Source organism: Corynebacterium sp. sy017 (assembly GCF_017918135.1).
Lineage (GTDB): Bacteria > Actinomycetota > Actinomycetes > Mycobacteriales > Mycobacteriaceae > Corynebacterium.
This window is the reverse complement of record NZ_RZUE01000003.1, coordinates 57,672-115,342: the sequence shown is the minus strand read 5'-3', so window position 1 is coordinate 115,342 and position 57,671 is coordinate 57,672. Positions and strand designations below refer to the sequence as shown.

Below are 57,671 nucleotides of genomic sequence, written 5' to 3'. Positions count from 1 at the left end.
ATTCAGGAACAACAACACGGCACTGGTCATGCAGTGCAATGCGCAATGGAACTCTTAGCTGACTTCCACGGCACCGTCATGGTAACTAACGCAGATGTTCCGCTACTACGTTCTGAAACACTCCAGGATTGCCTGACCCATCACACCACTACGCACAGCGCAGTAACCGTGATGAGTATGCACGTTGAGGATCCCACTGGCTATGGCAGAATTATTCGCACCGACGACGGCACTGTGAGCGCTATCGTGGAACAAAAAGACGCCGATGAAGCCACCCGCGCCATTAAAGAAGTCAACTCTGGTGTTTTCGCTTTCGACGCTGATGTATTGCGAGAAAATCTACAACACCTCACCACTGATAATGCTCAAGGCGAGTTGTACCTCACAGATGTTCTTTCTATTGCACGCCAACAACACAAAACTGTGAGCGCATTCTGTGCACCTGACCATAAAGAACTCGCTGGTGTTAATGATCGGCTACAGCTTGCGCATGCAGCAAAGGAATTGAATCGCCGTACCCTCGCTGCTGTAATGCGTGGCGGAGCAACTATTGTCGATCCAGAATCGACGTGGATTGATGTAACGGCAACAATTGGTAGCGATGTCACTATTTATCCTGGCACCCAAATACTTGGCAATAGTGTGATTGGTGATGAGGCTGAAATCGGTCCAGATACTACATTGCACAACATGACTGTAGAGACTGGTGCGCAGGTTATCCGCACTCATGGTCTAGATTCACACATCGGTGCCCATGCACAGGTAGGTCCTTTTACCTATATTCGACCAGGCACTACCCTTGGGGAACGTGGAAAACTTGGCGGATTCGTCGAAGCGAAGAATGCTTGCATTGGGGCTGGATCTAAAGTACCGCATCTGACCTATATCGGTGATGCGACTGTGGGTGAAGAATCAAACATTGGTGCCTCTAGTGTCTTTGTCAATTACGACGGCGTCAATAAGCACCACACTGTTATTGGCAATCACGTACGTACTGGTTCAGACACCATGTTTATCGCCCCAGTAACAGTTGGTGATGGGGCTTATTCTGGCGCTGGAACTGTTATCCGTGACGATGTCCCACCTGGAGCACTAGCAGTATCTGGTGGTAAACAGCGCAATATCGAAAATTGGGTCATGCGCAAACGCCCTGATACCCCTGCAGCTCGTGCCGCTGAAGATGCTCAGGAAAAAGGAATTTTCACTGAAGTAGGTGACGAGAAACAGTAAAACACCTTGCACTAAATGCGTTATGGTTTTTCTCTCTTAGCGCAGGCAGTATAAGGTTAGAAATAGTTGTGCTTGAAACTCACACAATGTATCCCACTGGAATCTACGAATCTGGCGTGGGTTCCACATTAGGAAAGGTATCTTTCGCACATGACCAGCAATAACTGGACTGAGAACCACAAGAATCTCATGCTGTTCTCTGGTAGAGCACATCCTGAGCTTGGCGAGGCAGTGGCTCGTGAGCTTGGGGTTGCTTTGACCCCGACCACCGCGCGGGATTTTGCTAATGGTGAGATTTTCGTTCGTTTTGAGGAATCTGTCCGTGGCTCTGACGCCTTTGTGTTGCAGTCACACACCCAGCCCTTGAATAAATGGCTCATGGAACAGCTCATCATGATTGACGCGCTCAAACGTGGCTCCGCTAAGCGCATTACCGCAATTTTGCCGTTTTATCCTTATGCGCGCCAAGATAAAAAGCACCGTGGTCGTGAGCCTATCTCTGCTCGACTCGTTGCTGATTTGCTCCGCACTGCTGGAGCTGATCGTATTGTGGCAGTGGATCTCCACACTGATCAGATTCAGGGATTCTTCGATGGTCCTGTTGATCATATGCACGCTATGCCTATTCTGACTGATTACATCAAGCAGAAGTATTCCCTCGATAATATCGTTGTGGTTTCCCCTGACGCAGGACGCGTAAAAGTTGCTGAGAAATGGGCAAATACCCTTGGGGATGCGCCTATGGCTTTTGTGCATAAGACTCGTTCTACCGATGTTGCTAATCAAGTTGTTGCGAACCGCGTTGTTGGTGATGTTTCTGGCAAGACAGCAGTGCTCATCGACGACATGATTGACACAGGCGGAACTATTGCTGGCGCTGTAGGGGTACTGCGCGATGCCGGTGCAGAAGACGTTATCATTGCTTGTACTCATGGTGTTTTCTCCGACCCTGCTAAACAACGTCTTTCTCAATGTGGTGCTAAGGAAGTAATCACCACGGATACTTTGCCACAATCAACCGAGGGTTGGGATAATCTCACAGTATTGTCCATCGCACCACTACTAGCTAAGACTATCCATGAGATTTTTGAGAATGGTTCTGTAACTAATCTTTTTGAGGGTCAGGCATAACAGTTTTCTTCCCCATAGCCCAGTAGTGCGAAAACGGCATAAAGATTCATCATCTTTATGCCGTTTAATTGTTATCGGATGTTAAGCGCTTGCTATGTAGCAGAAGGCAGTTCTCGCGCTACCACTTTTCCAGTAGCATTGCGTGGCAGTTCTGCCAGCCAATGCACATCACGAGGAACAGAGTGTTCTGCAAGGTTTTGTCGTACCCACTCCTGCACAGAGTTTTCCGTCAATGCTAATCCAGCTGGTGATTCTTCCCGAACCACATAAGCTGCAATTCTTTGGAATGTTTTATCGTCTTCTACGCCTTTGCAGTAGACGTCGGAGATGCCTGGCATACTGGTCAGACAATCAATAACAGACATTGGATACACATTTTCGCCACCGACGATGATCATATCGTTATTGCGACCAAGCACTTGTAAGCGGCCACCTTCATCGCGGTATCCTAAATCGCCAAGATCGACAAGTCCGTGGCGGTAGGTGATTTTATCGCGTTTATTAGCGTATCCCACTAATGTCATGGCATTGCGCGCGTGGATGATGCCAATTTCGCCGTCTTTTACTTCATTGCCTGCTTCATCCAGGATCTTGGTAATCGTGCCATGCGGAGTATGTCCAGCACATAGTGGATTAGCAACAAGATCTTCTGGTTTAGCCACAGACACTGCAGTAACCTCAGTGGAACCATAGATATTAGATAGGATCGGGCCAAAAAGATCGTGAATCTTTTCCACTAGATTTACGGTGAGCGCATTTCCAGCATTAGTTAAAAATTGCACAGAAGAAACATCATATTTCTGTACATCAGGCAATTCGACCATAGCCTTCATGAACACTGCAGAGGTAAGCACACCTTGTACCTTGTGTTTTTCAATGGTGCGCATGACTACTTCGGGCTCAAAAACACGCTGAGTAATAATAGTTGCGCGGGTGGCCAGGCATAGGTTAATACAAGCCCATCCCCACACATGGAACATTGATGCGGTCATTTGCATACGCATTCGTGGTTTCCACGGTCCACTGCTCAAAATACTAGAAACTAATGCCACTGGGAATCGTGGTTCATGCAGTACAACGCCTTTAGGAGTGCCGGAAGTACCGGAAGACATAAGCACAATACGCCCCTGGCGTGGACGTAATGGGAACTTCACTGCCTTTTCGTTTGGTGCGTCGTCGATAAGCTCGGAGATATGTGCCCAATCTCTATGTGGGAGTCGTTTGCCGTCTTGGGTCCAAGTAAGGACCACTTCAATGTCGTCAAAATCCTCTGGTAGGCGCGACTCGAACTCCTCGTCGATAAAGAGCATATCGATCTTGTGCTCTTTAAGGCTGTCGAGGAGCTGTTTTGGTGAGGAGCCAACATTGAATAGATACGTGTTATAACCGATGAGTCCTTTGGGGACCAGAGTATATAAGAAACCGCGACTATTGCGCGCCATAAGGGCGATGCGGGAGTTCTTATCAATTCCTTTGCAATAGAGTGTGCGTGCTATGGCACGTACGTCTTCGCGCAATTGGCTGTAGGTTAGTTCTCCGTCATCGTCAATGAGTGCGATGCGATTGCCGCTAGAAAAAGCAGAAGTTTCTAGCTGGCGTGCTGAGGTAAAGCCCCAGCGACAGAAATCAAGAACGAGTTTTCCTAATGCTTGAGGACCATCTTGTGCACCTAAAACACCGGATGACCATAAAACTGGTATGGCTTTGGCAATGTCAACTAAGTCTCGTGGCACAGTTGCAATGCGTTTTACCACGTTTAATGGATTCAATCTTGTTCCTTTCCCCTTGCTTATTCTGCACTATGGGTATGTGTTACTTCTTAAGTTACACCAAGATAACAATTTTAACAGAAATAACATTATTCACTATATTAACTTTTGCAAACATAAATGAATAATTTTAATGACATAACATTAAGAAAAATACTATAAAATACTTTCTTCAACAAAAATAGCTTAAATCATGTGAATAATACCCCGATGACCACGCACCACTAGCACAGAAAAGAAAACGCAGTGACACCCAAACCAACACCACACAAAAATCTCACCACCCTGCGCCATATCCTCAGCGATCTACGCAACGAGGATAATGCCCTCACCATGCGCACCTATATGCGGGAACAATTTGCATTTTTCGGCATCAAAACGCCACAACGCAGAGCAGCAACAAAAAACTTCCTCACAGAACTTACCCAAACAGTGCACCAGGCCGGCATAGACCGAAACTTTGTCGAACTATGTTTTGCCCAAGAAGAACGAGAGTTTAGCTATGTTGCCTGCGATTATCTAAGAAAAGCCCCACTGGGCACTAGCGACATTGACTGGCTAGCCGATATCGTCACCACCAAATCCTGGTGGGATAGCGTCGATGCGCTCGCTGGCATTATCGGAACATACGCCACAGCTAAGCAAATGCAACAGTGGGCACAAGAAGAAAATATCTGGCTACGTCGTGTAGCAATCATTCATCAACTAGGACGCAAAGAACACACAGACACCGCACTTCTTACTTTTTGCATTGAACAATCATTGGGCAACACCGAGTTCTTTATCAATAAAGCAATTGGTTGGGCACTGCGCGATTATGCCAAACATAACCCTGATTGGGTACGCAATTTCCTTGACACTTATCAGGAAGAACTTGCCACGCTATCACTGCGCGAGGCAAGCAAATACCTGTGAATATCTCTAGCAGGTACTATTTTGAGTTTTAGAACTAAGAATGCTATATTTACACAGTCTCGGCGAGGGCTGAATTATTTTAGCCGTTATCGACGCGATTGTATTTTCCTTTGCAATACCTGCGAAGACTCAGCCAAGACAGATGTCTAGATAGTCTCATTCGTAGGTTTTTCTTGTTTCTCGGCTTATAGCATCGAGCACAATCCTTATGAGACTCTTGAAACTTATAGTCATAGAAGTTTATAGGAGTTAAAAATGGCTCAGTACCCTACTATCAGCGCTAAAGCGCGTAATGAATTTGGTAAAGGCGCTTCCCGACGCCTCCGCCGCGCAGGTTTCGTACCAGGTGTTATCTACGGATCAGAGGTAGAGCAACCTGTTCACTTCGCAGTCGACATTCTCGAGCTTCACGCTTTGCTTCGTGCTCAGGGCGTTAATGCTGTTCTTGAGCTCGACGTCGAAGGTGAAAAATACCTCACCATGGTCAAGAGCGTGGATCAAAACGTATTGACCTTCAACGTTGATCACGTCGATTTGCTTACCATTAAGCGTGGCGAAAAAGTTGAGGTTGAAGTTCCAGTTGTTATCGAGGGTGAAGTTGCCGCAGGCGCAATGCTTGTTCAAGATGCTGACGTTATCCTCGTTGAAGCTGACGTACTCTCTATCCCAGATGAGATTACCTTCTCTGTTGAAGGCATGGACGTAGACAGCAAGGTAACTGCTGCCGACCTCACCATGCCAGCAAACACTACTCTTGTTGCAGATCCTGAGACTCTTATCGCGTCCATCAACCACGAAGAGGTCGCTGAGGAACCTGCCGACGAAGATGCTGAAGCAGAAGGCGCAGAAGCAGAAGAAGCCGGCGAAGAACCAGGCGAAGAGTAAAATTTTCCTTTTGCGTTTACGCTTGCGCAACGCTTACCTCCCCGCACAATTCAGGAAGACTGTGCAGGGAGGTTTTGTTTTCTTAATAGGTTAATGGGACAGTCTCTAGCAATGATGGACAATGATGGACATAGAAAGCAATACCAATTAGACTATAGTTATTATCGTTCTAGATAGGCGCCCCATGACAAGTCACGCACATAATTTTTACCGCACCGCAATCGGACTTGCCCTCAACGCTTTTGCGAGCCGCAGCATAAGCACCGGTGTGCTACTTGTGCTTTTAATAGAAACAAGTTTCGCACAAGCAGTCCTTAACACTGCTCTCATAGCGATCATTACATTATGTGTTGCACCACTTGGCGGCTTGCTGAGCGACAGATTCAACGCTCGATTATGTTTCTTAGGCATCTCAATCTGTGACGCGCTGATATGCGTAGCTTATGCCCTTTGTCTTGGGAATCAGACTCCACTCACGACGGTTCTTCATATACTAGCCGTCGCTACGGGTGCGCTAGGGGCATTCGCCTCCCCTAATCAACAAGTTGTTCTTGCCCATATCACCGATTCCGCAGGCAGGGCACAAAAAATTGCTCGAACAAGACTCTTGATTAACATTGCTCGGGCAATCGCACCCGGTTGCGCAAGTCTCATTCTCACGGCTTTATCAACCCAATTTTTCTTTTATATTTTTAGCGCACTTTACTGCTGCTCAGGCATACTCGTATGCCTTGTTTCCCGCAATGAACTACAAAGGCCTACGCAAAACGCAAAGGAGAACAAAAGCACTTTTCGCGCGTCGATAGCGTATCTTCGCTATGCAACATGGTTTGTTATTCTTGCAATCACCTCCGCTGTCCAAGCTGGTGCATGGCTTGCAGGTTTTCGATTAGCCACAGCGGACTACTTCCTCAGCGCTTTTCACTCACCACAATTATGGGGATACATACTCTCTACTTTTAATGTGGGGCTACTCCTGGGAAGTGTACTGGCACAATATCTCAAGCTAAAAAATGATATTTTCTGGGCTCTCGTTTTTCCTGGATTATTAGCACTACCACTCACTCTTTTTTATGGCACACACGCCCTACCACTATTTTTTATCAGTGCTTTTCTTGCCGGCATCCTTTTTGATTTCACAATTATCTATGGGCAAAGCGCAATCATCGACGGCATACCACGCCCAATTCTTGGCACTGTTTCTTCTTTTTCTTCCTTCTGCGAACAAGCCGGAATCGCCAGCGCATACCTTGCATTATTTATTTTTAGTGAACATAGCTCACATACTTTCATCCTTTATTGCATAGTGTGCACCGTTACCGCAACGATCTGTGCGCTGATCATCACCCGAATTCAGTTCACACGCAAGGCTAAAACTCATGCTGCACATATACCACACCCCTGGGTCGCACGTTCTTGGGCTCAGACTTATTCCAATACTTATGACTAGCTTTTGCATCTGAGAGCGTCCTTGGCACAATAAGTGATATGAATGCTCCTGCCTCATCTTCTCCTTTCCTTATCCTAGGTCTTGGTAATCCTGGGGAAAAATACGCACGAACCAGGCATAATACTGGGATAATGCTTCTCGAGGAGCTCCTCGAGCGCACCACACCAACAGCGCAATTATCCTTGCATAAGCGCTCGAATACCCTTATTGCGCAAACTAGCTTGAGTGGTCAGCGCGTTATTCTTGCCAAAACTCGTAGCGCCATGAACCTCTCTGGCACCCCGCTACACAACCTTGCTGCATTCTTTAGTATTCCCCCTGAACACATTATTGTGCTTTTCGACGACCTAGAGCTGGATTTTGCCCAGCACAGGATACGGCTGGGCGGTGGCGATCATGGCCACAATGGTTTGCGCTCTATTAGTAAAGCACTCAGCACTAAGGACTATGTGCGAGTCGGTCTTGGCATTGGTAGACCACCAGGGCGCATGGAAGTGTCACGCTTTGTGCTGCAAAACTTTAGCAAACAAGAAACAGCACAGTTACCTATTCTGTGTGCTGATGCTGCGGATAGCGTCGAAAGTTATCTCAGGAACACCTAGGCCGACTTAGCGCAAGCGTGCTTCTAAGAGCATGCTTTGCAGTGCTGCATCATCAAGGGTCAGGGCATTATTCTTCTGCAAATAGCGCAACACTGCTGGGCAGGTACTACACCGTGGACATGAGCGGCAGCATTTCTTTTTTAATGCTGGTGCACCACTCAACAAAGTACGTACTTTGAGCAGCTCACTGTGCTTTTTATTCTTCTTATGTTTTTTCTTTTTATGCCCACTTTTGTATAGGTCTTTATAAGGATTGTACGCTTTACGCTTTGTGTTAACCCTATGACCCATGACCCCGATCTTAGCTTACCCTAGGCTAAAAAGATAACTGCGCTAATCCCTGGCTTAATTCTGCGGCGATCCCTGCTGCATCTTGCGCAGCCAATGAATGCACGTCCTCGCCGACAAGGCAATAGGAAAAATCACGGTGTGAACGCAAAGGCTTGAGCATAACAGAAAGATAAGGATAACTCGGTGGCAACTGCAGCTGACTACGACTAAAAGTAGTAGCCAACCCCCTGGCATAGCGACCAGAAAAAGCTCTGCTGAGTATGGTTTCCCCACCTTTTTCCAGCAGTGCTCGGTTGTGGGCACTCGTTCCAGCCTCGGTAGCAAGGAGAAATACGGAACCACACGATACTGCCTGCACCGCGTTAAAAGCGCATAGCCGAGCAACATCGCAAGCATTGCGCACCCCACCTGCGGCAATCAGTGGGATTGTCGCATTGGTTATCTCCGCTACTGCCGGGAGCAATTCAGCCACAGGCATAAAAGCTGGTTCTGCTGTCATCGACCACGTTAATTGATGCCCACCTGCTTCTTTGCCTTGCACAATAAGAGCGTCAGCACCATTTTCTTGCGCTTGGCGTGCTTCTTGCGGGCTAGTCACTGATACCCAAGCATAAATACCTACCTCATGAAGCTGTGCAATTTCGCTCGGTGTGAAACTACCAAAGCTACTAGAGACAATACGAGGACCATAACCCTGGGCGCGTGCATCAAGCACTGCGGCGAACTTATCGTCAAATTCATTGGAATAGTCAAGAGCACGCGGCGTGGGTACTACATACTCAGTATCGTCTGTGCGAGTGCTATGTGCATGGGCATAAGCGTCGGCAAGCACAGGAGCAAGAGCTGCAATAGTATGTGCACTGACCTCTTGTTCTTGGCGGCAGAAGAAATTGACCCCATAATGCCCTGGGGTTCCTTGGCTTAGCTCACGCAATTGTTGCATATTAGCTACCAGCTGCGCAACACTGATATTTCCTGAAGCAAGAAAGCCGAGTGCGCCTGCTTGGGTAACGCTATGTACTAAATGTGGAGTGGACGGACCACCTGCCATTGGTGCAGCAATAATGCGTGCCGTCTCATTGCCACCTACTTGCTCTAAAAACGATGCAGCTGTTGTATGCACTATCAATCACCCTCAGCAAACCCTTTAATAAAAAATATGCGATTATGGAATGATGTTTTCTCGCCAATCCTTAACACAATTTTTACAGAAACTATTTCGCCCTGCCACCACGGATGCTAAGCAGCACCGACCTGAGTGGTTAGTGATTGGCTTGGGTAACCCTGGTGAAGAATATGAGACAACCAGGCATAATATGGGCTACCTGTGCGTCGATAAGCTCTTGGAAAAAGAGGGACTTGGGCTAGAAAAGCACAAGAATGCGCCAGCGTGGACAGCGCAACTCATGGTAGCCGACACTCCCGTGCTGCTCGTTCGTTCTACAACATATATGAATGACTCTGGTAAAGCAGTGGCAGCGCTGGCTCATCACTATGATATTGCGGCTGACCATATCATTGCGGTCCATGATGAACTGGATATAGCCACAGGTGTGGTACGTATTAAAAAAGGTGGCGGTGAAAATGGGCATAATGGCTTAAAATCTATTTCGCAGCTGCTAGGCACCCGCGACTATGTGCGGATAAAAATGGGCATTGGCAGACCAGAGCGCGGCACAAGCGTAGTTGATTATGTACTAGAGGAATATCACGACAATAAACAAGTAGAACAAATGGCAACTTTGGCAGCTCGTGGGGTGCGTGCAGTAATTAGCGAGGGTATCGCACAAGCACAAAATGATATTCACTCCCAGTAAAAGCTAGCGGAAAAGACGAAGATATAGAACCAAAAAGCAGCGTTGAGCTGTTGTTGAGGATTGATTCGCCACAGTGGTAAGACACGAGCTATCCTTGTTCTTTATGAGTTCAGACACTTTAGCGCAAGCGAAACGCCGCCGTACCTTTGCTGTTATTGCCCACCCCGATGCTGGTAAATCCACTCTGACCGAGGCATTAGCACTGCACGCACACGTTATCGCCGAGGCAGGTGCCGTGCATGGTAAAGCTGGGCGCAAAGCCACTGTGTCTGACTGGATGGATATGGAAAAAGACCGTGGTATTTCCATTGCCTCCTCGGCTCTGCAGTTTGAGTATGCTCCTGCAGATCATCAGGGCGAACCATTCATGATTAATTTGGTGGATACCCCTGGTCACGCTGATTTTTCCGAGGATACCTACCGCGTCCTTACCGCTGTCGATGCTGCAGTTATGCTTATCGACGCAGCGAAAGGCCTAGAACCCCAAACCTTAAAGCTCTTTAAGGTGTGTAAAGCCCGTGGACTACCCATTATCACGGTGATCAATAAATGGGATCGACCAGGTAGGAGCCCGCTGGAGCTGGTTGACGAGATTGTACAAGAGATTGATCTTCAACCTACTCCCCTTTATTGGCCAGTAGGCGAGGCTGGTGATTTTCGTGGTCTTGCGCGTATCGACGCAGATGGTCAGGCGCAACAGTATATTCATTTCTTGCGTACTGCTGGTGGTTCTACTATTGCCCCTGAAGAACACTATGCACCGCAACAGGCACAAGAAAAAGAACAAGAAGTGTGGGATAGTGCGGTAGAAGAAGTAGAATTACTCGCTGCCGACGGCGCCCTGCATAATCAAGAACTGTTCTTAGAATGCACTACTTCCCCACTTATCTTCGCCTCAGCAATGCTGAACTTTGGTGTGCACCAAATTTTAGATACTCTGTGTGCACTTGCCCCTGAGCCGGCCGCAAGAACTAGTGATGAGAAGGCCATTGCTGCTGCCACAAGTGCTATCGACGAACGCCGCAACATTGACGACGAGTTCTCTGGTGTGATCTTCAAGGTACAAGCTGGAATGGATAAGAATCACCGAGACTCCCTTGCATTCATGCGTGTGGTATCTGGCGAATTTGACCGTGGTATGCAAGTAACTCATGCCCAATCTGGGCGTAGTTTCTCCACTAAATACGCACTGACTGTATTTGGTCGCACCCGCTCTACTGTGGAAACAGCGTTTCCTGGCGATATTGTTGGTCTGGTCAATGCTGGATCCCTTGCCCCAGGCGACACTATCTATGCAGGTAGAAAAGTACAATATCCACCTATGCCTCAGTTCGCACCAGAGCATTTCCGCACGCTGCGGGCTAAGAGCTTAGGAAAATATAAGCAATTCCGCAAGGCTCTTGATCAATTAGCCGCTGAAGGCGTGGTTCAGATTTTGCGCAATGATGCTCGTGGTGACGCGGCACCTGTTATGGCTGCGGTGGGTCCGATGCAGTTCGAGGTTATGCAAGCGCGAATGGAAAATGAATATAACGTAGAAACCGTAGCAGATCCCATTCCTTATTCCGTTGCTAGAAGAACTACTGCTGCCACAGCTACAGAATTAGCAAAACAACGAGGTGTAGAAGTTTTCACTCGTACCGACGGTGAGTTAGTCGCGTTATTTGGCGATAAGTGGAAACTTTCCTTTATCGAAAAAGAGCATCCAGAGTTTGAGCTTTTCCCTATGGTCGCCGACTAAAGTAAACACACTCAAGGTCACATATGACACTCGCCTAAAGGTGTGCCACACCCATAAGGATTAGTACCAGCGCTACACAATACCCTGCCCAGGCACCTGCTTGCCGACGATTCTGATCTAGCCAGGTTAATGCTCCTTTAGCAGGCGTTTGGGGGGAGCGTCGTAGAGCTGTAGCTAGTGCTGCTACGACTATGGGCAAGGATAGGGCGAGAGTGGCATAAAAAAACATCCCAACGTAGCGAATTGTGGTAGAAAACTCCCCCACGCTTAATACTGCGATACCAGCAAAAAATGGGATGGACGTTAACGACTGAACTAGCCCTAGTACTAATCCTAGGGCAAAGGTTTTTACTGTTGGTTTTTCTAGAGGCGGCATGAGTTTGGCAATAAGCTGGGAATTATCGCCACCACGCCAGGTCATAATCGCGCTGAGAACCCCCACCCCAATCAGGATAATGCCAAAAACTGGTGAGGAAATAACTGCTTTTACGCCTGATTCCAAACCATCAAAAACATACATAGTCATCAGGGATAACAAGAATACTCCCAGCCAATCCCCTGCGATCAGCAGCGACACTATGCGCCCAAAAGGCTTATCTGAAGGCACAATGACTGCGACGATAATTATTAAGCCGATAAGCAGCACATTAAGCGAGTCCGCTAATGCAAAACTCACTGCATGCCACATATCTGCCACCTGATCTTTCTTGTGTTCTTTACCAAAAGGGATGAGAGTGAGAGGTTTAGGGTTTCTCATCTGCCACACCACTATAGCAGGCAGGAATCGTGTTCCTCACTGGTAGAAAAACTCATCAATAACTGCAGGGAGGGTGGGTATAAGAAAGTTATTCTTTTCACCCTGAAGATACCCCCAATTTCCCCATTTTTACACGTCATTCAGTTAGACTATCGGGTGTAGTTATCATACGTGGTGACTTAAGCATCCGTAGCATATACGCACTATACGCATAGTGTGTGCTACTGAACTACCTATGTCACCATTATTTTGGCCCCATGAATGAAGGGAATAATGAGTAACGCCATGCCACAGCATTGGAATGAAAAAATCGAATCAGCGCAACATATGCTTGCACTTATTGGAAAGCTGCACCGCAATAACAATGTAGTCACTTCCATTTTCGGTCGTTTGCTTATCGACGTCACCGACATTGACATCGTCAAAGCTCATCGCTATTCTCGTCTGGCTACTCCTACTGAACTCACCCCAGCAGATACTTTGCCTATCTTGGAAGCAATCAGCAAACTTGATTTAGGCACTGCCTCCATTGACCTTGGTCGACTAGCAGTGAAATATCAAGAAACTGGTGGAGAGCTTGACCAATTCCTGCAAGCAGAGTTAGCACCAGCAATCGGCACTGCTCATGCTATGCCATCTCAAGACGTTGTACTTTATGGTTTTGGTCGTATTGGCCGCCTCTTGGCGCGTATTCTTATTGCCCGTGAGGCTGCCTATGGTGGTGTTCGCCTGCGAGCTATCGTCGTACGCAAAAATGGAGAACAAGACCTTATCAAGCGTGCATCACTATTGCGCCGTGATAGTGTTCATGGCGCGTTCAATGGCACGATTACCGTGGATGAGGAAAATGACATCATCTGGGCAAATGGGGCACAGATTCAGGTCATTTACTCCAATGATCCAGCCAGCGTGGATTACACTGCCTATGGTATCAACGACGCCATCGTCGTAGATAACACAGGTAGATGGCGTGACCGTGCCGGACTAAGCCAGCACCTGCACAGCAAAGGTGTTAAGCGTGTTGTGCTTACCGCACCTGGTAAAGGCGATCTTAAAAATATCGTCTACGGAATCAACCATGATGACTATGCTGATGATGATATTGTCACTGCAGCGTCATGCACCACCAATGGTATTACTCCGGTGCTCAAGGTACTCAATGATCACTATGGTGTCGTTCATGGTCACGTAGAAACCGTCCATTCCTTTACCAATGACCAAAATCTCATTGATAATTTCCACAAAGGCTCACGTCGTGGTCGAGCCGCTGGACTGAACATGGTGCTCACCGAAACAGGTGCAGCAAAAGCAGTGGCAAAAGCACTACCTGAATTAGAAGGAAAGCTCACGGGTAACGCCATTCGTGTTCCAACCCCTGATGTGTCTATGGCAGTGCTTAATCTTTCTTTAGAAAAAGAAGTCACTCGCGACGAAGTCAATAACCTCATGGATCAAGTGGCATTGCACTCTAATTTGCGTCAGCAGATTGCCTACATCCAATCGCCCGAGGTAGTTTCTACTGATTTTGTTGGTTCTACCCATGCGGGAATCGTCGATGGGCTAGCTACTATTGCTAGTGGAAAACATCTTGTGCTCTACGTATGGTACGACAATGAGTTTGGCTACTCTAACCAAGTTATTCGCATTGTGGAGCATATTGCGGGCGCTCGTCCAATCGTGCTACCAGAACGCATTGATCAAAAAGATCTCTAATACCTGCATACCCCTCGTATATACCACCAGCACTCATTATTCATATAACGAGTGCTGGTTTTCTATTACACTGGTGGCATAGTAATCGCTTATCGCAAAGGAAACCATGGAGCAATACACCTCCCCAACATTAGAAGAGCTACGCATCGACACCATCATCAACCAAGCAGCTTATGATGAATCCTTCTTCATGCTGTGCGGCAGTCAACCAAGCATAAAGTTCAACCCCACTTCCGACGGTTATCAAGTACAGATCACCACTATGAAGCCACAAGAAACCGTAACACTTGATGGTATTGTTATTGCGGAAATAGAAAATAATGTCTGGCATTGGTTACATCACAATGAACTCCCCCATGCCCCATTACACGGTGACGTAGAATTCACTCAAGACATCATTGATTTAGCGCGTAGTGTGTTCGGAGGAAAATTACTCTTTTTCACTCCTATTCCCGGAAAATCAGGGCACTATCATGCCGTTATTATTACAAGCGCCCTTCCTCTGAGTAATCCACACTATGCATTAGCACTGGGCTTAGCAAGGATTAAGCATTCTTCCTTACCCAAGGAACCAGCAGTGATAGCACGTACCGTACATTCTTTTGCACGTACCTTCGGTTTAGCTGCTCACACTAATGGACAGCAGATACATCTCAACAACGGCAGTGTGGTTGATACCCACACGGGAGAATTAGTATCCGAGCAGAAAAATACTACCGACTTACTTGCTGCTAGTGCTCTGCTTTCTATCGAGTCACAATTCCTATTTGAGGCAACTTTTTCCCAGGCAAATGCACGTTGCGTTTCTGACCAACCCGGTATTGAATTATTTACGCCGCAGCACAAAGCTCCACTTCATTTACGTGCGGCTCTCATTGCCACTATCCGAGATAATACTTGGCGCTGGTCATATACTGACGCGCAATTTGCACACTATCAGATAGCTTTACCGGCTATTGGTCTCAAGAAGTTTGGTCTTGACCACAATGTTTCTATTTTCCTCGCGCCGGAAATAGACATAGCCCAAGCTCGTGCACAGCATTATGAGATAATCGGAAAGCAGATCCTAGGATTGTGGACGCATATTATTGTTAATCTCGACGAGCATACTCGCGGAGTATTGTTAGTTGATTGTGCACATATTCTCTCTCTCCCACAACCAACAGTGCATGCTGTCCAGGCTACTATCAATGCAGCCAGTGATTACCCCATGCGCGATACACGTTTAGCTCTAGAATCTTATGCCAAGGCTCGGAATATCGCTCTAGATTTCGATACACATTCTTATGCTCATCATGCAGAAACCACCGATATACCAGCGCAACCACATACGCGCCAGGCAAGACTGATCACTACCAATGGTGCAGTTACCGTAGATTTTAGCGATGGCTTGCGTCTTGTATCCTAAATATCACTCAACGCTATGCAAAAAGCAGCCGGTGCAATAAGCACTGGCTGCTTTCAATAAAGCAATGGAGCAATAAAACGCAGTAAATTCTTACTGATCAAGTGCTGTAGTCAGTAGGGCACGATACACAGATACATCTACATCCTCGACATTATCTGGATGGAAATGTGGCGTGCGGTCTTTATCGACAAGCACTGCACGTACTCCTTCAGCAAAATTAGGATCGCGCCTAAAATGCATTCCTAAAACTCGTTCGCATTCAAGCTCTTGGCGAATATCCTCACAGCGAGCAACAACTGCCATTAGCTCTACTGCTGCCACAATCGATGCAGGGTTTGCATGAGCAATATGCTGCTCGACGACATTGCAAAATTCTTCATTAGGATGTTCTTTTAATGCGTGCGCAATAGATTTCCATGAATCAAAACCAAATACCGCTTCAATGTCTGGATACAACGCCTCTAATTGCGACGGCTCACTTGGCTCTTGCGCGAACTCAGCTAATGCCGCATCAAGAGAATCCTCAATGATTTTTTCCCGCAATTGGTCGAGATTTTCACTGGGCACATAATGAGTTGCCAAACCACTAAAGAGCATATCTGCTGGGGATAACCGCCAGCCAGTAACAACTAAAAATACTGCTAGTGCATGAGAACTACGTCCATTGCGCGCCACCATATTCTCAAACATATATGGCACACCCACATCAGGAATAAAACCAATAGCCATTTCAGGCATTGCCCCAAAGGCTTTCTCCGTCACGATTCTATGGGATCCGTGTGCAGAAATGCCGAGTCCGCCGCCCATCACCACACCGTCGATAAGCGAAATATATGGCTTAGGGTACTCAGCTATGTCGCCGTTGAGGATGTACTCTTGGGCGAAGAAATCATCAACATGATCATGTTCGTTGGCTAGTGCGCCTTCACGGGCAAAACGTACATCTCCGCCTGCGCAAAAACCTTTAGGGCTCAATGAGCTGAGGACTACTTGTTTGATATTGCTGTCTTCTTTCCACTGCTTGAGTGCGTGGTCGATGATGGTGACCATTTCAACATTGAGCGAGTTCAGAGCGCGTGGACGGTTGAGTTCCAGTAAACCAGTATTACCGCGAACAGAAACTTTTACCAATGGTTCTTCTGTGTTACCTACCAAATCAGTCATGTTCTACAGTGTCGCACATCACGATAAAAAATGTTAGTTAAAACTAGGAAGTTTTAGCGCACTACACCACATTAGGTGAACGTAGCAGGTAACATCATGCCCAACTACAATACTTTCGAGAAAGAAAAACCAAAACAACCTAAGAAAACAAAGAAGAGGGCTCTTGTGAATGTTCAGCTAATAGTAAGCGATATGGACGGCACATTATTAGATGAGAATCACTGCATACCACCTCGCTTTTGGCCCTTACTCGACACAATGCACGAGCGTGGAATATATTTTGCACCCGCAAGTGGTAGGCAACTTTTTACCTTACAAGAACAATTTTCCGCCTATCCTCAACTGCCCATCATTGCCGAAAATGGCGCTGTAGTCTCCTACGAGGGAAAAATAATCTCGCTTGTCACAATGAATACAGCAGCAGTTCACACCATTGTGCACACTGTGGCAAGCAATCAAGAACTTGACTGGGGTGCCGTAGTATGCCGTGCAGATGGTGCCTTTATTTCTCGCTCTGATCAGGCTTTTATGCAACAATGCACACCGTATTATAAGAAATTGACCGTTGTTCCTGAGCTATCAGAATATATCAATAATCAGGTAGTCAAAGTAGCTATCTATTGTTTTCAAGGGTCCAGACCTGCCGCGACCACCGCATTATCTGGAAAAACAGCTGGTTTACTTCCCATTGTATCTAGTGGAAACTGGATAGATTTTATGAATCCTGCCGCGCATAAGGGTAATGCGGTTGCCACTCTTGCCAAGCGTCTTGACATTACGCTGGACAACACCATTGCTTTTGGTGATTATCTCAATGATCTTGAATTATTGCGCACTGTTGGCCGCTCTTATGCTATGGCAAATGCTCATCCTGAGCTACTTGCAGTAGCAACACATCAAGCACCCGCACACACAGAAGAAGGTGTGATACAGGTGCTTGAACAAGTATTGACTCAGGCTTGCTAAAAGCTAGTAAAGCTCAACCAATAAGCGACTATTTCTTTTTCTTTTCCTTGTCTTTCTTCTCTTTCTTTGCATCAGCTTTTTTCTTTGGCTTCTCTAACTTAGCTGCTACATCAGGAACATAGCGGAAATCAGAACGTGGTGGTCGTTCATAATCATCATGATGAGATTTGGGCCGTTCTGGTATTTTTGGTAGTTCCCGCTCGATTTTCTCATAGGGAATCGTCGACAGCAGATGGCTAATAACGTTGATACGAGAACGCTTTTTGTCTTCAGACTCCACGGTATACCACGGCGCAGATGGGATATCGGTATGCACAAACATCTCATCTTTTGCTCGCGAATAGTCTTCCCAACGAGTAATAGATTGAAAATCCATTGGCGAGAGTTTCCACCTGCGCAATGGATCATTGCGACGTGCCTTAAAGCGTTCGAGCTGCTCCTCATCAGACACAGAGAACCAGTATTTACGCAGGATAATGCCATCTTCAACTAAAAGTCGCTCAAAAATTGGTGCTTGGTGCAAGAAACGTCGATACTCTTGAGAAGTACAAAAGCCCATCACGCGTTCTACACCTGCACGGTTATACCACGAGCGATCAAAAATAACGATCTCGCCAGCCGTCGGTAGCTTTTCGACGTAACGCTGGAAATACCACTGCCCTTGTTCCCTAGAATTAGGCGCAGGTAATGCTTCAATACGGCACGTGCGAGGATTCAGATACTGCGTGATGCGTTTAATAGCAGAACCCTTACCAGCTGCATCACGCCCCTCCATAATCACCACAACACGAGCACCAGTTTCTACCACCCACTGCTGCATATCCACCAGCTCTGCTTGCAAGCGCTTAAGCTCTTTCTCATACGCCTTTGTGTCTAGCTCAGGTGGTTTTTTGCTCTGCTTATCTTTGTTTTTTGTCTCTTTACTCATACGTGCTTTCTTTCTTGAACACTGTCAGTTTTGCTTTAGTTTTAGCCTTCGACGGCAAACTCCACTAACTTATCCCACTCAGTTTTACCCGGTATTGTGGTGTTGATAACCTTGGGTGTCTCCACAAAGTATCGAGGCAATTCCTTGCACGCACGCTGGAAATGCTCGCTTTGCACATGAGCAACATCTGCGTCATCGTGGAAAGATTCAATGAGTAAGAATTGCGCTGGATTATGTGGATCTTGATACCACTCAAAGAAGATATTTCCTTCTTCAGCTCGCGTTGCCTCAGTGAACCAGGCAATCTCTTCGAGGAAAGTATCAACAAATTCTGGCCGAACGTTATAGCGCACATTGATGAGAATCATAGCTATAAGTTTAGGCGAGAATCGCCCTGCATAATAATATGACTTTTACTTTGGTGTCATTCCAATTGTTCCGATAATTCTAACCACTGCATCTCACATTCAGCTAGTTGTTCGTCGACCACGCTAACCTGCTCATTTAACTCATTCAGTCCCACATAATCACTGGGGTCATGATCAGCCATAAGCATATGAAGTTCTTTTTTACGGTCAAGGAGTTTGTTCATATGTCTGTCTAACGAAGAGATTTCTTTTTTCATCATATGCCGAGCTGCTCCAGAAAGCTCAGCGCCAGCAGATGCAGGCTTACTGGATTTATCAGCACTATGTGCTTTGGTATCTATGCTGCTTTGTTGCGTTTTATCCCGCTGCAATGCCAGATATTGATCAATCCCACCAGGAATATGACGCAATGTGGAATCAATAATTGCATACTGCTGATCGGTAACCCGCTCTAAGAGATAACGATCATGGGAAATGACAATGAGCGTTCCAGGCCAAGAATCTAAAAGATCCTCAAGGGCAGTCAACATCTCTGCATCAACATCATTAGTTGGTTCGTCTAAGGCAATAACATTAGGCTGCGCCAACAATAATAACAACAACTGCAATCGACGCTTCTGTCCACCAGAAAGCTCGCTCACCGAAGAAGAAAGATGCTCTTTCTTAAACCCTAAGCGCTCCAATAATTGCGCAGGTGTCAGCTCTTTGCCATCAACATTAAAACTTGTTTTTGTCCGCGCCAGTACCTCACGTACCCGATCCTGACCAATGTCTGCTAACTGGGAAAACTGCTGATCGAGCAAACCAAAGCGCACAGTTTTCCCATGCTTTACCCAACCTGTACTCGGGGCAAGCTCACCAGAGAGCAAGCGCAATAGTGTGGATTTACCTGCCCCATTAGCACCAACAATTCCAGTACGCTCCCCCGGTGCTATTCTCCAAGTAACATCACGCAATACTTCCTGATTGCCAAAGCAAACACTAACATTTTCTAGATCAACAACATCTTTACCCAAGCGCGCTACCGCTAGTCGCTTAAGCTCAATGCTATCGCGTACAGGTGGTACATCAGCGATAAGCTGATTAGCGGCTTCAATACGAAACTTTGGCTTTGAGGTTCGTGCAGGGGCACCACGACGCAACCACGCCAGTTCCTTGCGCATCAAATTTTGGCGCTTACGCTCTGCAGCTGCATTGATACGATCACGCTCTACCCGCTGCAAAATATAGGCCGCATATCCGCCCTCAAAAGGCTCCACGATACCATCATGGACTTCCCAGGTCTTATTGCATACTGCGTCAAGAAACCACCTGTCGTGCGTGATAACCAACAGACCACCAGAATTTTTTGCCCAGCGGGTATTCAAGTGCTCAGCAAGCCACGTAATACCTTCCACATCAAGATGATTTGTTGGCTCATCAAGGGCAATCATGTCCCAGTCGTCGATGAGCAATGCGGCAAGAGCTACTCGACGACGTTGCCCTCCAGATAAGTGACCAATGCGCGCATCCCATGCAATATCCGACACTAACCCAGCGATAATATCTCGTATGCGTGCATCAGATGCCCACTCATGTTCTGGGCGCGAACCAACAATGGCTTCTTGAACGCTCAGGTGATCATCGAGCTCATCTTTTTGAGTCAAAACGCCAAGGCGCATTCCATTGCGCTTGGTTATTCGACCTGATTGCGGCTGCACATGACCAGATAACAACGATAATAAGCTGGTTTTTCCTTCCCCATTGCGTCCAACAATACCAATGCGATCGCCTTCTTCAATGCCGAGGGTCAAAGAATCAAAGACGACGTGGGTAGGGTATTCAAGATAAATTGCTTCAGCACCTAATAATGGCGTTGCCACAGCATATTCCTTTACGATTACAGTTGTCTATTTCTTTTTCTTTTCTGCCATGTTAGCGGTGCTCTGACTGCACTCACTAGCTGCATTAGCTGAGCAGGTGTGCCCCTGAGGCTGCTCCTGTTGCCACAGTCGCTGCACCAAAGAGGCGTAACTCATCAGCTACTTCCCGAGCAGTCTGTTCATCAGAGCAGAGAAAAGCACAGGTTGGTCCTGACCCTGATACGATTCCCGCTAATGCACCTGCATCTTTGCCAATTTCTAGTGTGCGCCTTAGCTTTGGTTGTAATGAGAGTGCTGCAGCTTGTAAATCATTATGCAGACATTGCGCCACTTCTGTTATCTTGCCAGCGCTCAAAGCAGCTGAAAGTTGTTGAGTGTCAAGATGGGGTTTTCGTTGCATCGTATCGAGTTTGGCAAATACCTTTGGGGTGGATAATCCAGTGTCGGAAAACGCCAACGCCCAGTGATACGTTCCTCGGGTAAGTATTGGGGTCAGTTTTTCACCGCGCCCTGTGCCTAATTGCGTATGCCCTAATAAGGTAAATGGCACATCAGAGCCAAGAGTTGCGGCGAGTGCTAGCAATTGTTGTTCTGTTGCCGGAGTTGGCAAAAAAGTATTAAATGCCCGTAATGCTGCTGCTGCGTCAGCAGAACCACCTGCCATACCGCCTGCAGTAGGTATTCCTTTTCTTAGGGTTATGCAAACAGGTTGTAAAGCGTCTCCACCGTTGTCACGGTGCCAATGATATAGCTTTTCGACGGCCTGCCATGCTAAATTACGACCATCACGCGGTACTTGCGCATTAGCAACAGTGCCCTGACTAAGGTTTTCTACCTCAAAGGAACTGATGATACTTGTGTTGTCGCAGGGTGAGGCACCATGAGCAGATTCTATGACCAGTTCGTCGTATAAGCTCAAAGATTGAAAAACGCTCACGAGGTCATGGTAGCCATCAGCACGTAATTCCCCTACTCCTAGGTGGAGATTTACCTTGGCATGAGCATGAGCTATAACAGTGCGTCCCGATGTCTGTTTTTCTTCACTGCGATTATGCATTTTCATTCTTTCGAGCCACACTCTCATGCTCATGCGCTACATATGCCTGTGCTAGGCGTACATATTCTTGCACGCCTAGTTTTTCGCCACGTAACGTCGGATCAATATCTGCTGCTCGCAAAATGTTTTCTGCGTACTCCCCGCCACCGCACAGCCCGGATAATGCAGCACGGAGTGTTTTTCTGCGCTGGGCAAAAGCCTGATCTACTAATTGAAATACTGTCTGTCGAGTATGCGCGTCTCTCGGCCATGCGCATTCTTGATCATCATAGACATCAATGCGTACAAGTCCTGAATCAATTTTGGGCGCCGGCCAAAAAATCTTCTTCCCAATAGAGCCAGCTCTTTTCACGCGACCATAATAGGCTGCTTTGACACTTGGTACCCCATATATTTTTGAGCCTGGTGCTGCCGACAATCTATCAGCAACTTCTGCTTGCACCATGACGAGCACTCGTTTGATACTGGGGAAAATCTCCAGAAAGTGCAGTAACACAGGGACAGAAACATTATAAGGAAGATTGGCAACTAATGCCGTGGGCTGGTCAATGTCTTGAGCTTGAATGCTTAGCGCATCCTGATGAATGAGCTGTAAATTATCGCGGACTGCCGGTGCATACTGAGCGACGGTATGTGGAAGTTGCGCTGCTAAGCGTGGATCTATCTCTACTGCGGTTACTGTACGCACAGTATCTAATAATCCAAGTGTTAATGAGCCAAGACCAGGTCCGATCTCAACCACATGATCCTCGGGGCTCAATTGTGCTGCGGCAATAATCATCCGCACGGTATTAGGATCATGAACAAAGTTTTGTCCGAGTTTTTTGGTTGGAACAATACCTACTTGTTGCGCTAAAGCTCTTATTTCTTGCGGACCGAGAAGTTGCACGCGCTGATCTTCCATAATTATTTAATCTACCTAATTCCGCATTATTTTCTCTATGCACAAGCCCAAAATGGATATGCGTATTCCATAGTAAAACCTCCTCAAGACGAAAAAGCACGTATAGATCTTGAGGAGGTTGTATTACTCAACTTTTTACACTTTTAGCGAATGCCTAGCTTTGCCGTACAAGCAGGCCATGCGCCCCAACCTTGGGAAGCCTGCACACGCTCTGCAACAGCAATCTGTTGTTCACGCGTCGCTAAGTGTGCTGCTGGAGCGTATTCTTCACCGCCATAGCCACTCCATGTAGAAGGAGTGAACTGCAACCCACCAGAAAAACCGTTTCCAGTGTTTATCGACCAATCGCCACCAGATTCACATTGCGCTAGTTGATCCCAAACTGAACCATCAGCTACAGCTGGCGCAGCCGCACCAGTATTCGCACTGCTAAAGCTCACAGTGACAGTGGAGTTTTCCTTGATACCGCGCGCAATGGCAGCAGCAATGGCAGGACGGATTTCTTCTTCACGGATTGGTTGATTCTCGCGCTCTACACCATTGATCTTGGTGATTTTACGAACCACTTTCTTTTCACCAGGTGTAGCAGGTGTAATAAGCTCTTCCTCACCCTTATAGAGGTCAGGATCATCAGTATAAACTGGTGGTAGCTCAAAGGCCTCAGTAACTTCCGTCTCGAATACTTCGATACGCTCAATCACCATACGAAGATTGGGAGTTATTGGTGTCTCCACAGGAGGGAATACGCGATCATCAGCATCAAGCACAATGCCGCGCTCTTTGAGAACATCCCCTACGGTCGCTGCAGCAATTTTTGTGTGTACGAGTTTACCGCCATCATCAATGGTGATGAATTTTGGTGTCACGATATCAACATTCATACCTTCTTCAGGTATTTTTTCATCAGCATCAACATTCATTTCCACCGCATTTATCGCAGCTGGAATACTGTTGATCTGTTCCATGAGCTCGCCCACGGTAGTTGCTGTGGTATCAACAGTCTGTTCTTGACCATCAACAACGAGGGAAACCTGCTTGGAAGTTTTCACAGTGATGCTGTCATCATCACTAATTTTTTCTTCTAACGCTGGCGAAACAATATCCTTTTCTGTGACAGTAACACCAGCTTTTTCTAGCGCCCCTTCAACGGTGCTAGACATTGTACTCAGCTCGATTTCTTCACCGTTATAATCAACGATGATATTTTTGTGGTTTGCAACCACAACTCCCACACCTGCCACAGCGCTGAGAGAAGCAACAACTCCGCCTATAGCGAGACGCATTGGCAACTTGTTATCTGTCTTATCAATTCGCGTTTTCTGATGTGTCCGCACTGAACTACTTTCTTTAAGAATTACTATTGCACATCGCAAGAAACCATCACTGAAACAATCCAGTATGGCACTGTATGCGCCTTTGCTTTTATTACAATACGGTAACAAAGCGATAAAGTCGATTAATTATGGAGAAAAAATCCCACTTTAACCTTTAAGTCACCACAAGGAATTACAGAACTATCATTAGTCACATATTTCCCATAATTTTTGTATGCTTTAGCACTTAAGAATCACAAGAATAGACTCGATCAAAATTACCTCGTACCACTTGCGCCAATTCAGTCACACTAATACCGCGCAACTCGGCAATGCAATGTGCAGTATGCCCAATCAATGCTGGCTCATTCTTAGCACCGCGATACGGTTCTGGAGTCATAAAAGGCGCATCAGTTTCAACCAATAACTGCTCACCTGGCACAATGCGAGCAGCTTCACGCAAAAAATCATTACGCTTAAACGTAACATTGCCCGCAAAACTTAAGACATATCCTCTGTCTATTGCTTCCTGTGCGATATCTAGCGGAGAAGAAAAACAATGCAAAATTGTATGCACCGGCTTTGGCTCATCATCGAGAATCCTCAATAGTTCCTTATCTGCTTCACGATTGTGAATCATCAATGCTTTGCCATAGCGCACTGCCACATCAATATGCCACCGCAATGCTTCTTCTTGAACCTCAAAAGCAGCAGTATTATCTGGATCATGTTTGATCCAATAGGTATCCAGCCCTGTCTCGCCAATAGCAACACAGTGCTGATCTGCCGCCATCTGCTCTAAACGAACCTTCGCTTGCTCATCAAGCTCCTGTGCGCGAGTGGGATGAATAGCACACGCAGCATATACATTCTCATATTCTCTTGCTGCGGCTAACGCTAATTCCGCTTCAGCAAGCCCATCACCCACTGTACATATTTTTGTCACTCCGGCTTCCTGAGCTCGGTGAACAAAGTCACCAATATCCTCAGTACCCTTATGCTTTGCACAAGAGGAAAGATGGGTATGAGCGTCGATAAGCCCATCAATTCTTGGTGCAGGAACCGGAATTGGACGAGGTTTTTTCTTTCCCATTATTTCCTCTAAGACACCGGCGCCCACTGTGGACCAGTGGTAGCTAATTCTGGATCCAACTTATTGATAATTGGCTGCGGCTTAGCAAGCACCACACCTGGCTCCATGGGAATCCGCTCCCATTTAGCAGCCTGTGCCTCATAATCCCCAGTAATAATAGGATAAGTCTGACCATGCTCCGGCAACCCCACACCTACAAGATCAAGCGGCTGATCATCGACGACTTCTTCTACACGAGGTTGAGCTGCCCACACCCCAGTGCGCCCAAGAGTCTCATGTACTTTCTGCGCAGTATGCGGTAAGTAAGGCGTAAACATCACATTGCAATCGGAGATAACTTGCAAGGCTGTCCATAGGACAGTCGCTAAACGATCACGCTGCTCAGGATCTTTAGCCAACTTCCATGGTTCTTGCTCTGCAATATACGCATTCGCCTCACCGACGACGTGCATAATAGCAGTAATGCCTTGCTTGAAATGAGAATGTGACAGCGCTTGAGCCACATTATCCATCGTTTGTGCAGCAAGAGCCAAAATCGCCTCGTCGACAGGCAATAATGCACCTGGCTGTGGCACCTGGCCAAAATTCTTATATGCCATAGAGACAGTGCGATTGACTAAGTTACCCCAACCATTTGCCAGCTCATTATTGATTCTGCGGACAAACTCATCCCACGTAAAATCAGTATCATTATTCTCTGGACCAGCAACGGCAATGAAATAACGCAGTGGATCAGGACCAAACTCAGCAAGGAAGTCCTTAACATAAATGACCACGCCTTTAGAGGAAGAAAACTTAGAACCCGACATGGTTAAGAACTCTGAAGACACCACCTCAGTAGGCAAATTGAGTTCGCCCAATGCATGCACAACGCCAGCTTTATCGCCTTTGCCCTGGTAACCAAGCAATTCAGCAGGCCAAATTTGTGAATGGAACGTGATGTTATCTTTGCCCATGAAATAGAACGACTGCGCCTGCGGATTAGTCCACCAATCACGCCATTTTTCTGGCTGCCCACTACGATATGCCCACTCAATAGAAGCAGATAGATAACCCACCACTGCATCAAACCAAACATACAGTTTCTTCGATGGGTTATCTGCCCAATCTTCTACAGGAACTGGAATACCCCAGTCAATATCACGTGTCATAGCACGTGGACGTAAATCTTCTAACAAATTAAGGCTGAACTTGATGACATTAGGACGCCAATCTTTGCGTTCTTGTAACCATTGCTCCAAAGAGTGCGCCAGAGCTGGTAGATCTAACAAAAAATGTTCCGTTTCAATGAACTGAGGTGTCTCGCCATTGATTTTCGATACTGGATTGAGCAGATCAGCAGGATCGAGCTGATTGCCGCAATTATCGCATTGGTCACCGCGCGCATCCGGAGCACTACAGATAGGACAGGTGCCCTCAATATAGCGGTCAGGAAGAGTACGACCTGTAGAAGGTGAAATAGCTCCCAATGCAGTTTGTTTGATCATATAGCCATTGTCATAGAGGCCTCTAAAGAGCTCTTGCACAATTGCATAATGATTACGGGTGGTCGTACGCGTAAATAAGTCATAGGACAGCCCTAGTCCGGCAAGGTCGGAAACAATTTGACGATTATAGCGATCTGCTAATTCCTTGACCGACACTCCCTCTTTATCAGCTTGAACAAGAAGTGGCGTACCGTGCTCATCTGTACCAGAAACCATGAGCACATGTGCTCCACGCATTCGCTGAAAACGAGCAAAAACATCAGATGGAACACCAAAACCAGCCACATGACCAATATGGCGTGGTCCATTTGCATAAGGCCAAGCAACTGAGACGAGCACATTATTCATGGTTCTTACTCTATCAGGCTCCATCACGGGACTCGAGAACAGCATTATAAAGTTCCTTTTTACTTGCACCACTACGCTGCGCCACCAGGGCACACGCCTCTTTTAAGCGCATCCCCTCGTCACAGTATGCAAGCACCTGAGCTACCAGAGCATCTTTATCATGCTCGGTAATAACTTCTTGCACTCCTTCCAACACCACAGTAATTTCGCCACGTATTCCCTGCTCAGCCCACTGGGCAATCTCGCCAAGACAACCACGTTTTACTTCTTCATAAGTCTTGGTCAATTCACGCGCTACTGCTACACGACGTTGCTCCCCTAAAATCTCCACTGCATCAGCAAGTGTTGCCGCAATTCGATGTGGCGACTCAAAAAAGCACACAGCTCGAGTCTCTTTTTTTAATCCTTCAAGCCACGTACGTCGCTGTCCTGTTTTGCGCGGCGCAAATCCGTCGAAAGCAAATTTACCGACGTGTAATCCAGAAAGAGCAAGTGCAGTCAGTACCGCAGAAGGTCCAGGAAAACACGTAACCGGTATGCCCTCATCATGAGCAGCTGCCACCAACGGAAACCCTGGGTCGGAGACAATAGGCATACCCGCATCAGTCACAATGACTACCGTGCCGCTTCTGGCAAAACCAAGCAACTGCGCTACCCGCACTTGCTCATTATGGTCAAAGTTACTCATCACCCGCCCACGAATATCCACCCCAAGACTTTGAGCCAAAGCACGAGTACGGCGAGTATCTTCAGCAGCAATATAATCCGCCTGAGCCAGAGCCTGAGCTAAACGCGGGGTAGCATCAGCAACATTGCCTAAAGGAGTTGCGACAATAATAATGCCACGGGGCAAATCAGCTAGTGGTTTTCCGCCTATATCAACAGGGTGCCAAGTCATATCTCTAGTGTGACACAGCTACGCATATCTGACCAATAACATAAAAAATGCTTTTTAGAGCTATACAAACCTATACCTAGATACGAGTTAAGTTGCTTTGTTGATTGTCCAATCTCACCTGAGTGTCTACACTATAGCCCGTGACCACTAACACCATAAGCGCGACATCGGCCAACAAAGTTAGCTCCACGCAATCTTCGCAGGGGCGGTTTAAGACCAAAATGCTCCCTCATCCACCACGTGCTTATGTATGGACAAAAGCAGATACATATAGCACAGCACTCGTTGCCTTCCTCGCCTTTTTTACGCGCTTTGTCGGATTATCCACCATTACGGATGCACGCACTCCTGTTTTTGACGAAAAGCACTATGTTCCTCAAGCCTGGGATATGGTTCGCTCCTGGATGAATCCGATACTCGGTGGTATTGAAAGCAATCCTGGTTATGGACTTGTGGTACACCCACCTTTAGCGAAACAAATTGAGGCGTATGGAGAATTTTTGTTCGGCTATACACCTCTAGGGTGGCGCGTTATGACCGCCTTATTTGGTGTAGGTACCGTCATGCTTACCATGGCTCTTGCCCGACGCATTAGTCACAGCAGCGCAGTAGCAACTTTCGCTGGTATTCTCGCGCTTTTCGACGGTGTGCTCCTGGTCAGTTCACGCTATGGAATGCTCGATATTTTCCAAGTTTTCTTCATCGTTGCCGCCGCTTGGGCTTGTGCACGTGATAGAGAACAAATGCGCCTACGAATGCATAATCTCTACGAAAACTTCCAGAACACCAAGGCATTCACCACCTCCTTAGGACCTCGTCTTGGTTTTCGCTGGTGGCGCTTTACTATGGGCGTATTCCTTGGCCTAGCCCTATCGGTGAAATGGTCTGGTCTTTATTACATTGCTTTCTTTGGACTACTCACAGTAGCTCTCGACGCTCATCTGCGTATGCAATACCAAGTCCGACGCCCTATCCTCGGTGCACTAATACGCGACAGCATCAGTGCTTTTGCTTCTATCGTGATTTTGCCTATCGCCTTATATGCGTGGAGTTGGCGTGGCTGGTTCGCCTCAGAAACTGCAGTATATCGCCATGCTGCAACCGATGGCACAATTCCAGCCGACTCATGGTTGAATTCTTTACCAGATACCCTTGCTAGCTGGTTTTATTATCACTCTTCAGTGTTAGAGTTTCATGCATCACTTACTTCTTCTGGCGGACATAGCCATCCATGGGACTCTAAACCCTGGGCATGGTTAGTTGCAGCACGCCCAGTTCTCTATTACTCCGCTAACGACGTCGAGTGCGCGGCTGGAAAATGCCACCAAGCAGTCTATCTATTTGGCACCCCTGTTATTTGGTGGTTAACAATCCCAGTATTGCTATGGGCATTGTGGTCTTTAGTAATTGCACGAGATTTCCGCTACATGATCCCATTCATCAGCTTCCTCGCTGGCTTTGTACCGTGGCTTATCACCTTTGACCGACAAATGTATTTCTTCTACGCCACAGCACTTATCCCCTTCAGCATTGTGATGATTTCCCTAGCACTCGGATCCATAGCCCGCACAGGAGCAACATTGTCCAAGCGATACCAAGCACTAAGCAAGGTGGGTATTACCACGAGAGGACACGCAATTGTGGCTTGTTATCTTGTACTGGTCGTCGCAATGTTTTGTTATTTCAGCCCACTCTTTTATGGCTACACCATCCCCAATGAGTTCTACAATGGACTCATGTGGTTTAATAGCTGGCGCTAATCACTAGGCTTAGCAGAAAGGGCTGCTCTGAACTGACCAATAAGCGACAACCCACGTACGCTTAACCACGCCCACAGAATAGCTACCACGCTAAGAAGCAATAATGCCAAATATAAAAATTGGTTCACAGCAAGCTCGCCTAGGACTATATCTTTTGCATACACACCAAAACTAAACATCCACAAAGCGAAAAATACCGGCGCAATACCTGCAGAAAGTTGCGGTTTCCATGCGCTAAAGAGCAAACCAATGCCCAAGCTACACCGCAATGCTGCTAGCTGAAAAGCCATTGCGGTGAAATCCTGTGCTGCAACATCAATATCGCTGATCTCCTGCTGCTGGGTAACCTGAGATTGTGCGAGGATAAGAAAAGCCATCAGAAACCATAATCCACCGCTTATACACAAGAGTAATCGAGATAGAACCCGCGATAATACTTGGCCACTCGTATTCTTATGCCATTGAGATTCCACACCAGCAAGAATTACGTCAGAAAGATCTGGGGTCACAAAATCATGCTCGGGAATAGAAAAATTGAGGGTCCGTTTTACTTGAGCTGCTTGTTCTAAAAACGCACTGCATGATGCACAACCGGCAATATGAGCATCAATAACGTCATCGGCCAAACCACTACGATTGTCTTCACCATCCAAACGCGCAGAGATTGCAGTCTGAATCTGATCACAATCACAATTGAGCACGACTAAAAACTCCATCCAAGCTGGCGCGCCCAGCACCGAAAACCACAATCATCAGTAGCGACACTATCAGTACCAATGGATATTCCATGCCTCCATCACTGGCAAATAAACCAGACTCAAGGTGCACAAAATAAATAGCAGCCATCATCAATAACGCAAGGGCACCAGCAATAAAGGTAGTAAGCAACCCCACTACTAATAGTGCTCCACCTAGTAATTCAGCACTGGACACGATGTATGCAGATAATTTTGGTTGCGGCACCCCCAAGGCACTAAATTGCCCAGTGGTTTCAGTAATTCCAGTGATAAATAAACGGTCAAAACCATGTGCAACAAAAATGCTGCCAAGTACAATTCGCAAAAGTGCCAATGCAGCATCACGAACAATTGGCTGATCCATTTATCTTCCTTTTGAGTTGAAATTACCCAGCAATATCGATATTAGCTGACACGTCGATGAGCCTGATCTGACTCATATGTATCAGGATACTCATAAGAACCACCTTGTTGCTCATGAATATCAATCACATCTAACTCAACAAAATCTGGGCTTTCATCATCAATTTCAAGCACTACTGCACCAGGACGACGTAACCGCTGCGGAATGCCTAGAGCTTCATCATGCTCATTGCGCACACCAAGACGCGCTCGACGCAATTGCATTATGCGTCGATGGCGCAAACGCTGCTCAGCCTGCACTTGACGACGCAACGCAATAAGGTAAACCACGCTGAGCACCAGGACAGCACCAAAGAAAATCGACAATGTTTTACCAAGTATCAAAGCTAACGCAAGAGAAAGCACAAAGAAACCAGCTAATCCCAATAAAGTACGCTTACGACGCTGGAATCTGCTCGCACTAGCTTGTTGATCAGCTTCAGGATCCCAACCGCCACGACCACGACGTCGCACAGCGAATTCTAGTTCTTCTGCTGTTAAATCATCTTCTTCAGCTATGTGATCCTGAGAGTGCTGTGCGTCAAGCTCTACCACAGTACCTGATTCAGGTGACTCTTCAGAGATGGCCTCACCATGCAAAAGATCAGCAGGGGAAAGATAAGCATCATCATAAACGTATGCTTCATCTTCTTCATACCAAGCATCATCTAGCTCATCTACCTCGTCGGTAGTATCCATATTCTGCTCAACCAATTGCGGTTGAGTATCAGTAGCGCTCTGATCCTGGTCGATTACCTCACCATCAATGACATCCTGTGGTTTGCGCTCAGGAATAATTTTATGCTTTACCGCAGCAAACACGTGTTCCATGCGCTCAGAAGACTCATCATCAATCAAAATTTCTTCTGTATCCGCATCACTAGGTCGCACTGGTGATGTTTCCGCTGTAACGTGCACCAGTTCAGTACCATCATCTGATCGCCACGCATGAACATCCGCAGAACTTACTCGTGGTCGAGGACCCATGGCAACGTAGTTTTCACGACCCCCCTCATAGACCACGCGTGTCTCGTCGATACCGTCCATCTGGTTATTCATCGGTTTTTGTCTGCGTAGTAGTACCGGAGCTAACACAAAAAGCCAGACAACTACAATCAAACCAATCGCTATAGTTCCAGACACCGGTGAAAACCTCTCAAGTAAATACCCTCAGCTATCGCTGCCTACCGCTTTTGCTGTAAGTGCTACAAGAATATGTGAAAAACAGTTATTTTTATTACTGCCACGCCGCAGCACGACCAGCAGAGATTAATCTTTCTACACAAGTATCAGGATAGTCCTGCGACGTTTGCGCTGATAGAACATGGTCACGCCATTGACCATTGATATGCAAATTCTGACGTAACAAGCCTTCACTGCGGAACCCATTATTTTCCAGCACTGCTTGTGAGGCGATATTACCCGGCAAATACGTAGCATACACCCGGTGCAACCCCACTCTGGAAAAAGCATGATCGGTAGCCAAAGCACAGGCTGCTGTCGCTATGCCACGCCCCCGATACGCGCTATAGACCCAATACCCAACCCAACAATCACTTGTTGTTCCGTGTTGGATATTGCCAAGAACTATTTGTCCAGCAAACTCACCGCTTACTTCAATAACCAGCGGAACAAGAAAACCAGAGTCTGCAGATTGTTTTGCATTGAAGAAATACTCACGCCAACCAGAATGACTATGTGTCTGCGCCCAACTATGCACAGATGTTGGCTCAACTTCCTGCAAAGAGTATTGATCTGTCATTCGCTGCTCGCGCCAGAGCACACCGTCTTGATAGTACAGTGGACGTAATCGAATCGTCTCACCACAAGGCAAGGATAATGTCTGGGTATGCTCCCCCCACCCTGGATGGATAGCATGAGGGCGACCATAAGCAGGCGCACTCGGTTTCGCCTGCCCCATTATCCTAGGAAACACAGCGCTCAGCGTCTTAAGCATATGGCTATCCCTTAGCGTCCTTGGGTCAGGAACAGCACTTCCACAATATCACCAGGACGAATTTCGGTAACTTCTTCAGGGATCTTGATCATTGCATTTGCATCTGACAATCCCGCAAGAAGATGAGCCGGAGCACCATTAGCACCCCCCAAACCTTCGACTAAATAATCTTGTGTCTGCGCATCGCGCATTAATCGCGCCCGCACATAACCGCGTCGCCCATTCCGAGAAGTGACATGGTTAAGTGCCCTCGCCCGCACTGCACGACGCTTATGCGCCCCCTTGCCCAGGCACAACCGAATCATGGGACGAATAAACATCTCAAAAATAACAAGCGCAGAAACTGGATTGCTAGGAAGTAAAAAGACTGGCACTTTCTTTTCCCCCAAAGTGCCAAATCCTTGAACAGAACCTGGGTGCATAGCCACACGAGTGGTATCAATATCGCCAAGTTCGCGCAATACTGCTCGGATAGCTTCAGAGCTAGACCCACCAACAGCACCGGAAATCACAATAATCTCGCTGCGCAACATTTGCGATTCCACAATTTCTTTCAGGCGACGCGGCTCCCCTGCTGCAATACCCACACGGTGCACATCCGCACCTGCATCTCGTGCCGCTGCAGCAAGAGAATAGGAATTAACATCAAGTACCTGACCAAGACCGGGATCCCTATCAATATCAACCAATTCTTTACCAACAGAAAGAATTGATACCCGAGGACGTGGATATACCAATACTTTGTTACGACCGACGGCTGCTAATAAACCAATATGCGCCGGACTCAGTATTGCTCCCGTACTTACCGCAACATCACCTGGTCGAATATCATCACCACTGCGACGCACAAAATCGCCAGAACGCACAGGACGCGCCGCAATAACTCTCCGTCGACCACGATCCGTCCACTCCAATGGCAGCACCGCATCTGCCAATGTAGGCAAAGGAGCACCAGTATGCACTCGCACTGCTTGCTTTGGTTGTAAACGCAATGGCCGCTGAGAACCAGCAGCAACTTCGCCTACAACTGGTAATGACGTTTCCCGAGGTAGCATATTCGGCGATTCTTGGCTAGTAGCGCCAAGACCGCGTTCTCCCCCAACGTCGACGGCTCGAACAGCATAACCATCAATGACAGCTTGATCGAATCCCGGCAATGGTTTTGTTGCTTGGACTTCCTCTGCGCACATAAGTCCCAGAGCTTCTGCTATTGCAATACGCACTGGTTCCGGTACAATAGCCGCTTCGGTAACTAAGGCTAGCTGTTGCTCAACTGAGCGCACGGCTTTACCTCCTCACCGACGAATGCTCAATATGCTTTCGCCACTCGTATTGACAATAACGTATGAACTAAATCTAGGTTAGTAAAACACCTAGAACTTAGAAAATTCTAGCCGAGAGTAATCACTACTTATAGTGCCTCATGCTCCACCAATAAATCCCGCAATGTTTTCTTCAAGTGATCACCATATATGGGGTGGGACAAACCAAAATCCACTACCGCAGGAATATAACCACCAGGATTACCCAGGTCATGACGCTTTCCGTCGTGAACCACAATATGCACAGGATGTCCTTGTTCGATAAGCAAAGCAATTGCGTCGGTAAGCTGCAATTCACCACCGGCACCAGGGGTGATACGTCGTAAAGCATCAAAAATACAACGATCAAGAAGGTAACGTCCAGTCGCTACAAAGTTAGACGGAGCGTCCTTGACCGCAGGCTTTTCTACCATACCGCATACACGTTTTACAGTTAACGGACCATCATAATCAGCAGATTCGACGTCAAACACGCCATAGTTATAGACATCTTCTTTAGGCACCTCAAAAGCGCATAGTACGCTGCCGCCTAGCTCTTTACGCACCTCAGCCATTTTCTCTACCACACCAAACGGCAAAACGAGATCATCGGGAAGCATAACTGCAACAACATCTTCGTCATCGTCAAGGATACTTTCCGCCAAGCTCACTGCATGACCTAACCCTAAAGGTTTTTCTTGCAACACCGATACTGGCTCAATAAGTTCTTTTGCTCTCCTGACCTTGGCAAGTTGTTCAACTTTACCTCGTTCATCCAAGGTGCGCTCAAGTTCGGGGAAAGACTTGAAATGCTCAAGCACTTCTTGCTTATTTGGTGCTGTAATGACAGCCAGACGCTGTGCACCTAGCTGAGCCGCTTCTTCTGCAATGAGTTCAATACCTGGGGTATCAACAACTGGTAGCAACTCCTTTGGCACAGTCTTTGTCGCTGGTAGGAACCGAGTTCCCATACCAGCAGCTGGCACAATTACTGTTTTAACAGCGTGTTGCTTTTCCGATTCAGGCATAATCATGCGCACGAGTCTACCTGGTAGACCCAAGTAAAAAATGAGCAAACACAGTATTATGGCAATAATTATTTTATTTGCTTCATCACACTACTACCCGACATACTGCCCGGAAAGATACCTACAGCAAGAAACACCACGGACTTTCTATGACTTCCCCACTATCCGATACAACTATTGATACTGCTAAAAAAGCCCTGCGAACTGAATTGCGTATCAAGAGAAAAACCATGTCTCCGAGCGTTCGTGCGATTGCCAATGTACGTATCATCGAGCAATTATGCACACTAATCACTCGCAATAATTACACGCGTATTGCCGCGTATTGCCCCGGAGAAAAAGAACCTGGTGGAGTTGAGTTACTAAAAAATCTCGACGCATATGTCGACGAGCTCTGGTTGCCGCTCTCGCGGTCACAGTTCCAATTAGAATGGGCACGATACCAAGGCAGTGAGTACCTGCGTGTAGGTAAGCATAATATCTATGAGCCAATGGGAAAAAGTTTCTCCAGTGAGATTCTTCATGCGTTAGATCTCATCATCGTTCCAGCTCTTGGCGCCACTCCTCACGGGCACCGGCTTGGTCAAGGTGGTGGCTACTATGATCGTGCAATGAAAAACATATCCACCCCACAAGTCATGCTGCTATTCGCCTCGGAAATACGATCTGATATTCCCATTGCAGATCACGACATTTGCATTAAAAAAATCATTTCAGCTTAAAGTAGCGTAACGCAGAGGAACCAACACGCCATGGTAAGCGTCCCTTATAGAGTATGAATCTGCATTTTCGATTTTTTGAGGATTTACGCAACCCTGGTTATCGCCGCTCTTTGGCGCTTCGACGGCTATTAGCATGCAGCCTTGTTGTACTAGCACTATGTTTTGCCATACAAGAAAATCGTGATGATAAAGCAACAGTTATCATTACCACTAGAGAAATAGAGGCTGGTCATAGCCTATCAGCCAGAGATATAACGCAAATACACATACCACATGAGTTTCTCCCGGATAATGCATTGTCTCTTCCGACTGAAGCCCTCGGGCGAATTAGCGCGCACGCACTCCCCAAGGGCAGTATGATTTCCCAATTTAATTTCATCTCCTCTGATCTGACCGCTCACATAAATAAGAAACATACTGTCGACGCAGATACTGAGAGTGCGGAAGGTGCTGAGAGTGCTGAGGAAATCGAGCAATTTGATGAGAGATATAACATGGTTCCGATTAATCTTGCTGACCCAACTGTGGCAGGACTGCTTGTACATGGCGATACTGTCTCCGTGATTAGTGTGAACACTGATAATGGAGCACACGAAGAAAAAGTTATTGCAACTGGCGCCAAGGTAATCTTCAGTGCCAACGCACAAAGTGACAAAAAATTCGCCCAACCCGGCACAGTCTTGATCGCGTTACCCGAGCAAGAAGCACAAACTGTAGCAGCTGCCTCTTTAGCTAGCCCGCTGACGCTTATTGTTACTGGTGAACGCGCACAGCTTTCGTAATTCTAGAGGTTGTCTGTTGTCCTACACAGGGTTTTAGAATCAGATTTTTGGCTTTAACTAGCTAAAATCTAATCTTTTAGTTAAGATTTTCTCGCACATTATTCCGCTCACTGCGGATAATTGTTTACTATACTCTTTCTGTTCGCCTAATTTCCTTAAGACTAAGCACATTTTTGCTGCCCTAGCAGGTACAAAAATAATGCATGGCAGGAATATATTAAGGAACAGTCAAGGATTAAGAAAACTCATATTGAAAGGGACTTTCATGTTAAAAGGATTTAAGGACTTTATCCTTCGCGGTAATGTTATTGAGCTAGCAGTTGCTGTTGTTATTGGTTCTGCTTTCACAGCAATCGTTAACGCCTTTACTGAGAACCTCATCAACCCACTCATTGCGTCATTCGGTGGTGCAGATGTCAGCGGTCTTGGTTTTGCTATCCGTGCTGGTAACGATGCAACTTTCCTAGACTTCGGTGCAGTTATCACTGCTGCAATTAATTTCCTCATCATCGCAGCGGTCGTTTACTTCATTCTTGTTGCTCCAATGAATAAACTTGCTGCGCTACAGGCAAAACGCAAAGGCGTAGAAGAAGACAAAGCAGCTCCTGCTTCTATTGAGGCAGAACTCTTGACTGAGATTCGCGATATGCTCAAAGAGCAAAAATTGCAGTAATCTCTGCTCAATCTATCGACGCTATTTCTTCGGAGCAGTTTTCATTAATTTTTCAACTACAATTGTGAAAAATTAGTGAAACTTCCGGAGATTACCATGCCACGTAATAGTCGTCAGATAGATATTTCCCCCATTAGCGTACGCGAGCTGGAGGTTCTTCGCATTGAAGACCTCACCACAGGTATGCGGCGCATCATTTTTGGCGGATCACAATTAGGCGAACATACTTATCGAAATTTCTTAGTTCCTGCTCTCAAGAGCACAGGTTTCGATGATGATGTTCGCCTTATTTTTCCACACCCTACAACTGGTGAACGCCCCAGACCAGAACCCGATGCAGATGGTCGGTTGCAATGGGACGCTCAGGTAAAAGACCTATTCCGTACATACACCGTCCAGCATTGGGATCCCGAGGCACAAGAATTAAGCATTGATTTTGCCCATCATGCAATGGGGTTGGCACAAGAGTGGTCACAACAAGCAGCCCCAGGAGATAAGCTCTGGGTTGCTGGCCCCAAAAACAGTATGTCACTTCCTTGCCACACCGACTGGCTATTACTCATTGGTGATGAAACTGCGTTGCCAGCCATCTCTCGTTGCTTAGCAGAGCTTCCCGACGGGCATCCAACCTGGGCATTCATTGAAGTAGCAACAGAAGAACACATCCTTACCCTAGAAAGTAATGCTGATGTTCATCTTCAATGGGCAATTCGTGACCAAGAACAAAACTGCGCCAGCATACTAGCGCAGGCTCTCGACGATGACATTTTTCCTAAAGGAGTGCCGTATATCTGGGCCGCCGGCGAAACCAGCAAACTGAGAGAACTACGTACTCTGGCCAAGAATTTTGATGCGCCAAAAGAACACCAAGATTTCACTGGTTATTGGCGATATAGCGATGCGCAGAAAAATGATGAGGGCATCGTCGAAGGCGGCGGATACAGTATTATGGAAAAGCTCCATGAACTATCGGAGCTGGCACCTGCCTTTGCATTACGCGCTGCACTTAATTTAGATATCTTCACTATTATTGGGCAACAAAAGTCGCAGAAAATTTCTGTTAGTGCACTAAGCAATGCAGCAGGCACCCATCTTGATAGCGCCTGGCGTTTCTTTAGGTATTTAGGCTCATTAGATTTATTGGAGCTATCCGACAACGATGATCCTACTCAGCAAACCGTAAAATTAACTGCACTTAGCCGAGAACTAGCTGATGTTGATTCTCATTTAACAAAGCATTTACGCGGTCCGGCACACTTACGTGCGCTGTCGTTACTCAATCTTGAAGATACACTGCGCACTGGTATGCCAACGCAGATTTCCCCTTGGGAGGTAGCGAAAGCCAACAACCCACGCACTCATAACGATTACCTCCAGCACCTTGCTGAACGAGCGCATTGGTTAGCTCCTGCGATCGCACAACTCTTCCCCCCACATTCCCTCTCCACAGTAGTTATCTGTGGTTCAAGTGCCCATATTTTTGCTGATGAGTTTTTACGCGCCACACCAGATATACGTGCAACCTTGATCGGAGCTCCCAGCGAAATTACATTCATGCGTCGCCAAAGCACTCAGTTTCAAGAGCAACAATGCACTTTCTTGGCATACAGTCCTGATGAAGTAGAGCTTTTCGACGCTCATCTATCTCAATTAGAGTTGAACGCAGAAACTACTGCAGTTATCTTGGTAGATCCTTTTGCTATGCCTGATACACAAGAAATGTTTAGGCAGCTGCAACGCCACCTTCACCATGCGTGGATCATCACAGACATTATGACCCACAATGACAGCGAGGAGCACCAATATGAAGAAGATCTCATTCGTCTGTCCACTGAAGGCACGCGAGTACCAACACATGCTGATATCACGAATCTACTTGCCACTCATGGTTGGGACATAACACACTCTCAGCCCATTGGTTGGAGTAGCCACGCACTAAAAGTGCAAAAATGAATAAAAATAAACATTTTTTTTCTAAATTCGTTTCGCGAAGAAAACATCAAGCTAATTGCTATTTTTCACACAGGTTTTTGGGAAAAAATTTTATTATTCCTATAATCACAGTTTGATAAAAAGAAAGTTTGGTATAAGGTCATTAGACATGAACAAGTCTAGTTTCCTACGCAAAGCATCTTCTCTTGGTGCTGCAGCTCTAGTTGGTTTCGGTCTCACACTTTCAAGTGCTCCTGTTGTTTCTGCTAACCCTGCCCCACAGCTACCTGTTCCTAGCGTCTCTCAGCTAGCAGGTATGCTTCCTAATTCAAGCACCCCTCCAGCTGGTGCTCAGCAGATTGTTACTTTTGGTGATTCTTTCACCGCTGCTGGTGGTACTGCTCTTGGTGAAGCACCACAGCTTGAAAATGGCTACCAGTTCAAGCCAACCTGTGCAAAGGATAAGCGTAACTGGCCTCACTCCGCAGCAGCAGCTGCAGGCAAGTCTCTTGCAGACTGGTCTTGTAACGGCACTGGCGGCATGATTCCTCTCTTCGAGGTTCAGGCATATGTAGAGCAGGCTATTGCAGCAGGAAACATCGGACCTGGTACTGAGAAGGTTGTTTTCATGTACGGCGGTTTGGATCCTATTCAGTGGGTTGATGCAGCTGCTGGTCTTCAGGCTGCAGGAAACATTCCTGAGTCTGAATTCACCAGAATGTACGGCGCTATCAAGAACCGTGTTGCTCAAGCTGCACCAGGTGCACAGGTTGTTGTTGCATCTTACCCAGAGTTGGTCACTGATGATAAGCTCTGTGCAGTAAACGGTCTTAACCAGACTATTCCTGTTCCTGCACCAGGTGGAAATCGTATCGAAAATGGTCTACGCGATTCCATTAAGCATGCCGCTCAGGTTAATGGTCTACAGTTCATTGATGTTCTTGAGCTAACTCGTGGTCATGGCACCTGTAACCCAGACCCAGCACAGCGCTTTGTTACCGGTATGGTAGATACCGATGCACCTCACACTATGCCTATGCACCCAACCGTAGTTGGTGGAATTGAGATCGGAAAGATTATCGCTAAAGAGCTTTACCGCTAATCTTTTAAGATTCAACTAAAATGATCCCAGAGTTTCTCTGGGATCTTCTTTTTATTTCAGCACCCTAGCCAACTAACGAACACTGATTCGTCATAAGAACACTACTCATAATGAGGCGGTTGTTCTCTACGATAAAAATCGATGCTGTGTGGGGCACCCTCTGCAGCAGATTCGCCATCATAAGCGTCGTCTAATGCGACATACCGCCTACTGTCATAGTCATCAACACTCACCTGTGTATCGTCAGCTTGACGATCATAATCACTATCTGCCAGACGAACTACCCTACGTCGCTTATGTGTACCATGCTTATTCATAAATTTTCTGGTTTCTACTGCGCATCAGTCCATCGTCGAATAGCGTAATTGGTCAATGAGATGGTGTACCAGTGGCATAAGCGTTGCCATACCATCACGAATAGCAGCACGTGAAGCAGCAAGATTCACAACGACAGTCGATCCAGAGACTCCTGACACGCCTCTTGAGGTACAAGCGTCTACTGCCCCACAGGCTAATCCCGATGAGCGCAATGCCTGAGCAATGCCTGGAACATCGTGATCGAGTAATTCTTGAGTTACTTGTGGAGTTTTGTCCCTAGGCCCTACGCCGGTACCACCAACAGTCAGGACAAGATCCACTCCTCCAATCACAGCTGTTTCAATTGCTTTTCTGATTTGAGAACGCTTATTCTTGACCATCACTGTTCCGTCGACGACGAATCCGCCTTCTGCTAGTAATTCAGCACAGACCCGATCGGTGTCTTTCCCCGAGCCAATAATGTGATCGCTCACTAACACCACTAAGGCTCGACGTGGAGTTACTACAGCATCTTGTTGTGCTTCATTAGTTTGGAAGAATGAAGCGTCTGGCTCTTGTTCCTCCAAATTAGCTAAATAAGATTCTGTGGTACGAAGATCATGCGAATCATCATTATTGGCGCGGATACTCATCTGATTCCTTCTCAGTTGCTCAGCGAGGGATACTTTTAGTCTTTGTATGCCAATCTACTCGCTTGTAAGAGTAAGCTCCACATCACGAGGATTATTTCCTTGCTCATCAGCAACTGTAAGAGTAATTTTTTCACCAAAATCGCTACTACGCACTGCAGCGATAAGCGCATCTGCACTGTCTATCCGCTTACCATTCATCGCGGTAATAATTTCGCCAGCCTTCAATTTTGCTTTCTCACCTGGCCCACCGCTACTTACCTCAGCAATAACTGCACCAGCAACAGGCGAATTAGGCAATACCTGAATACCAATCATTGGTTGTGTTGCCTGCCCAGTTTCAATTAATTGCGTTGCTACTCGTCGCGCAAAATTAGCAGGAATAGCAAAACCAATACCAATTGAACCTGCTTCATTGCTTGCCGTACTTGTAGAAGCAATGACCGAGTTCATCCCAATGATATTGCCATTCATATCCACCAGAGGACCACCTGAGTTACCCATATTGATGGCTGCGTCGGTTTGGATTGCGTCGATAAGCGATGATTGTCCAGTTTCAGTTCCGCCGGCACGTACTGGTCGGTTAAGCGCTGACACAATGCCTGAGGTAACCGTAGCGGATAGTCCTAGTGGCGATCCGACAGCAACCACTTCCTGCCCGACGGCAACAGAATCAGAGTCGCCAAAGCTAATTGTTGGCAAGCCAGAGGCATCTTTCATTTTGATGACTGCGACATCTGTATTTGGGTCGCCTGCAACTAATTCTGCGTCATATTCTGTGCCATCATTAAGGGAAACAGTAATTTTTGCTTGAGTATTTTTAGCAGCATCAATCACATGGTTATTGGTTAATACATAACCATCTTCAGAAATGATAGAACCTGATCCCTCACCCATTTGGTTTTGGGTAGTAACGCGGATTGATACCACCGAAGGCAATACTTTTGCTGATACAGCTTCAACGGAACCAGGTGTGGCATTCGCAGATACTTGCTTAGCGTCTTTTGTATCTGATGATTGTTTTAGATTAGCGACAACATTACTGTGGTCATCTGAGCTTTGGGTATTGTGCGCAACATAAACCCCAGTGATAGTACCAGCAGAAATAGCTGCGACAAGCGAGAGAGCCAATGCAGTGGTAAGTCCTACTGAGCGTTTTTTCTTAGGCTCAGAAGCCATTGCTGGTGTTTGAGAAAATTGCTGAGCGTGTTGGTTGTCATACCAAGATGAACGCGTTGTGTAGAAACTTGTTGTTGGATTTTGACTGGACTGAGTTGCTTGCCCCGCTTGTGGAGGTTGAAAAGAGCTTGTGGTGTGCGCACCTGGATATGTGTTAAAACTTTGTGTTTCCTCTGCACTTGTGTTTCCTTGTGCATTTGGTGATGTAGTGGATGTTGGATGAGCATTACCATTTTGGGCAGCAGTATTAGTGTCATTGGTATTGTGCCCTGAGAAAAAAGGAGAATTATTTTCGTTCATGACAATTACTATGCTCCTTTACACTGAGTTATATCTATATTTCGTCTGTCAATTTCATGTGAAAAACTGGGAGTTTGCTGAGTGTCCCAGGCATGCATACTATTAACGCTTTGCTTGACTTATTTTCTCCAATTGAGCTGCAGTCTGTGCCCCCGGCAGGATAACGCTCATCTTCGTTCCGCCGTCTTCTGATTCCATTGCACTAATTGTGCCCCCATGCCGTAGAATCGCCTGCTTCACAATTGCCAACCCCAACCCTGAGCCTGGCGTCGAACGTGCTTGAACAGAACGGAAAAAACGCTCGAATACTTTTTCTCTGTCTTCCACTGGGATGCCTGGCCCAGAATCAGATACCGTAATCTCCACGCTGTGCGCAGACACTGGTGTCATAGCAATACGAACACAACCATCCTGTGGTGACCATTTTGCAGCATTATCCATGAGGTTGAGGATTGCACGCTCTAGACCATGAGAATCACCGTCTAGATACCATTTAATGGTATTCACAGTGAACTCGATGTCTGGTCGGCGTCTGCGTACTCTATCCAATGCACGATCAATCACACGTGACATTTCCACTTCTTCCAACACTGTTGGCGGTGCATCATCACGCGCAAGATCTACGAGATCGCCAATAAGCGTAGATAATTCTTCCATCTGCGCCATCACGTCATGTTCAATTGCAGCTCTATCTTCTGCGCTCATATGCTGCGCGCTACCTGAGCGTTGCATCATCATCAACAGCTCGATATTGGTTCGCATAGAGGTCAAGGGAGTTTTGAGTTCATGGCCTGCATTTGCTACCAATTCAGCTTGCCGACGTCGTGACTGCTCTAAAGCATGCAACATATCATTAAAACTATGGGTAAGCATGGCGAGCTCGTCGTTTCCCACCACTTCGATAGGAGTTAGCTCATCTGTCTTGCGCACTCGATTAACCGCCATATGTAATCTACGCACTGGACGTAAACCAGAAGTAGCAACGATTCTACCGATGATAATCGCAAAGAAAACCCCAACTAAACCAACGATCAGTAATGAAAAACCTAATAAGGTAATGAGTTGATTTGTACTTGACATATCACGCGCAATAATGACTGTAGCACCGGTAGCATTTGTCTGTGATAACACACGTTCACCATTAACAGTGGCGACTAAATATCCTTTATCAGTTCTGTTTTTCTCAGATAACTGTGGAATATCGTCGCCAACAGCAAAGTTAGAACCAGGCATGATGATTGAAACGCGAATATCGGAATTATATTCGCGGAAAACATCTATTTTATCTTGCACATTGGCATATAGATAAGGATCAATTGTCTGCTGTAATAGTGCCTGCGCGCTTTGCTCAAGATCCTTATCCACCGAATCTTTCAGAGCTGCTGAAATAGTCCAATAGGCGACAACAGTCATACCACCAACAACCACTGCCACCATAGCAGCAGTGAGCACTGTAATACGCCAACGCAGCGAACCACGATTATCAAAGGCTTTATCTTTGACAGATAAAGCATCTCCTAGCTTCCCGCCGGGGAAAGCCACATGGTGTGCTGGGCGTCGGAGTATCACGATACAGTGTCTCTCATATCCCTCAGGACGTATCCCACACCGCGCACAGTATGAATCAAACGTGGTTCATCTTTAGCTTCTGTTTTTTTGCGCAGATAACCAATATAAACCTCGAGTGCATTCCCAGTGGCAGAAAAGTCGTATCCCCATACTTCTTCTAAAATTTTTGCCCGAGACAGCACTGTTTCCGGATTTTCAAGGAGAAGTTGCAACAATGCAAACTCAGTGCGGGTCAAATCAATGCTACGGCCTTCTCGACGAACTTCCCTAGTCGCCGTATTGAGATATAAGCCCTTAAAGTGAAATTCTTCAGCAGGTGTGTCCAAAGAATCTGCTGCTGCACGACGCAAAAGCGAGCGTACACGAGCAAGTAATTCTTCCAGAGCAAAAGGCTTAGGCAGATAATCATCTGCCCCAGCATCTAATCCTGCAACTCTATCAGCAACGCCATCACGCGCTGTGAGCATAAGAATCGGACGATCATTGCCTCTGCTGCGTAGAGTACGACATACTTCCAGCCCATCCATGCGAGGCATCATCACGTCAAGAATAACAAGACCTGGTTGCTCTTTTTCGATCACGCTGAGTGCCTCTTGCCCATCTTCGGCAAGAAAGACATCATAGCCGTTAAAAGCTAAAGAACGTCTCAGTGATTCACGCACTGCCTGTTCATCATCTACTACAACAATTTTCATGTCACCAATACTGCCTTGTTTTCCTTTATCGTTGCTTAGCAGAGTATATGAAAATAATGTGAATATATATTTCGCTTGTTTTTCCTGGGAAAATAACTACCAAATGGGTGTAGTGGAAACTGTATTCATTACCATGATACAACCGCGTTCATGAAAAAAGGCTTATAGAACCTCATAGGTTCTATAAGCCCCGTAATTAATCGTCTATCCCTGCATAGGATTAGAACTGCTCAACCTCTACAAGACCAAGGCGAGCTGCTTTAACAAGACGACGTGGAATGCGCACAGTCTGACCGTCGATAGTCACTTCTTGCAAAGCAGGGTTATCTGCTTTCCACTGTGAACGACGAGCATGAGTGTTTGCACGGGACATACGACGCTTTGGTACTGCCATGTCTGTTCCTCCTTAGTTTCTTTAAGCCTGTGTCTTCTTCTTGCGACGAGCCATGCCACCGAAACGACGCTGGAACTTCTCAACGCGACCAGCGGTATCCATAACACGCTGTGCACCAGACCAGAATGGATGAGACTCGCTTGTAACATCAACAACGATCAATGGGTACTCATTGCCGTCTTCCCACTCAACAGTACGCTTAGAGGTAGCAGTAGAACGGGTGAGGAACTGATAACCAGTACCTGCATCACGGAAGACTACTGGATGGTAGTCAGGATGAATGTCCTTTTTCATAAACTCGATTCCCTCAGGATTGACACTTTAGGTCGCTTCACCTCAATAGCAACAGCAAAATCGGTGATCGTGCCTAAGTTGGGCTCGGATATTTCTTAAAACTTAGCCATAGCCTGTACCAAAGCTGAATCAACAACTTTAAGTCAGCGCTTTTATGACAACCCCAAAGACATTACACCAAAAGGAAGAAAAATAAAAATAAGCAAGCATTGCCATTAAGAAACTATTAGAGAAAAAGACCGTCAAAGAGCACGATTAGGTTTTTTTACAAAAAACAGGTATGGTTGTCCATTGCTGTTGTCGAAAAATGTTCGTATATCGCTCCGTCAGCTGGCGTGACTGTAAATCTGCATTCAACAAGGCACTATGTGTCCATATACTTTTTGCAGGTGTATCTAGTCTAACTAGCATGAACGTGGGCGGCTAGGAGAAAGAAACCCATGTCGGCTATTTGCCAGGTAACGGGACGTCAGCCGTCTTACGGCAAGTCTGTCTCACACTCGCACCGACGTACTTCACGCCGTTGGAATCCCAACGTGCAGCGTCGGAAGTTTTACCTCCCATCTGAGGGACGTACCATCACTCTGAATGTATCCACCAAGGGTCTTAAGGTTATTGACCGCGATGGCATTGAAGCTGTTGTCGCAAAGATCCGTGCACGCGGGGAGAAGATCTAAAGATGGCACGTAATGATGTTCGTCCAATTATCAAATTGAAGTCCACTGCGGGCACCGGTTACACCTATGTGACCCGTAAGAATAAGCGTAACAACCCAGATCGCATCACTCTGAAGAAATACGATCCAGTGGTACGCAAGCACGTCGAATTCCGCGAGGAGCGATAATCTATGGCTAAAAAGTCTAAAATCGCCAAGAACGAGCAACGTAAGGAAATCGTCGCACGCTATGCGCAGCGTCGTAACGAGCTCAAGGCAATCATTAAAAACCCAAACACTTCTGACGAAGATCGCCTCGATGCTCAGTTCGAGCTGAATCGCCAGCCACGCAATGCATCACCTGTTCGCGTTCGTAACCGTGACTCCCATGATGGACGTCCTCGCGGTTATCTTCGTAAGTTCGGTGTTTCCCGTGTCCGTATGCGCGAGATGGCTCACCGTGGTGAGCTTCCTGGCGTTCGTAAATCAAGCTGGTAATTCTTAGGAGTTTTCAATGAAACGCACTAATGTCAAGAAGGCGCGGATTGAACAATCCCGTCGCCCTAAGAAGAACCCTCTCAAGGCTGCAGGAATCGACAAGGTTGATTACAAAGACATCAACACTCTTCGTCAATTCATTTCTGACCGCCACAAGATCCGTTCTCGTCGTGTTACTGGTCTGACCCCGCAGCAGCAGCGTCAGGTAGCAACCGCCGTTAAGAACGCTCGCGAGATGGCTCTCCTGCCGTTCACCAGCCGTTAATTCAACGGGGTGAACATCCCGCTGTCAGTTTTTCTATTTCTGACTGGCGATAACAGCGTACAGCGCTTATTCTGCAAAGGAATAGGCGCTGTATATTTTTGTAGATCTTCACTTACCTCGCAGAAAGCAATATCGTGTTACACCCTTCATTGCTCGAATTAGCTACACAAGCCCCCTTGTGCAATGACATACCCACCGTTCGTGGTGTTCTAGCAGAGTCACAAGAACTGATGCGTAATGCCATTGAACATGGCGAAGCCCCCCAAGAACTCACTCAGTGGTTTTCTTCACTTATCAAGGATATTTTCCGTTCACCAGCAATTCGTAATCTCAGCAATAACGGTGATAGCAAAGCAAATATCTTATTCACTGGTGCCATAAGCAGAGGCGACGCACTGCCCTCTTCTGAGATTATCTGGCTCAATGTGGCCCAAGAAACTAATGGCACACAGGCAAATAAGCAAAAGCAACTGCGTTCTTTACTCAAAGAAGCTGAGCTACAGGTTGGCTCTCTTAAAAAGACAAAAGGCGCAACGGAATTCTTATCCCAGCAACAATGGGAAAACTATATCGAGAAGAATAAAAACAATATCCAGGCTCACGAATTAGCTTATTATTGCGATGCTGGTGATTGGTTACTACAACACGCACAGCAACATATCGACCCACGTATTCTCCTCGTTGATGCTATTTCTCAGCGCCCACCAGCCTTGAGCAAAACGCTTACGGGTCTTCCTGACAAAGATACTTATATTGATATTCGCAAGGATCTACTCCACGTCATCATTGCGCTTGCACGTTGGGCAGGAATGGCCGCGCAAAGCCCACATACTGCAACACTTAATCGTATTGATGATGCAAAAGCAGCCGGAGTGCTCTCTGACCTGCAATCTGATTATCTTCGTGAAGCATGGCACGCAGGTTTGCAATTGCAAATGAACCGCTGGGCTAACAGAGTGCATAACAATGCCACTACTCCTGAGGCATTATCAGCCATTCAGCGCAGTACCTTTGGTGCTGCATCTCGCTTGGTAGCTGATGTTGCTCGGTCACTTGCTCATGAGCATAACATTGAAATCTGACTCAGGAATCGAACACAGAAATCTGAATCATTTTACAACTGTCCTTAGATAAAATAACGTGGTTATTCTGTATAACACTTTGTATAATCAGCCATACCGCGTGTATCCGTACTCAATCAAACAGAAAAGAGGTGCCAGAAACCTATGGCGGGAGCAGTAGGTCGTCCTCGAAAGAAAAGCCCTCGACGTCGTGGTAATACCGCACGTGAAGAGATATTGGATGCATCAGCAGAACTATTTACTACCCAAGGTTTCGCGAGCACTTCCACCCATCAAATCGCTGATGCTGTCGGCATTCGCCAGGCATCACTCTACTATCATTTTCCATCAAAGACTGAGATTTTCCTCACTCTGCTTAATTCCACAGTCTTGCCTTCCACAGAACTAGCTGAGTGGCTCGGAGAAGCAGAAGCAAATGCACCACTGCGATTATGGGCTCTCACAGCAGCTGAATCTAGGCTGTTGCTTTCTACTCGGTGGAACGTCGGTAGGCTCTATCAACTCCCAGTTGCTGCTTCGCCTGAGTTTGCGGACTACCATGCTTTGCGCGCACAGTTGCAGCAGATTTTCCGTGCTCTAGCAGTTGAGATCGTCGGTGATGAGGATCCGCGGGTAGATTTGCCTTTCCACATCGCCCTTTCAGTAATTGAAATGCGCAATAACGATGGCACCATCCCAGAACAGCTTTTAGAAGACTCGCTACCTGATACTTCCATCATGCTTGCCGACGCTGTTCTCAATGTTTTGGGAGCACCACTGCCAGAAAACCGTGTATCGCGCACTCTTGATCTCATTGCGCAAATGGCAGAAAAACAACAATAGCAGCATAAATATCTGTTTATTGCATGCGGCTGAGCAATATATGCGCCTGTTTAATCAATGGCGCATCAACCATTTCTCCATCAAGCTGAAATGCGCCAGGATGCTGCTTCGATTCAGCTACTACGCGTTGTGCCCATGCTACCCGTTCTGGTGACGGGGCAAATGCCTTACGCACAATAGGTACTTGACGTGGATGAATGCACGGAAATGCATTGAATCCGCTTCGTGCTGAATCGAGAGCTTCACGATAGAGTCCCTCATCATCAGAAAAGTCTTGATAAACCGCGTCAAGAGCAAATTTATCGTAAGCTGCTGCATACATAAGCGTCTGCACCCTAGCATATGTCATCGTGTCACGGTACATACCAGTGTGTGATTCATCATTTTTATACCTCGAATGCAGTCCACCAAGTTCAATGGTGAGATCATCAGCACCCCAATATAAACCAATCACACGAGGATCTGCCGCAATAGTGCCAATGTTGAGAATTGCTTGGGGCGTCTCAATAATAGGGACGATCTCTAGCCCCTCGCCTAGCGTCTCTGGAAGTGCTTCACGAATTTTTGGCACAATAATTTTTGTGTACCGCGTAGTGCGCACAAAATCGAGATCATCTTTGTGATTGTCGTCTTGAGGACCAACAATACGGATGAACGTACGCTCAGGATCTAATTGTGCGTCACGGATATTTTGATAGGCACGCGGACGATCAATATCACCAGCACCATCTTCAAGATCAAGAATCACTACGTCAGCACGCTCTGCGGCTTTGGGGATAATATCAGCACGATTAGCAGGAGCGAATAAAAAAGCTACACCAGGTACATATCTACTCATACCCTCTAACTCTAGTGAGGTCGTCGGCAGCTTCGCTTGGTTTTCTGTGAAAATAAAACACTCCCCAACGTCGAGAGTTATACTATGCGCTCTCAAATTTGGGGAGTGTCTGTTTTTCTTAGGAATTAGTGTGCAAAGTGGCGTGATCCAGTGAGATACATGGTGATACCAGCGGCATTAGCTGCCTCAATAACCTCAGCATCACGAATAGATCCACCTGGCTGCACCACTGCCGTTACTCCTGCGTCGGCAAGCACTTGGAAACCATCAGCAAATGGGAAGAAAGCATCAGAAGCGGCAACGGCTCCGTTAGCGCGTTCTGCGTCTCCTGCTAGGGAATTAGCGCGCTCCACAGCAAGTTTAGCCGCATCAACACGATTAACCTGCCCCATACCAACGCCAACAGTTGCCCCATCTTTGGCTAACAAAATGGCATTAGATTTCACCGCACGCACTGCACGCCATGCAAACTCTAGTTCGCGCAGTAGCGCCTCATCTGCAGGCTCCCCAGCTGCAAGAGTCCACTGATCTGGTGCGTCACCCGGCGCGTCGATAAGATCACGCTGCTGCACCAGGACACCACCAGAAATTTCCCGCCGTTCGACACCAATTTTTTCTGGCTGTGGTGCTTGTAGGATGCGGATATTTTTCTTCTGGGACAACACGTCAATTGCACCTTGCTCATAAGAAGGAGCAACAATAACCTCAGTAAAAATCTCTGCTACTTGCTGTGCCATCTCCACGGTGACTTCACGATTAGCAGCAATAACGCCACCAAAAGCAGAAACTGGATCACAAGCGTGCGCATTGCGATGTGCCGCAGCAATAGACTCATCCGAGATAGCGATACCACAAGGATTAGCATGCTTAATGATTGCTACACACGGTTGCTCATGGTCCCAAGCAGCACGCCAAGCAGCATCGGAATCAGTGTAATTGTTATATGACATCTCTTTACCGTGGAATTGTTTAGCGCCAGCTAAACCAGTGCCATCACTGTATAGTGCTGCACTTTGGTGAGGGTTTTCCCCATAACGCAGTTGATGAGCGCGCTTATAAGAACTACCAATCCATTCCGGATATTCTTCATTAGTTGTGTCTACCTGGCTGCTCATCCATGTTGCCACTGCAACATCATAGGATGCTGTGTGTCGATATGCCTCTACCGCAAGCATACGACGTTGCTCCAGAGTAAAACCACCATGAGTTAATGCTTCTTGCACCAGATCATAACGAGCTGGATCCACAACCACACCAACAGATGGGTGATTCTTTGCAGCCGCACGCACCATAGATGGGCCACCAATATCTATTTGCTCAACACAAGCGTCAAAATCTGCACCTGAGGCAACAGTTTCTGTAAAAGGATAAAGATTGACTACAACGAGCTCAAATGGCGATACCCCAAGTTCTTCTAGTTGGGCTAGGTGCTCGCTTTTACGAGTGTCTGCCAAAATACCAGCGTGTACTCGAGGATGTAGTGTTTTTACTCGTCCTTCGAGGCATTCAGGAAAACCAGTCAGCTCTTCTACTCGAGTTACTGCAATGCCTAGTTCCGCAATTTTGGCAGCAGTGGATCCGGTAGAAACGATTTCTACCCCTGCTTTATCCAAGGCTTGTGCTAAATCAGCCAAACCTGTTTTGTCATATACGCTCACCAAAGCGCGTTTGATTGCTCTCATGCCATCACTCATACGTGAAACGACACCTCTTCTATCTCATTCTCTGCACCCATGACCACGACTGCAGAGTTTAATACTGACACAATGAGTCTACGCTCTACTTGTTTAATTCGCTCATGGAGTGTGTGCTCGTCCTCACCAGCAACGATATTCACTGCTTCTTGCGCGATAATTTCACCCGTATCTACCCCATCATCAACAAAATGCACTGTAGAACCGGTCACTTTTACGCCATACGTCAAGGCATCTCTTACCGCATGAGCACCTGGGAACGCCGGCAAAAGAGCGGGGTGAGTATTGATAATGCGGCCACCAAACTGCGCAAGAAAGTTTGCTCCCAGGATTTTCATAAAACCTGCACAGACAACCAAGACAGGATCAAAAGCTGCTACGACAGCAGCAAGTTCACTATTCCATTCTTCCCTATCAGCCCCGTGTGCTAATGCTACGCAGGCTGTAGGGATACTAGCGTCTTTAGCCCTGGTGAGCGCGGTACAAGGAACATCACTAACAACACCAACTATGCGATATGTTCCTTGGGGTTGAGCGTCGATAAGCGCTTGCAGAAGTGTGCCAGATCCTGAGGCGAGTACCACTATCGGTATTTTGTGCTCATTCTGGGAGGTTTTTTCAGTGCTCGTCACTCTGTGTATTGTAACTTGTTGATTGGCTAAGGTCACTTTTGTGATTCTGGTGTCTGCTCTACCGGTGTTTGTTCAGGTAAAGCCTCCGCGTGCTTTTCGACGTCCTGCTCATGTTCATGGGCAGCAATCGCCTCAGCGTTCTCAGTGTTCTCAGTATTGTCAGTTTCTGCTGTTTCCTCTGTATTCTCTATTTCCTTAGCAAGATCATTTTCGGTATCTGTTGTATCTGCTCTATCTTCAGCATCTATTGCAGACGTGGCACTGTCGTCATTAGCATCATTGACATCATTGCCATCATTGTCGCCACCAGATATATCATCGTCCACATTCTGAGCTATATCTTCTGTGTCTTCTCTATCTGTTATATCTGTAGCTGCTACACCTGGTTCCACCTCCTCATCCTGAGTACCAGGCTCATCGTGTATATCAGAAACGCTGTGACGACTTCTCACAAACCGTATGGTCGCTGCGATCAAAGCAATAACGCCTATCCACAGGGTTACTAATCCTGTACTCAGCCATAAACGAGGACCAACGAATTCATAGACACCTAGTTGTCCGCTAGCAAGATAACTGAATATGAGGAAATTAAACGCACCAAAAATAATAATGAATCCAGCTTGCCTAAAGTTAGGGATATTTTTATAAATACTCATTATTGAGGCAAAGAAAGGAATAACCATGAGTGCTACTGCCCAATCCGGAATGGCAGCAGGGATAGCACTAAGGAGAGGCAGTGGTGGAAGCGGAACTAAATTAAGTCCGAATAACGACAAGGTTGCCTGCCCAAATACTACTTCGGAACCACACAACACAGCCATTGTTGCAATAAGTACATTGGGTAAATAAAGAATACTGATACCAATTGCAGCAATTTTTCCAGGTGCTGTGGGATACAATGCGAGCGTGTCACCAACCGAGGCATAATGCGCCCCAAGGCTGATCGCATACACAATTGCCGCAGCAAGACACAAACGAAGCAGCACTTTTACAGCGAGAACAAATGCATCAACAATTTCTTCAGGAAAACCGAACCGACGCATCAGAGCACGCCAAAGCCTCGTGCCCATGCCCCATGTCATAGCAATGAAATGTACAAGAACAGTACGAAGCACTGCCAGCAATACTGGTGGACTACTCAGATCATAGACCGCAGCGGCGTCGAAAAGCATGGCACACGCAGTTAAAGTTATCAGTAACGGAATACCGAAAACACATAGAGTGAGCACACCAAGATCTGCGATACTTACTCGGTCTTTCACAATGCGATGCACCGCACGCGAGACTGCCCACATCAGCGCCAAAGTCGGCAACAAAGGCAGATATTCAATCATTTGTCCACGGCCAACAACCGGTCCAGCATTGACTACCAACCAAAATTGAGCGACTGTACTAGGGAAAGCACTCATCGAAGTCGAAGTAGCCAACAGAGCAATTGTGGTAAAGATAATTGCCCCAAGAACAACGCTGAGGCTGGGCACCATAATAATCGGAAAGAAACCACGCACTCGTGATAAGAATGTGGGATCAACCTGAACCTGTTTCGGCTGAGTATTGCGAAAATCAAAAGAACGAACCCTACCACTTGGACGGGTGGAGGAAATCTTCTGCGCTTTCTTATTACCGCGACCGCCAAGACTACTAACAGTTGGTTTACTTTCGCTACGCGGACGACGCACCGGCTCAGAGTATTGTCGTGCAGAAGATTTCTTGCTCATGCCTTCAACTGTGCCACGCATTCAGAGATGACGGTCGATTACACGACGGCAACCATGGGGGAGAAACTTAAGAAAACTTACCTCCACACACTTTTAGCAACTTTAGATAACAATTATTAACAAAAGTTAAAATACACTACACTTGATGGGGGTTTGATGTGGAAAATTTTTTCTAAGCATTGTCCAAGCTCATTGATGTTTTTAACAAAAAGATAAAAAGAAATTTGTTTTTTCAACAAGAAGAGCTTGCCCAATAAGTTAGAAAGCGCTATCGTTACATCTCGAACGATAACAAGTTGGTTACAATATGATTAACCTTCGTAATCTCTTGCTGAATCGGGCTTTGAGACTCAGCATTTCGGCTTATACGAAGCAATAAATCACATTGCCATATGCTACTAGAAGGAAAGTGAAGTTTTATGCAGTCTGCACAACGGACTACTGGCGGAAAACACCGCAAACAAAACACCTCTAGCCTCAAAAATCGTATTTCCCTTATGACTTTGGTAGCCAGTGCTCTTTCTATTTCTGGTGCTACTGGCGCGGCGATTGCACAATCTCACACTAAAACTACAGACAAAGATGCGAAAATCGCTCTTGCTGCTCACGAAGGAGAGGTTGTTGCTGAGGAAGAAACTTCACCACAGATCCTCTCTATTGCCGAGTTTAAGCCAAACACCAACTTAAGCAACCAGCTCACCAAAGCAGTACAGTACAGTGAAGAACGAGCTGTAATTGATGAACTAATCCGCATTCCGAAAGTCACCATCGCTAAACCTGCTGATGGTATCCTCACTACCCTCTTTGAGTTCCGTTGGGGTGCTTTCCACACTGGCATTGATATTGCTAATGCCTCCGGCACACCTATCTACGCAGTCATGGATGGTACTGTTATTGATTCCGGTCCAGCTTCTGGTTATGGTCAGTGGATTCGTATTCGCCACGATGATGGTTCCATCTCTGTATATGGCCATATGGAAACTCTCGACGTCGCCGTGGGCGAGCGCGTAGTTGCTGGACAGCAAATCGCTGGCATGGGCAGCCTTGGATTCTCTACTGGACCACATTTGCACTTTGAGATCCACCCTGATGGATCCACCCCAGCAGATCCTATTGCATGGTTAGAGGAACACGGCGTTTCTTTCTAAACCTTTTCATACAAAAAGGAGCAGTACAGTTGTACTGCTCCTTTTGCGTTATCACACGCATTTCTTCAATGTATGGACTCAGAGTTTTTCCATTGGCACATTACCAATGAGCATGAGACGCACCACTCCTGAGGAACCAAAATCAATTGTTGCTGACATGTACTGCCCCATACCATCAACGGCAGTCACCGTGCCCAACCCGTATTTCTCATGATTAACGCGATCTCCCACCACCACGTGCAACTGGCTTGTTTTAGTAGTGCGCGCAGTATTCGGTCTATGCGATCTCATATTTCCATACGACCCATACGTATTCTGCGTTCGTGGCGTGTTTGGTTGACCATATGACTCATACCAACCACTACGCATTCCGTCTGGTTCTGTTCTGCGCCACTCTAAAAGATCACCAGGTATCTCATCAAGGAAACGAGATTGCGGATTCATTTGAGCATTTCCCCAAGAACTACGCATAATCGCACGAGACAGATATAACTTCCGACGCGCACGTGTTATACCTACATAAGCTAAACGACGCTCCTCTGCCAGTTCTTTTGGATCCCCTAAGGCACGCATATGCGGGAATTGTCCGTCTTCCCAACCTATTAAAAAGACAATCGGAAACTCCAGACCTTTAGCTGTGTGCAGAGTCATTAGTGTCACAACATCTTGTTGCTCATCAGGAAGTTGATCGCTATCAGCAACCAATGACACTTTCTCTAGAAATGCCTGCAAACTGCCAGGAACAGCCTGAGCCTCAGATATATCTGCAATACTTTCCTGCTCAACATATGCCAATTGATTAGCAGCTTCTGCACAAAACTCCCTTGCAACAGACACAAGTTCGTTGAGATTATCTAGACGAGCTGCATCTTGTGGATCATTCGATTGCTCTAGTTCGCTCTTATAGCCGGTACTGTCGAGAATATCGGAAACCATAGCAGCGATATCAGGAAGCTGTGTAAGTTCATGTAGATTCTCTGTAGCTCGTTGCTGTATCCCAGTGAGTAATTCCACAAAACCACTTATTGCCCGAATCGCACGAGTACCTAGCAATGAGACTTTATCAGCGCAGGCATCCAGCAGAGCCTGATAGAGACTGATGCGATTATTCTGCGCATGAAGGCTCAGTAAAGCAAGGGCTTTATCACCGATGCCGCGTCGTGGAGTATTGATAATTCTGCGCAGTGATACTTCATCTTCGGGATTATCAATGAGGCGCAGATAGGCAACTATATCCCGAATTTCTTTACGCTCATAAAAGCGAGTCCCACCAACAACCTTATAAGGAATACCAGAACGAATAAATATCTCTTCAATTGCACGTGAAGAATTATTCGTACGATACATGATCGCTATGTCATTATAATTTGTGCCGTGATCAGACAAGTGATCTATTTCAGTGGCTATGAAACGTGCCTCATCATGTTCATTATCGGCAACATAGCCAATGATCTTCTCACCAGATCCTGCCTCAGTCCAAAGATTTTTCTTTCTACGCTGACTATTTCTCGCAATCACTGCATTTGCAGCGCTAAGGATATTTTGGGTGGAACGATAATTCTGTTCCAACACAATAGTCTGAGCACTAGGGAAATCCCGCTCGAATTCTTCGATATTACGGATCGTAGCGCCACGAAAGGCATAAATAGACTGATCAGAATCACCAACAACACACAGATGGCTTGCCTGTTCCCCTTCCCCTACCAAGGTACGCAATAGGACATACTGAGCATGATTTGTATCTTGATATTCGTCTACTAAAACATGGCGGAAACGACGTCGGTAGTATGCAGCCACATCTGGATTATTCTGCAGAATTGACACAGTTATGGCAATGAGATCATCAAAATCTACAGCATTAGCATCAGCTAAACGACGTTGATACTGCTCATATACTTGCACCACCATGGCTTCATAAGAACCCGCACCCGTCGTTACTTCTGCCTGTGCTTGAGCAACGCTGATGAGATCATTTTTATACTTGGATATTCCCGCTGCAAGCATTCGAGGCGGATACTTTTTGACATCTATGTCAAGATCTTTGGCAATCATTCCCAGCAGACGCTTGGAATCATCAGAATCATAGATAGTAAAATTACTGTTTAGCTGTGGAATCAGTCCTGCTTGCTCCCTAAGAATACGCACACACGTTGAATGGAAGGTAGCCACCCACATACGTTGAGCGATCGGTCCAACAAGTGACTCTACGCGTTCCTTCATCTCCGCAGCAGCCTTATTAGTGAAGGTAATAGCAAGAATCTGACCTGGATGTGCCACTCCTGTATGCATTAAATAGGCAATCCGCCTCGTAAGCACAGCTGTTTTCCCGGAACCAGCACCTGCGACGATAAGCAAAGCTCCACCGTGATATGTCACCGCTTGCTTCTGCTGTTCATTGAGCCCGTCGAGAAGCTCCTCAGCAGAACTTGCTAAGCCCTGATGTGTATG

55 protein-coding genes (2 of these 55 cut by a window edge) are annotated in these 57,671 nt (G+C 46.7%); 24 read left to right on the top strand and 31 right to left on the bottom strand.

Translation table 11 applies throughout. The features are described 5' to 3' along the window. Positions 1-1,230: the 3' portion of a bifunctional UDP-N-acetylglucosamine diphosphorylase/glucosamine-1-phosphate N-acetyltransferase GlmU gene (gene glmU, locus EML15_RS07025; RefSeq protein WP_144274377.1), read on the top strand. Its footprint begins 246 nt before the window's first position; only the last 1,230 of its 1,476 coding nucleotides appear in the window; its start codon lies off the left edge, out of view; the stop codon is at positions 1,228-1,230. 150 nt (positions 1,231-1,380) lie between these two features. Then, the gene (locus EML15_RS07020) at positions 1,381-2,361 is read left to right on the top strand and encodes a ribose-phosphate diphosphokinase (protein WP_144274375.1); all 981 of its coding nucleotides are present in this window, start codon (positions 1,381-1,383) and stop codon (positions 2,359-2,361) included. Between the two features lie 92 nt (positions 2,362-2,453). Here the strand turns inward: EML15_RS07020 and EML15_RS07015 are convergent, their stop codons facing one another. After that, entirely contained in the window at positions 2,454-4,130 is a 1,677-nt protein-coding gene (locus EML15_RS07015) for an AMP-binding protein (RefSeq protein ID WP_144274373.1), read from the bottom strand. A gap of 246 nt (positions 4,131-4,376) precedes the next feature. Between EML15_RS07015 and EML15_RS07010 the strand changes: the two genes are divergently transcribed. From EML15_RS07010 to pth (EML15_RS06995), 4 genes are all read left to right on the top strand, one after another. Then, entirely contained in the window at positions 4,377-5,045 is a 669-nt protein-coding gene (locus EML15_RS07010; RefSeq protein WP_255455993.1) for a DNA alkylation repair protein, read from the top strand. Between the two features lie 255 nt (positions 5,046-5,300). Continuing rightward, positions 5,301-5,930, top strand: coding sequence for a 50S ribosomal protein L25/general stress protein Ctc (locus EML15_RS07005; protein WP_144274371.1), 630 nt, complete (start codon positions 5,301-5,303; stop codon positions 5,928-5,930). A gap of 184 nt (positions 5,931-6,114) precedes the next feature. Next, positions 6,115-7,380: an MFS transporter gene (locus tag EML15_RS07000; RefSeq protein ID WP_144274369.1), complete on the top strand. Its 1,266-nt coding sequence runs from the start codon at positions 6,115-6,117 to the stop codon at positions 7,378-7,380. 38 nt (positions 7,381-7,418) lie between these two features. Next, positions 7,419-7,982 (top strand): aminoacyl-tRNA hydrolase, encoded by a 564-nt coding sequence (gene pth / locus EML15_RS06995; protein ID WP_144274367.1) that lies wholly within the window; start codon positions 7,419-7,421, stop codon positions 7,980-7,982. A 316-nt stretch (positions 7,983-8,298) separates the two neighbouring features. On the opposite strand, the gene EML15_RS06990 is transcribed toward pth (EML15_RS06995), so the two are convergent. Next, the gene (locus EML15_RS06990; RefSeq protein ID WP_255455992.1) at positions 8,299-9,396 is read right to left on the bottom strand and encodes a nitronate monooxygenase; all 1,098 of its coding nucleotides are present in this window, start codon (positions 9,394-9,396) and stop codon (positions 8,299-8,301) included. A gap of 49 nt (positions 9,397-9,445) precedes the next feature. On the opposite strand from EML15_RS06990, the gene pth (EML15_RS06985) reads away from it, so the two are divergent. Together pth (EML15_RS06985) and EML15_RS06980 are read left to right on the top strand one after the other, a co-directional pair. Then, positions 9,446-10,090, top strand: coding sequence for an aminoacyl-tRNA hydrolase (pth, locus tag EML15_RS06985; protein ID WP_246858193.1), 645 nt, complete (start codon positions 9,446-9,448; stop codon positions 10,088-10,090). 103 nt (positions 10,091-10,193) lie between these two features. Then, positions 10,194-11,831, top strand: coding sequence for a peptide chain release factor 3 (locus tag EML15_RS06980; protein WP_144274363.1), 1,638 nt, complete (start codon positions 10,194-10,196; stop codon positions 11,829-11,831). A gap of 34 nt (positions 11,832-11,865) precedes the next feature. Here the strand turns inward: EML15_RS06980 and EML15_RS06975 are convergent, their stop codons facing one another. After that, positions 11,866-12,588, bottom strand: a complete 723-nt coding sequence (locus EML15_RS06975) for a hypothetical protein (RefSeq protein ID WP_349236855.1) — start codon at positions 12,586-12,588, stop codon at positions 11,866-11,868. Between the two features lie 285 nt (positions 12,589-12,873). Between EML15_RS06975 and EML15_RS06970 the strand changes: the two genes are divergently transcribed. Further along, positions 12,874-14,301 (top strand): glyceraldehyde-3-phosphate dehydrogenase, encoded by a 1,428-nt coding sequence (locus tag EML15_RS06970; RefSeq protein WP_144274940.1) that lies wholly within the window; start codon positions 12,874-12,876, stop codon positions 14,299-14,301. A gap of 106 nt (positions 14,302-14,407) precedes the next feature. After that, entirely contained in the window at positions 14,408-15,709 is a 1,302-nt protein-coding gene (locus tag EML15_RS06965; RefSeq protein WP_144274361.1) for a DUF6882 domain-containing protein, read from the top strand. 90 nt (positions 15,710-15,799) lie between these two features. Here EML15_RS06965 and EML15_RS06960 read toward each other — a convergent pair whose 3' ends face one another. Further along, positions 15,800-16,873: an enoyl-CoA hydratase/isomerase family protein gene (locus EML15_RS06960; protein WP_144274359.1), complete on the bottom strand. Its 1,074-nt coding sequence runs from the start codon at positions 16,871-16,873 to the stop codon at positions 15,800-15,802. A gap of 96 nt (positions 16,874-16,969) precedes the next feature. Here EML15_RS06960 and EML15_RS06955 point away from each other — a divergent pair, with 96 nt between their 5' ends. Next, positions 16,970-17,839, top strand: a complete 870-nt coding sequence (locus tag EML15_RS06955; protein WP_144274357.1) for a Cof-type HAD-IIB family hydrolase — start codon at positions 16,970-16,972, stop codon at positions 17,837-17,839. Positions 17,840-17,867: 28 nt separating this feature from the next. Here EML15_RS06955 and ppk2 read toward each other — a convergent pair whose 3' ends face one another. The 9 genes from ppk2 to rsmI all read right to left on the bottom strand — a co-directional run bounded on the left by ppk2 (position 17,868) and on the right by rsmI (position 28,097). Then, positions 17,868-18,767: a polyphosphate kinase 2 gene (ppk2, locus tag EML15_RS06950; RefSeq protein WP_144274355.1), complete on the bottom strand. Its 900-nt coding sequence runs from the start codon at positions 18,765-18,767 to the stop codon at positions 17,868-17,870. Between the two features lie 41 nt (positions 18,768-18,808). Then, positions 18,809-19,135 (bottom strand): putative quinol monooxygenase, encoded by a 327-nt coding sequence (locus EML15_RS06945; RefSeq protein WP_144274353.1) that lies wholly within the window; start codon positions 19,133-19,135, stop codon positions 18,809-18,811. Positions 19,136-19,191: 56 nt separating this feature from the next. Continuing rightward, complete coding sequence (locus EML15_RS06940; RefSeq protein WP_144274351.1) at positions 19,192-20,997, bottom strand: ABC-F family ATP-binding cassette domain-containing protein; 1,806 nt, start codon at positions 20,995-20,997, stop codon at positions 19,192-19,194. 85 nt (positions 20,998-21,082) lie between these two features. Then, positions 21,083-22,054, bottom strand: a complete 972-nt coding sequence (locus EML15_RS06935) for a 4-(cytidine 5'-diphospho)-2-C-methyl-D-erythritol kinase (protein ID WP_144274349.1) — start codon at positions 22,052-22,054, stop codon at positions 21,083-21,085. After that, positions 22,047-22,958: a 16S rRNA (adenine(1518)-N(6)/adenine(1519)-N(6))-dimethyltransferase RsmA gene (gene rsmA, locus EML15_RS06930; protein ID WP_144274347.1), complete on the bottom strand. Its 912-nt coding sequence runs from the start codon at positions 22,956-22,958 to the stop codon at positions 22,047-22,049. The genes EML15_RS06935 and rsmA overlap by 8 nt, the downstream gene beginning before the upstream one ends. A gap of 143 nt (positions 22,959-23,101) precedes the next feature. Continuing rightward, complete coding sequence (locus EML15_RS06925; protein ID WP_144274345.1) at positions 23,102-24,292, bottom strand: resuscitation-promoting factor; 1,191 nt, start codon at positions 24,290-24,292, stop codon at positions 23,102-23,104. A gap of 226 nt (positions 24,293-24,518) precedes the next feature. Next, positions 24,519-25,364, bottom strand: coding sequence for a TatD family hydrolase (locus EML15_RS06920; RefSeq protein ID WP_144274344.1), 846 nt, complete (start codon positions 25,362-25,364; stop codon positions 24,519-24,521). 8 nt (positions 25,365-25,372) lie between these two features. After that, positions 25,373-27,199, bottom strand: a complete 1,827-nt coding sequence (gene metG / locus EML15_RS06915) for a methionine--tRNA ligase (protein ID WP_144274342.1) — start codon at positions 27,197-27,199, stop codon at positions 25,373-25,375. 13 nt (positions 27,200-27,212) lie between these two features. Continuing rightward, positions 27,213-28,097: a 16S rRNA (cytidine(1402)-2'-O)-methyltransferase gene (gene rsmI / locus EML15_RS06910; protein ID WP_144274340.1), complete on the bottom strand. Its 885-nt coding sequence runs from the start codon at positions 28,095-28,097 to the stop codon at positions 27,213-27,215. A gap of 221 nt (positions 28,098-28,318) precedes the next feature. Between rsmI and EML15_RS06905 the strand changes: the two genes are divergently transcribed. After that, the gene (locus tag EML15_RS06905) at positions 28,319-29,857 is read left to right on the top strand and encodes a phospholipid carrier-dependent glycosyltransferase (protein ID WP_144274938.1); all 1,539 of its coding nucleotides are present in this window, start codon (positions 28,319-28,321) and stop codon (positions 29,855-29,857) included. Here the strand turns inward: EML15_RS06905 and EML15_RS06900 are convergent. The 6 genes from EML15_RS06900 to EML15_RS06875 all read right to left on the bottom strand — a co-directional run bounded on the left by EML15_RS06900 (position 29,854) and on the right by EML15_RS06875 (position 35,288). Continuing rightward, entirely contained in the window at positions 29,854-30,573 is a 720-nt protein-coding gene (locus EML15_RS06900) for a zf-HC2 domain-containing protein (RefSeq protein WP_144274338.1), read from the bottom strand. The genes EML15_RS06905 and EML15_RS06900 overlap by 4 nt on opposite strands. Then, the gene (locus EML15_RS06895; protein ID WP_144274336.1) at positions 30,545-30,958 is read right to left on the bottom strand and encodes a DoxX family protein; all 414 of its coding nucleotides are present in this window, start codon (positions 30,956-30,958) and stop codon (positions 30,545-30,547) included. The genes EML15_RS06900 and EML15_RS06895 overlap by 29 nt, the downstream gene beginning before the upstream one ends. Positions 30,959-30,999: 41 nt before the next feature. Further along, positions 31,000-32,139, bottom strand: coding sequence for a gephyrin-like molybdotransferase receptor GlpR (glpR, locus tag EML15_RS06890; RefSeq protein ID WP_144274334.1), 1,140 nt, complete (start codon positions 32,137-32,139; stop codon positions 31,000-31,002). A gap of 94 nt (positions 32,140-32,233) precedes the next feature. Then, on the bottom strand, positions 32,234-32,917 hold the full coding sequence (locus EML15_RS06885; RefSeq protein WP_144274332.1) for a GNAT family protein: 684 nt from the start codon (positions 32,915-32,917) through the stop codon (positions 32,234-32,236). Positions 32,918-32,964: 47 nt separating this feature from the next. Beyond that, a complete protein-coding gene (gene glp / locus EML15_RS06880) occupies positions 32,965-34,236 on the bottom strand; it encodes a gephyrin-like molybdotransferase Glp (protein WP_144274330.1) in 1,272 nt (423 codons plus the stop codon). 128 nt (positions 34,237-34,364) lie between these two features. Continuing rightward, positions 34,365-35,288, bottom strand: coding sequence for a UTP--glucose-1-phosphate uridylyltransferase (locus tag EML15_RS06875; protein WP_144274328.1), 924 nt, complete (start codon positions 35,286-35,288; stop codon positions 34,365-34,367). A gap of 143 nt (positions 35,289-35,431) precedes the next feature. Between EML15_RS06875 and EML15_RS06870 the strand changes: the two genes are divergently transcribed. The 5 genes from EML15_RS06870 (at position 35,432) to EML15_RS06850 (ending at position 40,493) form a co-directional block, all read left to right on the top strand. After that, a complete protein-coding gene (locus tag EML15_RS06870; protein WP_144274326.1) occupies positions 35,432-36,004 on the top strand; it encodes a 5-formyltetrahydrofolate cyclo-ligase in 573 nt (190 codons plus the stop codon). A gap of 53 nt (positions 36,005-36,057) precedes the next feature. Then, a complete protein-coding gene (locus EML15_RS06865; protein WP_144274324.1) occupies positions 36,058-36,786 on the top strand; it encodes an SAF domain-containing protein in 729 nt (242 codons plus the stop codon). Positions 36,787-37,051: 265 nt separating this feature from the next. Continuing rightward, complete coding sequence (gene mscL, locus EML15_RS06860; protein ID WP_144274321.1) at positions 37,052-37,459, top strand: large conductance mechanosensitive channel protein MscL; 408 nt, start codon at positions 37,052-37,054, stop codon at positions 37,457-37,459. Between the two features lie 75 nt (positions 37,460-37,534). Further along, positions 37,535-39,412 (top strand): siderophore-interacting protein, encoded by a 1,878-nt coding sequence (locus EML15_RS06855; protein ID WP_210471998.1) that lies wholly within the window; start codon positions 37,535-37,537, stop codon positions 39,410-39,412. A gap of 148 nt (positions 39,413-39,560) precedes the next feature. Beyond that, entirely contained in the window at positions 39,561-40,493 is a 933-nt protein-coding gene (locus EML15_RS06850; protein ID WP_144274317.1) for a GDSL-type esterase/lipase family protein, read from the top strand. 101 nt (positions 40,494-40,594) lie between these two features. On the opposite strand, the gene EML15_RS06845 is transcribed toward EML15_RS06850, so the two are convergent. From EML15_RS06845 to EML15_RS06815, 7 genes are all read right to left on the bottom strand, one after another. Then, complete coding sequence (locus EML15_RS06845; RefSeq protein ID WP_144274315.1) at positions 40,595-40,810, bottom strand: hypothetical protein; 216 nt, start codon at positions 40,808-40,810, stop codon at positions 40,595-40,597. Between the two features lie 24 nt (positions 40,811-40,834). After that, on the bottom strand, positions 40,835-41,443 hold the full coding sequence (locus EML15_RS06840) for a MogA/MoaB family molybdenum cofactor biosynthesis protein (RefSeq protein WP_144274313.1): 609 nt from the start codon (positions 41,441-41,443) through the stop codon (positions 40,835-40,837). Between the two features lie 54 nt (positions 41,444-41,497). Beyond that, positions 41,498-42,919: a trypsin-like peptidase domain-containing protein gene (locus EML15_RS06835; protein ID WP_144274311.1), complete on the bottom strand. Its 1,422-nt coding sequence runs from the start codon at positions 42,917-42,919 to the stop codon at positions 41,498-41,500. A 102-nt stretch (positions 42,920-43,021) separates the two neighbouring features. Next, positions 43,022-44,488, bottom strand: a complete 1,467-nt coding sequence (locus EML15_RS10145) for a HAMP domain-containing sensor histidine kinase (RefSeq protein WP_246846944.1) — start codon at positions 44,486-44,488, stop codon at positions 43,022-43,024. Continuing rightward, complete coding sequence (locus tag EML15_RS06825) at positions 44,485-45,183, bottom strand: response regulator transcription factor (protein WP_144274309.1); 699 nt, start codon at positions 45,181-45,183, stop codon at positions 44,485-44,487. The genes EML15_RS10145 and EML15_RS06825 overlap by 4 nt, the downstream gene beginning before the upstream one ends. A gap of 220 nt (positions 45,184-45,403) precedes the next feature. After that, positions 45,404-45,577, bottom strand: a complete 174-nt coding sequence (rpmF, locus tag EML15_RS06820; RefSeq protein WP_144274307.1) for a 50S ribosomal protein L32 — start codon at positions 45,575-45,577, stop codon at positions 45,404-45,406. 21 nt (positions 45,578-45,598) lie between these two features. After that, the gene (locus EML15_RS06815; RefSeq protein WP_144274305.1) at positions 45,599-45,871 is read right to left on the bottom strand and encodes a type B 50S ribosomal protein L31; all 273 of its coding nucleotides are present in this window, start codon (positions 45,869-45,871) and stop codon (positions 45,599-45,601) included. Between the two features lie 440 nt (positions 45,872-46,311). Between EML15_RS06815 and rpmB the strand changes: the two genes are divergently transcribed. The 6 genes from rpmB to EML15_RS06785 all read left to right on the top strand — a co-directional run bounded on the left by rpmB (position 46,312) and on the right by EML15_RS06785 (position 49,193). After that, positions 46,312-46,548, top strand: coding sequence for a 50S ribosomal protein L28 (rpmB, locus tag EML15_RS06810; RefSeq protein WP_144274303.1), 237 nt, complete (start codon positions 46,312-46,314; stop codon positions 46,546-46,548). Positions 46,549-46,550: 2 nt separating this feature from the next. Beyond that, entirely contained in the window at positions 46,551-46,715 is a 165-nt protein-coding gene (gene rpmG / locus EML15_RS06805) for a 50S ribosomal protein L33 (RefSeq protein WP_144274301.1), read from the top strand. Positions 46,716-46,718: 3 nt separating this feature from the next. Beyond that, a complete protein-coding gene (rpsN, locus tag EML15_RS06800) occupies positions 46,719-47,024 on the top strand; it encodes a 30S ribosomal protein S14 (protein ID WP_144274299.1) in 306 nt (101 codons plus the stop codon). A 16-nt stretch (positions 47,025-47,040) separates the two neighbouring features. Further along, complete coding sequence (gene rpsR / locus EML15_RS06795) at positions 47,041-47,289, top strand: 30S ribosomal protein S18 (protein ID WP_144274297.1); 249 nt, start codon at positions 47,041-47,043, stop codon at positions 47,287-47,289. Positions 47,290-47,423: 134 nt separating this feature from the next. Then, a complete protein-coding gene (locus EML15_RS06790; RefSeq protein WP_255455991.1) occupies positions 47,424-48,371 on the top strand; it encodes a putative nucleotidyltransferase substrate binding domain-containing protein in 948 nt (315 codons plus the stop codon). Between the two features lie 144 nt (positions 48,372-48,515). Further along, complete coding sequence (locus tag EML15_RS06785) at positions 48,516-49,193, top strand: TetR/AcrR family transcriptional regulator (protein WP_144274293.1); 678 nt, start codon at positions 48,516-48,518, stop codon at positions 49,191-49,193. A 16-nt stretch (positions 49,194-49,209) separates the two neighbouring features. Here the strand turns inward: EML15_RS06785 and EML15_RS06780 are convergent, their stop codons facing one another. From EML15_RS06780 to EML15_RS06765, 4 genes are all read right to left on the bottom strand, one after another. Beyond that, positions 49,210-50,031: a CoA ester lyase gene (locus EML15_RS06780; RefSeq protein ID WP_144274291.1), complete on the bottom strand. Its 822-nt coding sequence runs from the start codon at positions 50,029-50,031 to the stop codon at positions 49,210-49,212. A gap of 125 nt (positions 50,032-50,156) precedes the next feature. Next, positions 50,157-51,725 (bottom strand): bifunctional phosphoribosylaminoimidazolecarboxamide formyltransferase/IMP cyclohydrolase, encoded by a 1,569-nt coding sequence (gene purH, locus EML15_RS06775; protein ID WP_144274289.1) that lies wholly within the window; start codon positions 51,723-51,725, stop codon positions 50,157-50,159. Beyond that, positions 51,722-52,357: a phosphoribosylglycinamide formyltransferase gene (gene purN / locus EML15_RS06770; protein WP_144274287.1), complete on the bottom strand. Its 636-nt coding sequence runs from the start codon at positions 52,355-52,357 to the stop codon at positions 51,722-51,724. Before purN ends, purH begins: the two co-directional genes overlap by 4 nt. Before the next feature lie 32 nt (positions 52,358-52,389). After that, positions 52,390-54,075: a DUF6350 family protein gene (locus tag EML15_RS06765; protein ID WP_144274285.1), complete on the bottom strand. Its 1,686-nt coding sequence runs from the start codon at positions 54,073-54,075 to the stop codon at positions 52,390-52,392. 419 nt (positions 54,076-54,494) lie between these two features. Between EML15_RS06765 and EML15_RS06760 the strand changes: the two genes are divergently transcribed. Beyond that, entirely contained in the window at positions 54,495-55,223 is a 729-nt protein-coding gene (locus EML15_RS06760; RefSeq protein WP_144274283.1) for a M23 family metallopeptidase, read from the top strand. A 78-nt stretch (positions 55,224-55,301) separates the two neighbouring features. Here the strand turns inward: EML15_RS06760 and pcrA are convergent, their stop codons facing one another. Then, on the bottom strand, positions 55,302-57,671 hold the 3' portion of the coding sequence (gene pcrA / locus EML15_RS06755) for a DNA helicase PcrA (protein WP_144274281.1). The gene runs 48 nt beyond the window's last position; the window shows 2,370 of its 2,418 coding nt (coding positions 49-2,418); the start codon falls outside the window, past its right edge; the stop codon is at positions 55,302-55,304.

Excerpts from the sequence above, each read along its gene's own strand:
- EML15_RS06780 (WP_144274291.1), bottom strand. The coding sequence starts at position 50,031 with ATGAGTAGATATGTACCTGGTGTAGCTTTTTTATTCGCTCCTGCTAAT.
- EML15_RS07000 (WP_144274369.1), top strand. The coding sequence starts at position 6,115 with ATGACAAGTCACGCACATAATTTTTACCGCACCGCAATCGGACTTGCC.
- rpsR (WP_144274297.1), top strand. The coding sequence starts at position 47,041 with ATGAAACGCACTAATGTCAAGAAGGCGCGGATTGAACAATCCCGTCGC.
- EML15_RS06815 (WP_144274305.1), bottom strand. The coding sequence starts at position 45,871 with ATGAAAAAGGACATTCATCCTGACTACCATCCAGTAGTCTTCCGTGAT.
- EML15_RS06960 (WP_144274359.1), bottom strand. The coding sequence starts at position 16,873 with ATGACTGATTTGGTAGGTAACACAGAAGAACCATTGGTAAAAGTTTCT.
- mscL (WP_144274321.1), top strand. The coding sequence starts at position 37,052 with ATGTTAAAAGGATTTAAGGACTTTATCCTTCGCGGTAATGTTATTGAG.
- EML15_RS06900 (WP_144274338.1), bottom strand. The coding sequence starts at position 30,573 with ATGGAGTTTTTAGTCGTGCTCAATTGTGATTGTGATCAGATTCAGACT.
- EML15_RS06870 (WP_144274326.1), top strand. The coding sequence starts at position 35,432 with ATGACTTCCCCACTATCCGATACAACTATTGATACTGCTAAAAAAGCC.
- EML15_RS06850 (WP_144274317.1), top strand. The coding sequence starts at position 39,561 with ATGAACAAGTCTAGTTTCCTACGCAAAGCATCTTCTCTTGGTGCTGCA.
- EML15_RS06970 (WP_144274940.1), top strand. The coding sequence starts at position 12,874 with ATGCCACAGCATTGGAATGAAAAAATCGAATCAGCGCAACATATGCTT.
- EML15_RS06765 (WP_144274285.1), bottom strand. The coding sequence starts at position 54,075 with ATGAGCAAGAAATCTTCTGCACGACAATACTCTGAGCCGGTGCGTCGT.
- ppk2 (WP_144274355.1), bottom strand. The coding sequence starts at position 18,767 with ATGAGTAAAGAGACAAAAAACAAAGATAAGCAGAGCAAAAAACCACCT.
- rpmB (WP_144274303.1), top strand. The coding sequence starts at position 46,312 with ATGTCGGCTATTTGCCAGGTAACGGGACGTCAGCCGTCTTACGGCAAG.
- metG (WP_144274342.1), bottom strand. The coding sequence starts at position 27,199 with ATGAATAATGTGCTCGTCTCAGTTGCTTGGCCTTATGCAAATGGACCA.
- EML15_RS06920 (WP_144274344.1), bottom strand. The coding sequence starts at position 25,364 with ATGGGAAAGAAAAAACCTCGTCCAATTCCGGTTCCTGCACCAAGAATT.
- EML15_RS06875 (WP_144274328.1), bottom strand. The coding sequence starts at position 35,288 with ATGATTATGCCTGAATCGGAAAAGCAACACGCTGTTAAAACAGTAATT.
- EML15_RS06980 (WP_144274363.1), top strand. The coding sequence starts at position 10,194 with ATGAGTTCAGACACTTTAGCGCAAGCGAAACGCCGCCGTACCTTTGCT.
- EML15_RS06760 (WP_144274283.1), top strand. The coding sequence starts at position 54,495 with ATGCAGTCTGCACAACGGACTACTGGCGGAAAACACCGCAAACAAAAC.
- EML15_RS06905 (WP_144274938.1), top strand. The coding sequence starts at position 28,319 with ATGCTCCCTCATCCACCACGTGCTTATGTATGGACAAAAGCAGATACA.
- rsmA (WP_144274347.1), bottom strand. The coding sequence starts at position 22,958 with ATGGAAGATCAGCGCGTGCAACTTCTCGGTCCGCAAGAAATAAGAGCT.
- rpmG (WP_144274301.1), top strand. The coding sequence starts at position 46,551 with ATGGCACGTAATGATGTTCGTCCAATTATCAAATTGAAGTCCACTGCG.
- EML15_RS06845 (WP_144274315.1), bottom strand. The coding sequence starts at position 40,810 with ATGAATAAGCATGGTACACATAAGCGACGTAGGGTAGTTCGTCTGGCA.
- EML15_RS07020 (WP_144274375.1), top strand. The coding sequence starts at position 1,381 with ATGACCAGCAATAACTGGACTGAGAACCACAAGAATCTCATGCTGTTC.
- EML15_RS06885 (WP_144274332.1), bottom strand. The coding sequence starts at position 32,917 with ATGGGGCAGGCGAAACCGAGTGCGCCTGCTTATGGTCGCCCTCATGCT.
- EML15_RS06965 (WP_144274361.1), top strand. The coding sequence starts at position 14,408 with ATGGAGCAATACACCTCCCCAACATTAGAAGAGCTACGCATCGACACC.
- pth (WP_246858193.1), top strand. The coding sequence starts at position 9,446 with ATGATGTTTTCTCGCCAATCCTTAACACAATTTTTACAGAAACTATTT.
- pth (WP_144274367.1), top strand. The coding sequence starts at position 7,419 with ATGAATGCTCCTGCCTCATCTTCTCCTTTCCTTATCCTAGGTCTTGGT.
- EML15_RS06945 (WP_144274353.1), bottom strand. The coding sequence starts at position 19,135 with ATGATTCTCATCAATGTGCGCTATAACGTTCGGCCAGAATTTGTTGAT.
- EML15_RS07005 (WP_144274371.1), top strand. The coding sequence starts at position 5,301 with ATGGCTCAGTACCCTACTATCAGCGCTAAAGCGCGTAATGAATTTGGT.
- EML15_RS06865 (WP_144274324.1), top strand. The coding sequence starts at position 36,058 with ATGAATCTGCATTTTCGATTTTTTGAGGATTTACGCAACCCTGGTTAT.
- EML15_RS06955 (WP_144274357.1), top strand. The coding sequence starts at position 16,970 with ATGCCCAACTACAATACTTTCGAGAAAGAAAAACCAAAACAACCTAAG.
- EML15_RS06840 (WP_144274313.1), bottom strand. The coding sequence starts at position 41,443 with ATGAGTATCCGCGCCAATAATGATGATTCGCATGATCTTCGTACCACA.
- purH (WP_144274289.1), bottom strand. The coding sequence starts at position 51,725 with ATGAGTGATGGCATGAGAGCAATCAAACGCGCTTTGGTGAGCGTATAT.
- EML15_RS06975 (WP_349236855.1), bottom strand. The coding sequence starts at position 12,588 with ATGAGAAACCCTAAACCTCTCACTCTCATCCCTTTTGGTAAAGAACAC.
- rpsN (WP_144274299.1), top strand. The coding sequence starts at position 46,719 with ATGGCTAAAAAGTCTAAAATCGCCAAGAACGAGCAACGTAAGGAAATC.
- EML15_RS06785 (WP_144274293.1), top strand. The coding sequence starts at position 48,516 with ATGGCGGGAGCAGTAGGTCGTCCTCGAAAGAAAAGCCCTCGACGTCGT.
- rsmI (WP_144274340.1), bottom strand. The coding sequence starts at position 28,097 with ATGACTTGGCACCCTGTTGATATAGGCGGAAAACCACTAGCTGATTTG.
- EML15_RS06835 (WP_144274311.1), bottom strand. The coding sequence starts at position 42,919 with ATGAACGAAAATAATTCTCCTTTTTTCTCAGGGCACAATACCAATGAC.
- rpmF (WP_144274307.1), bottom strand. The coding sequence starts at position 45,577 with ATGGCAGTACCAAAGCGTCGTATGTCCCGTGCAAACACTCATGCTCGT.
- EML15_RS06825 (WP_144274309.1), bottom strand. The coding sequence starts at position 45,183 with ATGAAAATTGTTGTAGTAGATGATGAACAGGCAGTGCGTGAATCACTG.
- EML15_RS06935 (WP_144274349.1), bottom strand. The coding sequence starts at position 22,054 with ATGCATAATCGCAGTGAAGAAAAACAGACATCGGGACGCACTGTTATA.
- EML15_RS06895 (WP_144274336.1), bottom strand. The coding sequence starts at position 30,958 with ATGGATCAGCCAATTGTTCGTGATGCTGCATTGGCACTTTTGCGAATT.